58 protein-coding genes and 1 riboswitch (2 of these 59 cut by a window edge) are annotated in these 55460 nt (G+C 68.5%); of the genes, 34 read left to right on the forward strand and 24 right to left on the reverse strand.

Going from position 1 to position 55460, the window contains the following annotated elements:
* From HDA44_RS35810 to egtD, 6 genes are all read left to right on the forward strand, one after another.
* Window positions 1-32, forward strand: partial view of a (2Fe-2S)-binding protein gene (locus tag HDA44_RS35810; protein WP_184842337.1) — the 3' portion only. It extends 628 nt beyond the left edge of the window; the window shows 32 of its 660 coding nt (coding positions 629-660); its start codon lies off the left edge, out of view; it ends in the stop codon at window positions 30-32.
* Between the two features lie 64 nt (window positions 33-96).
* The gene (locus HDA44_RS35815) at window positions 97-3678 is read left to right on the forward strand and encodes a glycoside hydrolase domain-containing protein (protein ID WP_184842340.1); all 3582 of its coding nucleotides are present in this window, start codon (window positions 97-99) and stop codon (window positions 3676-3678) included.
* Between the two features lie 152 nt (window positions 3679-3830).
* The gene (locus HDA44_RS35820; protein ID WP_184842343.1) at window positions 3831-5051 is read left to right on the forward strand and encodes a glutamate-cysteine ligase family protein; all 1221 of its coding nucleotides are present in this window, start codon (window positions 3831-3833) and stop codon (window positions 5049-5051) included.
* A 44-nt stretch (window positions 5052-5095) separates the two neighbouring features.
* Window positions 5096-6406 (forward strand): ergothioneine biosynthesis protein EgtB, encoded by a 1311-nt coding sequence (gene egtB, locus HDA44_RS35825; protein ID WP_337906796.1) that lies wholly within the window; start codon window positions 5096-5098, stop codon window positions 6404-6406.
* Window positions 6406-7152, forward strand: coding sequence for an ergothioneine biosynthesis protein EgtC (egtC, locus tag HDA44_RS35830; protein WP_184842350.1), 747 nt, complete (start codon window positions 6406-6408; stop codon window positions 7150-7152). The genes egtB and egtC overlap by 1 nt, the downstream gene beginning before the upstream one ends.
* Window positions 7149-8114, forward strand: a complete 966-nt coding sequence (gene egtD, locus HDA44_RS35835; RefSeq protein ID WP_184842353.1) for an L-histidine N(alpha)-methyltransferase — start codon at window positions 7149-7151, stop codon at window positions 8112-8114. The genes egtC and egtD overlap by 4 nt, the downstream gene beginning before the upstream one ends.
* Window positions 8115-8140: 26 nt before the next feature.
* Here the strand turns inward: egtD and HDA44_RS35840 are convergent, their stop codons facing one another.
* The 3 genes from HDA44_RS35840 to HDA44_RS35850 are packed head-to-tail and all read right to left on the reverse strand — an operon-like array spanning window position 8141 to window position 11264.
* The gene (locus HDA44_RS35840) at window positions 8141-9448 is read right to left on the reverse strand and encodes an extracellular solute-binding protein (RefSeq protein WP_184842356.1); all 1308 of its coding nucleotides are present in this window, start codon (window positions 9446-9448) and stop codon (window positions 8141-8143) included.
* A 12-nt stretch (window positions 9449-9460) separates the two neighbouring features.
* The gene (locus HDA44_RS35845) at window positions 9461-10342 is read right to left on the reverse strand and encodes a carbohydrate ABC transporter permease (RefSeq protein ID WP_337906797.1); all 882 of its coding nucleotides are present in this window, start codon (window positions 10340-10342) and stop codon (window positions 9461-9463) included.
* Between the two features lie 10 nt (window positions 10343-10352).
* Complete coding sequence (locus tag HDA44_RS35850; RefSeq protein WP_238352627.1) at window positions 10353-11264, reverse strand: carbohydrate ABC transporter permease; 912 nt, start codon at window positions 11262-11264, stop codon at window positions 10353-10355.
* 170 nt (window positions 11265-11434) lie between these two features.
* Between HDA44_RS35850 and HDA44_RS35855 the strand changes: the two genes are divergently transcribed.
* Window positions 11435-12505, forward strand: coding sequence for a LacI family DNA-binding transcriptional regulator (locus HDA44_RS35855; RefSeq protein WP_337906798.1), 1071 nt, complete (start codon window positions 11435-11437; stop codon window positions 12503-12505).
* Window positions 12506-12580: 75 nt separating this feature from the next.
* Window positions 12581-13303 (forward strand): alpha/beta fold hydrolase, encoded by a 723-nt coding sequence (locus tag HDA44_RS35860; protein WP_184842360.1) that lies wholly within the window; start codon window positions 12581-12583, stop codon window positions 13301-13303.
* A gap of 39 nt (window positions 13304-13342) precedes the next feature.
* Here HDA44_RS35860 and HDA44_RS35865 read toward each other — a convergent pair whose 3' ends face one another.
* Complete coding sequence (locus HDA44_RS35865) at window positions 13343-14038, reverse strand: SH3 domain-containing protein (protein WP_184842365.1); 696 nt, start codon at window positions 14036-14038, stop codon at window positions 13343-13345.
* 108 nt (window positions 14039-14146) lie between these two features.
* Window positions 14147-14644 (reverse strand): NlpC/P60 family protein, encoded by a 498-nt coding sequence (locus HDA44_RS35870; protein WP_238352628.1) that lies wholly within the window; start codon window positions 14642-14644, stop codon window positions 14147-14149.
* Between the two features lie 207 nt (window positions 14645-14851).
* Here HDA44_RS35870 and HDA44_RS35875 point away from each other — a divergent pair, with 207 nt between their 5' ends.
* Entirely contained in the window at window positions 14852-15496 is a 645-nt protein-coding gene (locus tag HDA44_RS35875) for an NBR1-Ig-like domain-containing protein (RefSeq protein WP_202887763.1), read from the forward strand.
* A 1-nt stretch (window position 15497) separates the two neighbouring features.
* Here HDA44_RS35875 and HDA44_RS35880 read toward each other — a convergent pair whose 3' ends face one another.
* Window positions 15498-16004, reverse strand: coding sequence for a GbsR/MarR family transcriptional regulator (locus HDA44_RS35880; protein ID WP_337906799.1), 507 nt, complete (start codon window positions 16002-16004; stop codon window positions 15498-15500).
* A gap of 97 nt (window positions 16005-16101) precedes the next feature.
* Between HDA44_RS35880 and HDA44_RS35885 the strand changes: the two genes are divergently transcribed.
* From HDA44_RS35885 to rpe, 8 genes are all read left to right on the forward strand, one after another.
* The gene (locus HDA44_RS35885) at window positions 16102-17016 is read left to right on the forward strand and encodes an ABC transporter ATP-binding protein (RefSeq protein WP_184842375.1); all 915 of its coding nucleotides are present in this window, start codon (window positions 16102-16104) and stop codon (window positions 17014-17016) included.
* Window positions 17013-18611 (forward strand): ABC transporter permease, encoded by a 1599-nt coding sequence (locus tag HDA44_RS35890; protein ID WP_184842378.1) that lies wholly within the window; start codon window positions 17013-17015, stop codon window positions 18609-18611. The genes HDA44_RS35885 and HDA44_RS35890 overlap by 4 nt, the downstream gene beginning before the upstream one ends.
* Before the next feature lie 93 nt (window positions 18612-18704).
* Complete coding sequence (locus HDA44_RS35895) at window positions 18705-19085, forward strand: TIGR03618 family F420-dependent PPOX class oxidoreductase (protein WP_184842381.1); 381 nt, start codon at window positions 18705-18707, stop codon at window positions 19083-19085.
* Window positions 19075-20346, forward strand: coding sequence for a precorrin-6y C5,15-methyltransferase (decarboxylating) subunit CbiE (gene cbiE / locus HDA44_RS35900; RefSeq protein WP_184842384.1), 1272 nt, complete (start codon window positions 19075-19077; stop codon window positions 20344-20346). Before HDA44_RS35895 ends, cbiE begins: the two co-directional genes overlap by 11 nt.
* Entirely contained in the window at window positions 20343-21083 is a 741-nt protein-coding gene (cobM, locus tag HDA44_RS35905; protein ID WP_184842389.1) for a precorrin-4 C(11)-methyltransferase, read from the forward strand. The genes cbiE and cobM overlap by 4 nt, the downstream gene beginning before the upstream one ends.
* Complete coding sequence (locus HDA44_RS35910; RefSeq protein WP_184842392.1) at window positions 21080-21271, forward strand: hypothetical protein; 192 nt, start codon at window positions 21080-21082, stop codon at window positions 21269-21271. The genes cobM and HDA44_RS35910 overlap by 4 nt, the downstream gene beginning before the upstream one ends.
* Window positions 21271-22020, forward strand: a complete 750-nt coding sequence (locus HDA44_RS35915; protein WP_202887765.1) for a cobalt-precorrin-6A reductase — start codon at window positions 21271-21273, stop codon at window positions 22018-22020. Before HDA44_RS35910 ends, HDA44_RS35915 begins: the two co-directional genes overlap by 1 nt.
* 271 nt (window positions 22021-22291) lie before the next feature.
* Window positions 22292-22957 (forward strand): ribulose-phosphate 3-epimerase, encoded by a 666-nt coding sequence (gene rpe, locus HDA44_RS35920; RefSeq protein WP_184842395.1) that lies wholly within the window; start codon window positions 22292-22294, stop codon window positions 22955-22957.
* 23 nt (window positions 22958-22980) lie between these two features.
* Here rpe and HDA44_RS35925 read toward each other — a convergent pair whose 3' ends face one another.
* Window positions 22981-24240, reverse strand: a complete 1260-nt coding sequence (locus tag HDA44_RS35925) for an MFS transporter (protein WP_184842398.1) — start codon at window positions 24238-24240, stop codon at window positions 22981-22983.
* A 35-nt stretch (window positions 24241-24275) separates the two neighbouring features.
* On the opposite strand from HDA44_RS35925, the gene HDA44_RS35930 reads away from it, so the two are divergent.
* Window positions 24276-25076, forward strand: coding sequence for an HAD-IIA family hydrolase (locus HDA44_RS35930; protein WP_184842401.1), 801 nt, complete (start codon window positions 24276-24278; stop codon window positions 25074-25076).
* Window positions 25077-25080: 4 nt separating this feature from the next.
* On the opposite strand, the gene HDA44_RS35935 is transcribed toward HDA44_RS35930, so the two are convergent.
* From HDA44_RS35935 to HDA44_RS35960, 6 genes are all read right to left on the reverse strand, one after another.
* Window positions 25081-25833 (reverse strand): polysaccharide deacetylase family protein, encoded by a 753-nt coding sequence (locus HDA44_RS35935; RefSeq protein WP_238352629.1) that lies wholly within the window; start codon window positions 25831-25833, stop codon window positions 25081-25083.
* Window positions 25834-25949: 116 nt separating this feature from the next.
* Complete coding sequence (locus HDA44_RS35940) at window positions 25950-26684, reverse strand: polysaccharide deacetylase family protein (RefSeq protein WP_184842404.1); 735 nt, start codon at window positions 26682-26684, stop codon at window positions 25950-25952.
* A 142-nt stretch (window positions 26685-26826) separates the two neighbouring features.
* Window positions 26827-27564: an amino acid ABC transporter ATP-binding protein gene (locus HDA44_RS35945; RefSeq protein WP_184842407.1), complete on the reverse strand. Its 738-nt coding sequence runs from the start codon at window positions 27562-27564 to the stop codon at window positions 26827-26829.
* Window positions 27551-28351, reverse strand: coding sequence for an amino acid ABC transporter permease (locus HDA44_RS35950; protein WP_238352630.1), 801 nt, complete (start codon window positions 28349-28351; stop codon window positions 27551-27553). Before HDA44_RS35950 ends, HDA44_RS35945 begins: the two co-directional genes overlap by 14 nt.
* The gene (locus HDA44_RS35955; protein WP_184842410.1) at window positions 28351-29202 is read right to left on the reverse strand and encodes a transporter substrate-binding domain-containing protein; all 852 of its coding nucleotides are present in this window, start codon (window positions 29200-29202) and stop codon (window positions 28351-28353) included. The genes HDA44_RS35950 and HDA44_RS35955 overlap by 1 nt, the downstream gene beginning before the upstream one ends.
* A gap of 228 nt (window positions 29203-29430) precedes the next feature.
* Entirely contained in the window at window positions 29431-30156 is a 726-nt protein-coding gene (locus HDA44_RS35960; protein WP_184842413.1) for a DNA-binding protein, read from the reverse strand.
* A gap of 207 nt (window positions 30157-30363) precedes the next feature.
* Here HDA44_RS35960 and HDA44_RS38345 point away from each other — a divergent pair, with 207 nt between their 5' ends.
* Window positions 30364-32445 (forward strand): vWA domain-containing protein, encoded by a 2082-nt coding sequence (locus HDA44_RS38345; protein ID WP_184842416.1) that lies wholly within the window; start codon window positions 30364-30366, stop codon window positions 32443-32445.
* 83 nt (window positions 32446-32528) lie between these two features.
* Here HDA44_RS38345 and HDA44_RS35970 read toward each other — a convergent pair whose 3' ends face one another.
* Complete coding sequence (locus HDA44_RS35970; protein WP_184842419.1) at window positions 32529-33020, reverse strand: MarR family transcriptional regulator; 492 nt, start codon at window positions 33018-33020, stop codon at window positions 32529-32531.
* Between the two features lie 214 nt (window positions 33021-33234).
* Between HDA44_RS35970 and HDA44_RS35975 the strand changes: the two genes are divergently transcribed.
* On the forward strand, window positions 33235-34905 hold the full coding sequence (locus HDA44_RS35975; protein ID WP_184842422.1) for a CocE/NonD family hydrolase: 1671 nt from the start codon (window positions 33235-33237) through the stop codon (window positions 34903-34905).
* 407 nt (window positions 34906-35312) lie between these two features.
* Here HDA44_RS35975 and HDA44_RS35980 read toward each other — a convergent pair whose 3' ends face one another.
* Complete coding sequence (locus HDA44_RS35980) at window positions 35313-36650, reverse strand: serine/threonine-protein kinase (RefSeq protein ID WP_337906800.1); 1338 nt, start codon at window positions 36648-36650, stop codon at window positions 35313-35315.
* Window positions 36651-36814: 164 nt separating this feature from the next.
* A riboswitch (FMN riboswitch) is annotated at window positions 36815-36946 on the forward strand.
* Window positions 36947-37220: 274 nt separating this feature from the next.
* On the opposite strand from HDA44_RS35980, the gene ribD reads away from it, so the two are divergent.
* The 5 genes from ribD to ribH are packed head-to-tail and all read left to right on the forward strand — an operon-like array spanning window position 37221 to window position 41254.
* The gene (ribD, locus tag HDA44_RS35985) at window positions 37221-38231 is read left to right on the forward strand and encodes a bifunctional diaminohydroxyphosphoribosylaminopyrimidine deaminase/5-amino-6-(5-phosphoribosylamino)uracil reductase RibD (RefSeq protein ID WP_420488562.1); all 1011 of its coding nucleotides are present in this window, start codon (window positions 37221-37223) and stop codon (window positions 38229-38231) included.
* Entirely contained in the window at window positions 38232-38873 is a 642-nt protein-coding gene (locus tag HDA44_RS35990) for a riboflavin synthase (protein WP_184842425.1), read from the forward strand.
* Window positions 38870-39544, forward strand: a complete 675-nt coding sequence (gene pnuC, locus HDA44_RS35995; protein WP_184842428.1) for a nicotinamide riboside transporter PnuC — start codon at window positions 38870-38872, stop codon at window positions 39542-39544. Before HDA44_RS35990 ends, pnuC begins: the two co-directional genes overlap by 4 nt.
* Window position 39545: 1 nt before the next feature.
* Window positions 39546-40784: a bifunctional 3,4-dihydroxy-2-butanone-4-phosphate synthase/GTP cyclohydrolase II gene (locus HDA44_RS36000; RefSeq protein ID WP_184842431.1), complete on the forward strand. Its 1239-nt coding sequence runs from the start codon at window positions 39546-39548 to the stop codon at window positions 40782-40784.
* The gene (gene ribH, locus HDA44_RS36005; RefSeq protein WP_184842435.1) at window positions 40784-41254 is read left to right on the forward strand and encodes a 6,7-dimethyl-8-ribityllumazine synthase; all 471 of its coding nucleotides are present in this window, start codon (window positions 40784-40786) and stop codon (window positions 41252-41254) included. Before HDA44_RS36000 ends, ribH begins: the two co-directional genes overlap by 1 nt.
* Here ribH and HDA44_RS36860 read toward each other — a convergent pair.
* Window positions 41251-42210, reverse strand: a complete 960-nt coding sequence (locus tag HDA44_RS36860) for a hypothetical protein (RefSeq protein ID WP_202887766.1) — start codon at window positions 42208-42210, stop codon at window positions 41251-41253. The genes ribH and HDA44_RS36860 overlap by 4 nt on opposite strands.
* Window positions 42211-42271: 61 nt before the next feature.
* Here HDA44_RS36860 and HDA44_RS36015 point away from each other — a divergent pair, with 61 nt between their 5' ends.
* Entirely contained in the window at window positions 42272-43237 is a 966-nt protein-coding gene (locus HDA44_RS36015; RefSeq protein ID WP_184842438.1) for a helix-turn-helix transcriptional regulator, read from the forward strand.
* On the opposite strand, the gene HDA44_RS36020 is transcribed toward HDA44_RS36015, so the two are convergent.
* Both HDA44_RS36020 and HDA44_RS36025 read right to left on the reverse strand, forming a co-directional pair.
* Window positions 43140-43685: a hypothetical protein gene (locus HDA44_RS36020; RefSeq protein ID WP_202887767.1), complete on the reverse strand. Its 546-nt coding sequence runs from the start codon at window positions 43683-43685 to the stop codon at window positions 43140-43142. The two genes, HDA44_RS36015 and HDA44_RS36020, sit on opposite strands and share 98 nt — an antisense overlap.
* Window positions 43686-43693: 8 nt before the next feature.
* Window positions 43694-44653, reverse strand: coding sequence for a P1 family peptidase (locus HDA44_RS36025; protein WP_184842442.1), 960 nt, complete (start codon window positions 44651-44653; stop codon window positions 43694-43696).
* Between the two features lie 81 nt (window positions 44654-44734).
* Between HDA44_RS36025 and HDA44_RS36030 the strand changes: the two genes are divergently transcribed.
* The 3 genes from HDA44_RS36030 (at window position 44735) to HDA44_RS36040 (ending at window position 46440) form a co-directional block, all read left to right on the forward strand.
* Window positions 44735-44998 (forward strand): phosphoribosyl-ATP diphosphatase, encoded by a 264-nt coding sequence (locus HDA44_RS36030; protein ID WP_184842445.1) that lies wholly within the window; start codon window positions 44735-44737, stop codon window positions 44996-44998.
* 60 nt (window positions 44999-45058) lie between these two features.
* On the forward strand, window positions 45059-45907 hold the full coding sequence (hisG, locus tag HDA44_RS36035; RefSeq protein ID WP_184842448.1) for an ATP phosphoribosyltransferase: 849 nt from the start codon (window positions 45059-45061) through the stop codon (window positions 45905-45907).
* Window positions 45908-45972: 65 nt separating this feature from the next.
* Window positions 45973-46440 carry a PH domain-containing protein gene (locus tag HDA44_RS36040; protein ID WP_184842451.1) on the forward strand — a complete coding sequence of 156 codons (468 nt, stop codon included), beginning with the start codon at window positions 45973-45975 and terminating at the stop codon, window positions 46438-46440.
* On the opposite strand, the gene HDA44_RS36045 is transcribed toward HDA44_RS36040, so the two are convergent.
* Window positions 46418-47305 carry an aldose 1-epimerase family protein gene (locus HDA44_RS36045; RefSeq protein ID WP_184842454.1) on the reverse strand — a complete coding sequence of 296 codons (888 nt, stop codon included), beginning with the start codon at window positions 47303-47305 and terminating at the stop codon, window positions 46418-46420. The two genes, HDA44_RS36040 and HDA44_RS36045, sit on opposite strands and share 23 nt — an antisense overlap.
* Before the next feature lie 153 nt (window positions 47306-47458).
* Here HDA44_RS36045 and HDA44_RS36050 point away from each other — a divergent pair, with 153 nt between their 5' ends.
* The 3 genes from HDA44_RS36050 to HDA44_RS36060 are packed head-to-tail and all read left to right on the forward strand — an operon-like array spanning window position 47459 to window position 49491.
* Complete coding sequence (locus tag HDA44_RS36050; protein ID WP_202888802.1) at window positions 47459-47794, forward strand: YciI family protein; 336 nt, start codon at window positions 47459-47461, stop codon at window positions 47792-47794.
* Between the two features lie 27 nt (window positions 47795-47821).
* Window positions 47822-49045 carry an RNA polymerase sigma factor gene (locus HDA44_RS36055; protein ID WP_184842460.1) on the forward strand — a complete coding sequence of 408 codons (1224 nt, stop codon included), beginning with the start codon at window positions 47822-47824 and terminating at the stop codon, window positions 49043-49045.
* A 5-nt stretch (window positions 49046-49050) separates the two neighbouring features.
* Entirely contained in the window at window positions 49051-49491 is a 441-nt protein-coding gene (locus tag HDA44_RS36060) for a globin domain-containing protein (RefSeq protein WP_184842463.1), read from the forward strand.
* A 5-nt stretch (window positions 49492-49496) separates the two neighbouring features.
* Here the strand turns inward: HDA44_RS36060 and HDA44_RS36065 are convergent, their stop codons facing one another.
* Window positions 49497-50204 (reverse strand): uridine kinase family protein, encoded by a 708-nt coding sequence (locus tag HDA44_RS36065; RefSeq protein WP_184842466.1) that lies wholly within the window; start codon window positions 50202-50204, stop codon window positions 49497-49499.
* Entirely contained in the window at window positions 50191-50706 is a 516-nt protein-coding gene (locus HDA44_RS36070; RefSeq protein WP_184842469.1) for a hypothetical protein, read from the reverse strand. The genes HDA44_RS36065 and HDA44_RS36070 overlap by 14 nt, the downstream gene beginning before the upstream one ends.
* Before the next feature lie 81 nt (window positions 50707-50787).
* On the opposite strand from HDA44_RS36070, the gene HDA44_RS36075 reads away from it, so the two are divergent.
* Window positions 50788-51297, forward strand: coding sequence for an SseB family protein (locus HDA44_RS36075; RefSeq protein WP_184842472.1), 510 nt, complete (start codon window positions 50788-50790; stop codon window positions 51295-51297).
* On the opposite strand, the gene HDA44_RS36080 is transcribed toward HDA44_RS36075, so the two are convergent.
* The 3 genes from HDA44_RS36080 to HDA44_RS36090 form a co-directional block, all read right to left on the reverse strand.
* Entirely contained in the window at window positions 51277-53883 is a 2607-nt protein-coding gene (locus HDA44_RS36080; RefSeq protein WP_184842475.1) for an FtsX-like permease family protein, read from the reverse strand. The genes HDA44_RS36075 and HDA44_RS36080 overlap by 21 nt on opposite strands.
* A 90-nt stretch (window positions 53884-53973) precedes the next feature.
* Entirely contained in the window at window positions 53974-54738 is a 765-nt protein-coding gene (locus HDA44_RS36085; protein ID WP_184844859.1) for an ABC transporter ATP-binding protein, read from the reverse strand.
* Between the two features lie 17 nt (window positions 54739-54755).
* Window positions 54756-55181 (reverse strand): DUF1707 SHOCT-like domain-containing protein, encoded by a 426-nt coding sequence (locus tag HDA44_RS36090; RefSeq protein ID WP_184842478.1) that lies wholly within the window; start codon window positions 55179-55181, stop codon window positions 54756-54758.
* 175 nt (window positions 55182-55356) lie between these two features.
* On the opposite strand from HDA44_RS36090, the gene HDA44_RS36095 reads away from it, so the two are divergent.
* Window positions 55357-55460, forward strand: the beginning of a protein-coding gene (locus tag HDA44_RS36095; RefSeq protein WP_184842481.1) for a TetR/AcrR family transcriptional regulator. The gene runs 613 nt beyond the window's last position; 104 of the gene's 717 nt are visible here — the first part of the coding sequence; its start codon is at window positions 55357-55359; its stop codon lies off the right edge, out of view.

The raw sequence follows: 55460 nt of genomic DNA on the forward strand, positions 1-55460 counted from the left end.
CAGCCTGCACCACCTGCCCGCGTTTCCGTTGATTGGTCTATGTGGGCTGGATCGAAAGGATTGCCGGGCCCGCTGCCGCGGCCGAGGCTTGGCGCCATGCGCTGGACACGAGTAGTGGTGGCGAGTGGACTGATGGTGACGATGACCGGCTTGGCGCCAGTGGCGCACGCGGCCGGCGCGACACCGGGGATGTGGACCGAGACGTCGTACGGCTCGGTCTTCAAGGACAGCGGGCGGTCCGCGGACGCCCGCGACGACATCCGGCTGGACACGGCCAAGAACGACTACGAGGCGGCACAGATCGTGCTGCGTGGTCCGGCGGCGTTCACCGTGAGCGGTGTGGACTTCACTGCCCTGACCGGGCCGTCGGACGCGATTCCGGCGAGTGAACTGAGCTACAACCCAGTGGGGTACGAGTACCTCAACCACAACTCGGTGTTCGGCGGGAACCAGCCCGTCTACCCGACCACGCGGACCGCGCCGGGCGACTTCCCGGACCGGCTGCTCAACCAGCCGAGTATCGACGTACCGGCGAACCAGACACAGTCGCTGTGGGTCCGGGTGCACGTCCCCGCGACGGCCAAGGGCGGTGTCTACACCGGTCGGGTGACGGTGCGTACGACGAACGGCAACCTGAGCGTCCCGATCCGGGTGAACGCCCGCAATGTGGTGATCCCACCGGCGAACCAGAGCGAGTTCACCAACGTGATCTGGACGAACTTCCTCGGCCTGACCTCGTACGACCCAGGTGCGGGTGACACGGTCAAGCTGTTCTACGGGCACGACCGGTACTCGCCGGAGTGGTGGCAGCTGATCGACAACTGGGCCGACACGATGAAGCGGTACCGGCAGAACAACCTGCAGCTGCCGCTGATCAACCTACTCACCGACGGTGGTAGCAAGGTCGATGCTGCCGGCAACTACTCGTTCGACTTCAGCCGCTTCGACCAGGTCGTGCAGCGGTTCCTGGACAAGGGCGTGGTGAACCGGCTCGAAGGCTTCACCGGCGCCGGTCCGCAGAACAAGGAGCACAACAGCCAGTGGCCGCGGTACCTCGTGGAGGTGACGCCGAAGCAGACCGGGCGGCAGGTGCCGGACTACGTCTGGTGGGACACCCCGGAGGCGGACAACTGGTACAAGCAGTTCTATCCGGCGTTGCGGCAGCACCTGTCGGACAAGGGCTGGTCGAGCATGTTCTGGATGCACGTCGGCGACGAGCCAGGAGCCGGTGGTGACCCGGGCTGGTTCGGTGTCGCGAACAAGCTGCGGCAGTACTGGCCGGACGTGAAGATCGGTGACGCGGTGGTGAACGACCTGGCCCCGCGGGTGGCGCAGGCCGAGGACATCGTCATTCCGAACCTGCACACCTACACCTACAACCCGGCGCCGTTCGATGCAGAGCGGGCCAAGGGCAAGCCGTTGTGGTTCTACAACTGCAACATCCCGGTCGGCAACCACCTGAACAGGTTCATCGACCAGCCGGAATGGAGTCAGCGGCAGACGATGTGGCTCGCGTACGGACGTGGTGCCACCGGCTACCTGCACTGGGCGTACAACAACTGGCAGTACGCGATGAACGACCAGGACGTGAAGGGCGACGGGTACATCGTCCGACCGGACAAGCCACACAACACAGTCGAGACGTCGCCGCGGTACGAGTCGTTGCGGGACGGCATGGAGGACTGGGAGGTCCTCAACCAGCTCGGCAAGACCAATCCGGGTCTGGCACATGACCTGGCGACCAGCGTGGTGCAGCGAAGCGACAAGTACTCGCCGGACGTCAATTACATGCAGCGCATCCGTGCGATCGCACTGGACGCGGCCGCCGGGCTCCCGGTGGTGGCCAAGGACCTGGCGCGAGCTGCTACCGCCTCCAGCGGTGACGCCACAAGGGCAATCGACCGCAACAGCTCCACCGGTTGGTCGCCTGACAGTGGCACCGGGACCAACTGGGTGCAGGTCGACCTGGGTCGCCAAGCGCAAGTGGACGGCGTACGGCTGCGCTGGGGCAGCACGTACGCGGACAAGTACCGCGTACTGATCTCCTACAACGGTACGAAGTGGGCAGAGATCGGACCGGGTACGGGCGATGGTGGCGACGACTTCATCGGGCTGAACGCGAAGACCCGGTACATCCGGGTTGAAGCGACCAGTTCCAGCGGCGGTGCGACGCCGTACCAGCTGCTCGACTTCGAAGTGGCTGGACACCTGCTACTGCAACAGAACATCGCCGGTGGGAAGCCGTACGACCGGACCGAGCCGTCCAGCCGGTTCCCGGACGCTACGAAGACCGAGGCGACCGATGGCGTACTCGGTGACGACTGGAGCGACGGCAAGAGCTTCGGGTACGAGCTGGCGAACGTCGGCGACAGTGTGCGCCCGACGGTGAACATCGACCTCGGCTGGGCGCAGGCGGTCGGTACGGTCCGCGTCCACGCGTACGAGGAGTACCCGGACTACCGGCCGGACCTGATCACCGTCTCGACTAGTACCGATGGAACGAACTACAGCGAACGGGCCCGGCTCAGTTTCGTGAACGGTTCGTCGAACATCTGGTACGACCTGGGGTTCGCGCCGGCGACCGCACGGTGGATCCGAGTGACGTTCGACAAGAAGCGCACCAACGACCGCAACACCGGCATGTTCTTGGACGAGATCGAGGCGTACGGCGCTGGTCAGCCCGGGGATGTGGTGCCAGGAGCGACGGCGTACCAGTGGAACGACGCTGGTGGTGCCGGACATGAGGTGATCTACGCACCGACCGCTACCGGCTCAATGGGACGCTGGGACTGGAGTGGCGCCGCTGGGCTGAAGCGGGACGACCTGGGCGGCGGCCTGATCGCCGGGAAGACCACTGGGTACGCCTGGTACAACCAGCAGCACGCAGTGGCCCGCGGTACGACCGGCACGCTGCTGCACTGGTGGTGGATCGAAGGCGAGCCATCAGCGCACTACGCGGACTGGGGTGGAGACGCTGCCGGCGATCCCGCCGCGGTGGTGTGGTCCGGTCAGCAGCACATCTTCGCGCGCTCGTCGTCCGGTGACCTCTCGCACTGGTGGTGGGACCCGGCGGACGGAGAACTACGCCTCGACAAGTGGAGCGGTGCGCCCGGTCCGATCGTCGGTACGCCGTCCACGTACGTCTGGGGTAACCAGTTGCACGTAGTGGCTCGTGGCGCGGACAACCACCTCTACCACTGGTGGTGGGTACTCGGTGAGTTCGAACCGCACTTCGCGGACTGGGGCGGCCAGGCGTACTCCGACCCGACCACCTTCGTGTGGAACGGGCAGCAGCACGTGTACACCCAGTCAGCGAACGGACAGCTGTACCACTGGTACTGGGACGCCGGTGACGGTCTGCACCAGGTCGAATGGGGCGGTGCGCCCGGGAAGTTCGTCGGAGCTCCGTCTGCCTTCAAGACCGCCACCCAGCAGCACGTGGTCGCTCGTGGACCCGGTAACACGCTTTACCACTGGTGGTGGGACCAGGGCACCGCGAAGGTCACCTGGGAGGACCTGGGCGGCGAGGTGTACGCCGATCCGGTCGCCTTCGCGTTCGCTGACCAGCATCAATATTTCGCTCAGAGCAGAACCGGGACGCTGTTCCACTGGTGGTGGACACCGCAGGACGGGTGGCACCGGAACGACTGGGGCGGCTCGGTGAAATACCCGGTCTGACCTGCGAATCCGGCCGGCGACCGGCGCTGTCCCAGAACTGTCGGTGGCGTCGGGAAGCATGTCCGGCATGAGTCGACACGCTTCCCAGACGTCACCGACGGGTAATTCCGGGTCGGTTGTCCAGGCCTGGGTCCGGAGCTAGGTTCGCTGACGTGACCTCGCCCGGTGGTTTTCCGGCGACGACTCCGATCGGCTCCCGGGCCGAGGCGGAGGGTTATGTCGCGATGGTCTGTTTCAAGCACGGTCCACCTCGGTTGCACGGCGTCGAGCTCGAGTGGACAGTGCATCACGCGGAGGATCCGCACCGGCCCCTCGACGCCGGCCGGCTACGCGAAGCCCTGGGCGATCACGCCCCCGCGACCCTGGTCCGTGGCAGCCCGCAGCTGCCGCTGAGCCGGGGCGCCCTGGTCACCGTCGAGCCGGGTGGCCAGGTGGAGATTTCTGTACCCGCGTCGGAGTCGATCCCCCGGTTGATCGACGACACGGCCGCCGACGCCGCCGAGCTGACCGCTCTGCTGCTGGCCGCGGACCTGGTCCCCGGTGCCTACGGCCTGGACCCCTTCCGCGCACCTCGCCGCATTCTCACCGTCCCGCGTTACGCGGCGATGGAACACGCCTTCCAGCGCCTCGGCCCGCACGGCCCGCGGATGATGTGTTCCACCGCCGGGCTGCAGATCTGCCTCGACGCCGGGGAACAGGACCAGACCGCACACCGGTGGCGCGCGCTGCACGACCTCGGTCCGGCGCTGGTCGGGCTGTTCGCCAACTCCCGCCGTCGCGCCGGTTCCGACACCGGTTGGGCATCTGCCCGGACCGAGGCGACCTTCGGGACCTGTGCCCCGTTCACCGAGCCGCCGCCGCTCGACGGCGACCCGGCCGCTGCCTGGGCGCGGAAGGCGATGGAGGCGCCGGTGCTCTGCTGGCGGCGCGGTGACAGCTGGGACGCACCTACCGGGCTGACCTTCGGCGCCTGGGCAGACGGACAGCTGCCCGGTGACACACCGACGTACGACGACCTGGAGTACCACCTGTCCACCCTGTTCCCACCGGTCCGACCCCGTGGGTACCTGGAGGTTCGCTACCTCGACGCACAGCCGGGTGACGGCTGGATCGCGCCCACGCTGCTACTCACCGCACTCATGTCGGCTCCGCTCGATCAGGTGCTTGCCGCCGCCGAGCCGGCCGCGGGCCGTTGGTTCCCAGCAGCCCGCGAAGGCCTCAAAGACCCCCTGGTGCTACGCGCCGCCCGCAACGTCGTCGCACTGGGCACCGAAGCACTGCACCACACCGGTGCAGCCCCCGAACTCACAGCTGCAGTCGCAACCCGGCTGCACCGCATCGTCGACACCACCCAAAGAAGGCGAGCATCGTGAATCACCAACTCTCAGCTCTCTCGCCTGAGGAGCTGCGGACATATGTGGCGGAGCAGTTGGAGCGGTCGCGGGCCCGGACCGTGCAGCTGACTGACGCCGTGGACACGGATGACCTGGTCAAGCAGCACTCCAAGCTGATGTCCCCGCTGGTGTGGGACTACGCGCACATCGCCAACCAGGAGGAGCTCTGGCTGGTACGCGACGTCGGTGGACGCGAGCCGTTGCGGCAGGACATCGACGAGCTGTACGACGCGTTCCAGCATGCCCGTGCGGATCGGCCGGCGTTGCCGTTGCTCGGTCCGTCCGAGACCCGCGCGTACGTGACCGAGGTCCGCGACAAGGTGCTCGACGTGCTGGACCACGTCACGTTCGACCCCGGGCGCGAGCTGGTGGACAACGCGTTCGCGTTCGGCATGATCGCGCAGCACGAGCAGCAGCACGACGAGACGATGCTGGCGACCCACCAGCTGCGCGCCGGTGCGCCAGTACTCGATGCGCCGGCTCCGCCCGCTGGACGGCAGTTGCCGGCGGAGGTGTTCATACCAGGTGGGGTGTTCGAGATGGGTACATCGATCGAGCCGTGGGCGTTGGACAACGAGCGTCCCGCGCATCCGGTGCAGGTCGCGCCGTACGTGATCGACACGGCCCCGGTGACGAACGGGGACTACCTGCGGTTCGTGCTCGCCGGTGGGTACGACGACCCGCGGTGGTGGTCCGAGGCGGGCTGGGCACACGTACGCAAGGCATCGTTGGTCGCGCCAAGGTTCTGGTCGGAGGCCGATGGGCAGTGGTGGCGGTTGCGGTTCGGTCATCAGGAGCAGCTGCCGCTGGACGAGCCGGTCATGCACGTCTGCTTCTACGAGGCCGAGGCGTACGCGAAGTGGGCCGGGAAGCGGCTGCCGACCGAGGCGGAGTGGGAGTTCGCGGCGCGGTTCGATCCGGTCAGTGGCCGGACCAGGCGGTTCCCGTGGGGTGACGATTCGCCGGGACCCCAGCACGCGAACCTCGGGCAGCGGCACCTGCGCCCGGCCCCGGCCGGGGCGTACCCTGCGGGCGCGTCGCCGCTCGGTGTCGAGCAGTTGATCGGCGACGTGTGGGAGTGGACGTCGAGCGATTTCCGCCCGTACCCGGGGTTCCGCGCCTGGCCGTACGACGAGTACTCGCTGGTGTTCTTCGGGCCGGACTACAAGGTCCTCCGCGGCGGCTCGTTCGGTACCGACGAGGTGATTGCCCGAGGCACCTTCCGGAACTGGGACTACCCGATCCGGAGGCAGATCTTCGCCGGCTTCCGCTGCGCCCGCGACCCGCGTCCCGAGGAGTTACCAGGCGCGGGTTCCACCGGCGGGCTCGCCTGATGTGCCGCCACCTGGCTTACCTGGGCCCACCCATCACCCTCGCCGACCTCGTCCTCACCCCACCCCACTCCCTCTACGAACAAAGCTGGACCCCCACCGACATGCGCAACGGCGGCACCGTAAACGCCGACGGCTACGGCCTCGGCTGGTACACGGACGGTCAGGTTGTGAGGTACCGGCGGAATGTGCCGATTTGGGCTGATCCGAATCTGCCTGAGCTGGCTGGATCGATCCGGTCCGGTGCTGTGGTGGCGGCGGTGCGGAACGGGACAACGGGGATGCCGTACGGCGAAGGTGCGGTGGCTCCGTTTCGTTCGGGGGAGTGGTTGTTCAGCCACAACGGTCGCGTACCGGGCTGGCCCGACTCGATGGTGAAGCTGGCCGAGCAACTCCCGACGGCCGACCTGCTCGGACTCGACGCATCGGTGGACTCGGCTCTTGTCTTCGCGCTCATCAGACACCGAATGGCCGGCCACACCGACCCTGAAGACGCGGTTGTGTCGGTCGTCCAGGACGTGGAAGCGGCGGCACCCGGTTCCCGCCTGAACCTCCTGCTCACAAACGGCACCCACCTGATCGCAACCACCTGGACGCATTCCCTGCATGTCCACCGCACCGACAAGTCCATCACCGTCGCTTCGGAACCGTTCGGAGCGGAGACAGGCTGGACCGAGGTGCCGGACCGAACACTTCTGGTCGCGACTGCCACGACGCTGCAACTCACTCCGATGGAAGGACCAGCGTGACCCGCATCGACATCCAGCTGACCCCGGACTACGCCGCCCGCGCCCTCCGCGACGACGTCCGCGCCGGCCTCTCCGCGGCCCCCAAATGGCTCCCGCCCAAGTGGTTCTACGACGCGCGCGGCAGCGAACTCTTCGAAGAGATCACCCGCCTCCCCGAGTACTACCCGACCCGCGCCGAGCGCGAGATCCTGCGCGCCCGCGCCGCCGAGATCGCCACCCTGACCGGCGCCCACACCCTGGTCGAGCTGGGTTCCGGTTCATCCGAGAAGACCCGTCTCCTGCTCGATGGACTGCACGACCACGGCACGCTCACCAGCTTCGTACCCCTGGACGTCTCCGAGTCAGCACTAAGGGAAGCAGCCGACGCGATCAACGCCGACTACCCGACTCTCGACGTCCACGGCGTGGTCGGCGACTTCACCGCGCACCTCGACAAACTCCCCGGCGACCCGCCGCGCCTGGTCGCGTTCCTCGGCGGCACGATCGGCAACCTGATCCCGGCCGAGCGCGAGGCGTTCTTCCACTCGATCCGCGACGTTCTCGAGCCGGGGGAGTGGTTGCTGCTCGGCACCGACCTGGTCAAGGACCCGGCCACGCTGGTCGCGGCGTACGACGACGCGGCGGGCGTGACCGCCGAGTTCAACAAGAACGTGCTTCGGGTGATCAACCGCCAGCTCGGCGCGGATTTCGACGTGGACGCGTTCGAACACGTCGCGGTCTGGGACGATGAGAATGAGTGGATCGAGATGCACCTGCGCGCCACCCGTGCGATGCAGGTACTGGTCCCCGAGATCCACCTGGACGTCACGCTCGCGGCGGGGGAGGAGATCAGTACGGAGATCTCCGCGAAGTTCCACCGCTCCGGCGTCGAGGCGGAGCTGGACAAAGCGGGCTTCACCGCGGCCGCGTGGCGGACCGACAGCGAAACCCGCTTCGCCTTGTCACTCTGGAAAGCCGTGTGAAGTGCTGTGTGAAGGGTGGGTGAGGATCAGCCGCCCTGCTTGATCAGCCCGTTGATCTTGTCGACGTACCCTGACAGCTCGCTGACCGGCTTCTTGCCAAGGAGAATCGGCTGATAGTCGGCCGTGGTCAGGTCACCGACCTGCTGCGCCCAGGTGGTGGTGAAGCGGACCCCGACCGTCTTCTCCGCGCCGAGGTCGGCCTTGACCGTGTCCACGACCGTCGGCTGCTGCGCCTTGGTGAGCGCGTCGAAGTAGCTCGCCTGCGCCGGCGTGTACGCGGGCGGCGCGACCGGCGACGCGGGCAGTACCGCGTCCCACACCTTCGTGTTGAGGTACTCGAGCACCTTGAACGTCGCGTCCTGGTCCTTGGTGTACTGCGGCGTGCAGATGCCGACCGAGTCGTACAGCGTGGTCGGCGTCTGCACCTGCGGGAAGGGCGCGAACCCGTACTTGATCTTCGGCTTGTCGGTCTGGAACCCGGCGGCCAGCCACTGCCCGCCGAACGTCATCGGCACCTTGCCGGCCGCGAACAGCGACTGCACGTTCGCCGCGTCGTACCCGGGCGGTGCGACCGAGCCGTTCTTGATCGCGGTGACCAGCTTCTGGACGCCTTCCTGGTACTTGTCGTCCATCTCGGCCTTGGTCGGGTGGTTCACGTTGTCGGTGAACGGTGCGCCGCCGGCCGACACCGAGTACATGCTCATCGTGAACGGTCCGTCCGGCGAGGTGAGCTGGTCAGCGACCAGTCCGTACTTCGCACCGTTCTTGTTGGCCAGTTTGGCGGCAGCGGCGTACATGTCGTCCCAGGTCCAGCCGGCCTTCGGCAGCGGGACACCGGCCGCGGTGAACGCATCCGCGTTGTACCAGACGCCGTACGTGTTCATCAGCGACGGCAGACCGCCCATCTGACCGTCGGCGGTCTTCCAGTTGTCCATCGCGGACGGGACGAACTTGTCCGCCTTGAAGTCGCCGTTGCCGTTCTTGATCTTGTCGGCCCAGTCGACCAGCAGCCCCTGCGACGTGTACTGCTGCTCGGTGTCGTTACCGCACCAGAACAGGTCGGGCAGCTTCTTCGCCTGAGTCAGCGACGCGAGCTTGTCACCGTACTGACCGCTCGGGGTGTCGAGCAGCTCGACCTTGATGTTGTCGTCCTTGAAGTCGGCCAGTGCCTTCTTGATCGCCGCGTTGGTGTCCGCCGACTCCCACGTCATCACCGTGACCGTGACCGGCCCGCCGCCGGAGCCGCCCGAGCTGCCGGAGTCCGATCCGCCACACGCGGTTGCCACCAGCAACCCCGCGCAGACCAGCGCGGTGACGCCCAAAGTCCTCTTCACAACGGATCTCCTCTATTTCTGGTTCGTGCTGCCGAGAGCGCCGAGGCCCTGGATGAAGTAGCGCTGCGCGGCGAAGAAGATGATCAGCGGCGGCAGCATGTACAGCAGGTTGGTGGCCATGTAGTAGCTCCAGTCCGGCGTCTTCCCGGCGAACGGGGAGATGAACGCGGCCATTCCGACCGACAGCGGCCACTTGCCGGACGAGTACAGGTAGACCAGCGGGTTCAGGTAGTCGTTCCAGGACGCCTGGAAGGCGAGGATCGCCATCGTCAGCCAGGCCGGCCTGGTCAGCGGCAGCATCACCTGGGTGAAGATCCGGAAGTGCCCGGCGCCGTCGAGCTTGGCCGCTTCGTCGATCGAGTACGGGATGGCCAGGAAGTACTGCCGGGCCAGGAAGATGAACAACGGATTCCCACCGAGGAACGCCGGCACGATCAGCGGCAGCCAGGTGTCGTACCAGCCGATGCTCTTGTACAGCTGGAACAACGGGATCAGACCGACCACGCCGGGCAACAGCATGCTGCCCACGAACAGGTAGAACCACAGCTTCCGGCCGGGAAAGCGCATCCGGGCCAGCGCGTACCCGGCCATCATCGCGGTCATCACTCCACCGATCACGCTCAGACCGGTGATCAGGAACGAGTTCAGCAGCAGCCGGGGGAAGTGGATAGCCTTCGGGCCGTTGACGAAGTTGCTCCACTTCCACTCGCGGGGCAACAGCTTCGGTGGGATGTCGAACACCGCGGTGCCGCTCTTCAGGCCGATCGTGATCATCCACAGCAGTGGGACGATCATCACGGCACCGACGAAGAGCGCGACCACGTACCAGGCGGTGGTCCCGATCACGCGCGGCTTCTTCTTCGCGGGACGCACGGCCTGGCTCGCGGGCGCCACCGGAGGAGCTTCAGTCGGAAGTGCTGTCACTGTACGTCCAGAGCGAGGAGAACTTCGCGGTCAGGGCAATCACGGCGATGATGATCACGAACAGCACCCACACCTGCGCCGACGCGTACCCGAGCTGCGGGATCTTGCCGAGGGTGGGGAAGCCGTTGTTGTAGATCCCGAGCATCAGCACGTTCGTACTGAAGCCAGGTCCGCCGCCTCCGCCCGGGCTCAGGATCTTCGGCTGGTTGAACGTCTGCAGCGCGGCGGTGGTCTGCAGGATCACCTGCAGCAGCATGATCGGGCTGATCATCGGCAACGTGATCCGGAAGAACACCGCGAACGGTCCGGCGCCGTCCACCTTGGCGGCCTCGTACAGTTCGGTCGGGACCGCCTGCAGCCCGGCCAGGAAGATGATCATCGTGCTGCCGACACCCCACAGCATCACCAGGACGATGGACGGCATCGCCATCTTCGGGCTCTGCAACCACAGGCTGGTGGGTAGTCCGAGCCGGTCCAGGACCGTGTTCAGCAGGCCGACCTGCGGGTCCAGGATGAACTTCCAGAGCGTGATGGTGGCGACCGCCGGAAGCACGACCGGCAGGTACGCGAGCGTGCGGACGAGGCGTACGCCCGCGAAGCGCTGGTTGCAGAACATCGCCAGGGCGAGACCGAGGACCAACGACAACGGGACGTAGAGCACTACCAGGTACCCGGTCGCGCGCAGCGCCGGCCAGAACGAGGGATCGGTCGTGAACAGGCGGCGGAAGTTGCCGAGGCCAACGAAAACCGGGTCGGTCAGCCCGTTGTACTTGGTCAGCGAAAGATAGAACGACCGGATCAGCGGGTAGCCGACGAAGACGAAGAAGCCGATCATCGCGGGCGCGATGAACAGATACGCCGCTTTGACGTCGGAGCCGGCGTTCCGGCTCATCCCACCGCGTCCGTGACTTCCCCGGCGGCGCGCCCGGGGAGCGGATCGGCCCGCTCGGACAGTGCTCATCGGCGGCTCGGGCAGATACTCATCCGGCCTCCTGGACGGTAACGTTTCCAACGTTTTACTGTTGGGTGACGATGCCGTGTCCCGAAAAGGAAGTCAACCCCGTGTCCGAAACGTTTCCAAGCAAGGCCGCCGAGCATCCCCGGCCGACGATGATCGATGTCGCTCGCCGGGCCGGCGTCGGGCTCGGCACGGTGTCGCGGGTGGTGAACGGCGGGCACGGCGTCCGGGACGAGACCGCGCGGCGGGTCCGGGCGGCGATCGACGAGCTCGGGTTCCAGCGCAACGAGGTGGCCCGGGCGCTCCGGCCGGGGAAGAAGTCGACCAGCCTGGCGCTGGTGCTCGGCGACCTGACCAACCCGTTCTACGCTAGCATCGCGAAGGCGTCGCTCGAGGTGGCCGGCCAGTCCGGGTACGCGGTTGTGCTCGGCAGCGTCGACGAGGACCCGGAGGGTGAGAAGCGCGCCATCCAGGAGCTCGTCAGCCGGCAGGTGGCCGGGTTGATGATCGTGCCCGACCAAGGCGATCACGCGTTCCTGCAGGGCGCCGGTGTGCCGGTGGTGTTCGTCGACCGGCCGGCGACCGGGATCGACGCGGACATCGTGATGATCGACAACGAAGGCGGCGGCCGGATCGCCGCGGAGCATCTGCTGGCGCAGGGGCATCGGCGGATCGCGATCCTGCTCGCGCCGTCGTACTACACGATCGGCCGCCGGTTGCGTGGGTTCCGGCGCGCGCACCGGGCCGCGGGGGTCGAGGTGGACGAGACGCTGGTCGTGCAGTTGCCCGAGGGCAACGCGGAGGCGGCCGAGAAGGCGACCCGTGAGGTGATGCTGCGGGCCGACGCGCCGACCGCGATCTTCGCCTCGACCAACTTCCTCGCCGAGGGGGTGCTGCGGGCCCTGGGTGTACTGCGGGCGCTGGGCGAGCTCGGTCAGGAGCCGGCCGTGGTCGGGTTCGACGACTTCCGGCTGGCCGACATGCTGCCGACGCCGGTCACGGTGGTTGCCTCCGACACCGCAGAGCTCGGCCGCAGCGCGGCCCGGCTACTGCTCGACCGTGCTTCCGGCACGGACACCCGCCCACCACAGCGAATCGTGCTCCCATGCGCACTCATCGAGCGCGGCTCCGGCGAACGCCCACCGGGTTCTGCTGCCGACAGAACAACTGGCTGACGAGCGGCGACTGCCGGGTTCTGCTGCCGACAGAACTGGTGGATTACGTGTGGGTGGGGTGACTAGGTTCGCCTTGTGTACTACGAATCCTTCGGTAGCGGCAGTCCGATCTTCTTCTTGCCTGGCTGGGGCGGCGACGCGGGTGAGGGTCGCGACCTGCACGAACCGTTCTTCGGGCAACGGCCCGGCTGGCGGCGGGTCTATGTCGACCCGCCCGGCACCGGCAAGTCCCCGGCGATCCCGTCGATCACCGACCAGGACGGCATGCTCGCGTCGATCATCGAGCTGATCGACGAGCTGGCAGGCGACGAGCCGTTCACCCTCGCCGGTACATCGGCCGGCGCCCTGCACGCCCGCGGGATCGTCCGGCGTGACCCGGACCGGGTCCGCGGACTGTTGCTCCGGGTCCCCGGCATCATCGTGGACCGAACCCGGCGCACGCTGCCGAAGGAAGGTCCGGCCGAGACCGAAGCATTGCGCGCCAAACAACACGCGTACTACGACGTCGCCGAGGCACGGGCCGACCTCGATTTCCTCGGCCGCATCCAGGCCGACGTGACGAAGTACGCGCTGCGGGACGACCCCGCGATCCACTTCGAACGGCCGACTCTGATCGTGACCGGTCGCCGCGACCACATTGCCGGGTACGCCGATGCGTGGCCGCTCCTGGACGACTACCCGCGGGCGACGTACGCGGCGCTGGACAGCGAAGGCCATGAGCTTCCGGTGCGGTCGACCGCGTTGTACCGGGCCCTGGTGACGGACTGGCTGGACCGGGTCGAGCACCCGGACGCGTGAGGGGCGGACGCGCGTCCGGGTGCTCGCATTCAGGTGGGGTCAGAAATTCGGCCAGGCCCAGCCGCGGTAGTTGGAGAAGTACGGGAGCTTGGCGAGGCCGATCTTGCCGTTGACGCTGGTGGCCCAGAAGTACCCGTCACCGCGGGCCACGCCGACATGGCCGTACGGTGCCGCGAGGTCCCAGAAGACCAGAGCGCCCTTGGGTGGGTTCAGGTCGCCGACATGCGCGACGCCGCGGGCGACGGCATCGTTCCAGTCCGCGGTCGCGGAGGCCCAGATCGCGGTCTTGCCGTACGAGTTCTCGGCGGCCATCTCGCAGTACCCCTGGTACGCGGTCGAGCCGTTGCGCGCGGCGTACCAGTTGATGGCGGCGTCGGCGCGTGGGTTGTTGGTGCAGAGCGGCGCGATCAGGCCGGAACTACCGGTGTTGACGTACGAGTCGGTGATGAAGCCCTTGCCTGGGATGTGGTCCCAGATCAGGCTCCGGCCGTACTTGCCGGTGACCGGTTCGCCGTAGATCTGACAGTCGATTTCGACCGGTCCGTTCGGCTGGTTGCCGACCGTGGCGAAGCTGGTCGCGTTACCGGATCGGATCGCGACGCCGGTACCGCTGTCGGTGACGACGGTTCCGGTGGCGGCACTGGCCGGGAGGACGCCGGTCCCGAGAACGGCGGTTCCTCCGAGCAGTGCGGTGAGGGTGAGACGGGCGGTGATGCGCATGAGGGCGGTACGCATGGTTGTGCTCCCCTTCTGGAGTTGTCCTCGCAGGGAACCAGAAAGTGAAACTGTTGTCGCAGTACGCAACGGGCGGCGCCCGGTGGCCGGCCGGGCGCCGCTCGCGGCTCAGAAGTTCGGCTGCGCCCAGCCGAGGTAGTTGCTGAACCACGGCAGCCGCTGCTTGCCGATCGCGCCGTTGACGCTGGTGGCCCAGAAGTAGCCGTCACCGGTGGCGATGCCGACGTGGCCGTACGAGCTGATGTTCCAGAACACCAGCGCGCCGCGCGGCGGGTTCAGGTCGCCGCGGTGGGCGGCGCCCCGGTTGACGGCGTCGTTCCAGTTGGCGATGGCCGACGCGTAGATGCCGGTCGTGCCGTAGGCGTTCTCGACGGCCTTCTCGCAGTACCCCTGGTACGCGGTGGAGCCGTTGCGGTTGGCGAACCAGGCGATCGCGTTGTCGGCGCGCGACTGCGTGCCGTACACGCTGCTGCTGGTCGAGGCCGGCGCCGGGGCGGGCGCGGCTTGGGCGGAGCTGGTGGTCAGGGCGGCGCCACCGAGCGCCAGCGCGCCGAGGGCGGCGGTGGCGGTCAGGCGGGCCAGCGACCGGGAAAGGGAGGGCATCATTTTGTTGCCTTTCGCTCTCAACTGCAGTGGGCGACGGCTGCTCTCTTGGAGAAGCAGCCCTGTGTGAAGAGAATCAGAGAGTGATTGCCTTGTCGCAGTGGGCAACGGAAGATGATCACTGCGATTTGGTATTTTGTGTAGATAAGTGACGGCAGACTGGAGAGTGCCGTGCGCCCAGCCCAGGCCCGGTACGTGATTGGTGCCCGCATGCGGGAGCTGCGTGAGGCAGCCGGTGTGCCGCTGACCCGCGCGGCCGCCGAGTCCGGCTGGGACAAGGGACACCTGTCCCGGGTCGAGCGCGGGCATACCAAACCCAGCCGCGAGCTGACCGAGTGGTACGACAACTCGTTCGGCGCCGGCAAGTCGCTGGTGAACCAGCTGATGGAGCTGGACGCGGCCGTCCGGGCCGGACGGGACGTCTCGCAGCGGGACATCCGGCGGCACGTACAGCCGGTGCTGCTCGGTGGGTCGGTGCCGATCGACCACCATCCCGAGGATCGCGCGGAGCTGGTCGGCGAGACGGTTCCGGACGGTACGCGGTTGTGCCGGGACGAGCAGTTCGACAAGGCGTGGGAGATCCTGAACAGCGGCGAACGGCCGTGGCGCGACCGCTGGCTGACCCGCCAGGGCGCCGCCGGCATTCCTGGCTGGCTACGCTCGCCGGTCCGCGAACGCGTGCCGGACGCCGCGCCCGGGGAGACCGTCACGGTGACCATGCGCCTGCAGGCGCCGCCCCAGGTGGGCGCCTCGACCGCGTACTTCAAGATCACCGACGACGTCGGGCGGCTGTACTACCCGGGCCTGGAGTCCCCGCCGATCTACTGCACGATCTTCACCGTCGACAGCCCCTGAGCTACTGGCCGCTGAACTTGGCGTCCAGCTCGGCGTCGAGCTCGGCCTTGCGTTTGATCCAGCGCTCGCTCAGGCCCTTCACCTCTTCGGCGATGAAGTCGATGAAACCGAGCGAGACGTGGATCCGGCGCCAGGCCTCGGTGCCTTCGCCGGCGGCGTCCAGTACCTTGCGCAGGGACACGGACCAGCGGCCGAGGGACGCGTCCTCGGTCATCATCGTCTGGTACCACGCGTCGTCCTGGACCACGTACACATCGCGGCGGCTGCCGGGCTCGCGCTCGCGGGTGGCGAGCCGGAGCTGGAGCAGGTAGTTCACCGCGCCGGACACCGCGGCCGGACTGGCCTGCAACTGGTCGGACAACTCGGCGGACGTCATCCGGCCGCCTTCGCTGGAGAGGATCGCGGCGAACACCCGCCCCGCCATCCGCGGCCAGCCCGTCTCCGCCAGCAGGTTGCCGAACTGCTCGGTGTACCGCTTGACGGCGTCGTCGTCTCGATGTGCACTCACCGCCCCATCATCCCCTCTGCGTCGCTCGATTGCCCGACTCGTGAGAAACGTGTTAGCAAGATTCACAAACTTCTGAATGAAGTGTACGTTATGAAACATGACATCAGCCATCGTGGTCTCTGGACTGCACAAGTCGTACGGGAGTACGCACGCCCTCGACGGTCTCGACCTGGAAGTCGCGACCGGTGAGGTGCACGGCTTCCTCGGGCCGAACGGCGCCGGGAAGTCCACCACCATCAGGGTCCTGCTCGGACTGCTGCGCGGTGACGCCGGCGATGTCTCGTTGCTGGGCGGCGACCCCTGGCACGACGCGGCCAAGCTGCACCGGCGGCTCGCCTACGTACCCGGTGACGTCAACCTGTGGCCGAACCTGACCGGCGGCGAGGTGATCGACCTGCTCGGCCGGTTGCGCGGCGGTCTGGACGAGAAGAAGCGCGACGAACTGCTGCGCCGGTTCGACCTCGACCCGACCAAGAAGGGCCGAACCTACTCGAAGGGCAACCGGCAGAAGGTCGCGCTGGTCGCGGCACTCGCATCGGACGTGGAGCTGTTGATCCTGGACGAGCCGACCTCCGGTCTGGACCCGCTGATGGAGGAGGTGTTCCGGCAGTGCATCGAGGAGGAGCACCAGCGCGACCGTACGGTGCTGCTGTCCAGCCACATCCTGTCCGAGGTCGAGGCCCTGTGTGACCGGGTCAGCATCATCCGGAAGGGCAAGGTCGTCGAAACCGGCACCCTGGCCGAGCTGCGGCACCTCACCCGTACGTCGATCCACGCCGAGCTGGCCGGTTCGCCGAACGGGCTGGCGCAGCTGCCGGGCATCCACGACCTGGATGTCGAAGGCAACCGGGTCCGCTGCGAGGTGGACACCGCACAGCTCGACGCGGTGATGCGGCAGCTGTCCGCGAGTGGCATCAGGAGCCTCGTCGCGCAGCCGCCGACGCTGGAAGAGCTGTTCCTGCGTCACTACGAGGAAGACGTACCGGCTGAGCCTGAGGCGGCCGTGCGATGAACGACTTTGTCGGTACCGGAACCCTGGTGCGGCTCGCGCTGCGCCGGGACCGGCTCCTGATCCCGATCTGGATCCTCGTCTTCGTCATGTCGGCGGCCGGCTCGGCGAAGGCGTCCATCAACCTGTACTCCGACCCGAAGGCGCTGGCCGAAGCAGCACACACGTCCAATGCATCACCTGCACTCGTTTCGATGTACGGGCGCATCTTCGACGAGAACTCACTCGGTGAGGTCTCACTGTTCAAGATGACTGCATTCGGTGCGTTGCTGGTCGGCTTGCTGGCCGGGATTCTGGTCGTACGGCACACCCGTACCGAAGAGGAGAACGGTCGGCTTGAGCTGCTGAGCGCCGGAGTACTCGGCCGGTACGCCGCACTGGCTGCCGCACTGATCGTGTCGTCGGCGACTGTCATCGTCCTCGGTCTGGTCACCGCACTGTCGTTGATGGGGAGCGGACTAGACACCAAGGGATCGTTCGCGTTCGGTCTGATGTGGGCTGCAGCCGGACTGGCCTTCGCCGGCGTCGGTGCGGTGACTGCACAGGTCACAGAGAGCGCCCGCGCCGCGAATGGGCTCACTGCGGTCGTGCTGGGTATCGCGTACGTGCTGCGGGCTGTAGGAGATTCCGCGGCGGACGGTAGTACCCAGTGGGTGTCCTGGCTTTCACCGATCGGCTGGGCACAGCAGGTCCGCGCGTACTCGGGGGACCGGTTCGTCGTACTACTGATGCCGCTGGCGTTCCTGGGCCTACTGATCGTCGCTGCGACTGCACTGATCCGGAAGCGTGACGTCGGTGCCGGTCTGGTTCGGCCACGACCCGGGCCGCCGCGGGCTGCCGCGTCGCTGCGATCGCCGCTGGCACTGGCCTGGCGCTTGCAGAAGGGCGCCTTGTACGGCTGGGGTTTCGCGTTCCTGCTGCTCGGTCTGCTGGTGGGGAACATCGCCAGCAACGTCGACGGGTTCGCCAACAGCGCCAGTGCGCGCGAGATGATCCAGAAGATGGGTGGTGTCGAAGGGCTGACAGACGCCTTCCTGTCAACGGAGCTGGGCATGATGGGGTTGCTGGCGTCCGCGTTCGGTATTCAGGCGGCGCTGCGGCTCCGGTCCGAAGAGACAGCGCTGCGTGCGGAGCCTCTGCTGGCGACCGGGGTGACTCGGGCGCAGTGGCTGGCCAGCCACGTACTGATGGCCCTGTTCGGTACTGGCGTGCTGATCCTGATCGCGGGTCTCGGCTCCGGTATCTCCAGTGGTGCATCGCTGGGGAGCGTGGGTCACCAGATCCCACGGATGCTGGCCGGGGCTGCTGTGCAACTACCCGCTATCTGGTTGGTCACTGCACTGGTCGTCGTCCTGTTCGGTGTGGCGCCGAAGCTGGTGAGCGGGGGATGGGTGCTGTACGGCCTGTTCCTGCTGATCGGGCAGTTCGGTGAGCTGTTCAACCTGCCGCACTGGATGATCAACCTGAGCCCGTACGGTCACACGCCGCGACTGCCTGGTGGTGACTTCTCGGTGACCCCGGTGCTGTGGCTGACCGCGATCGCCGCCGCGCTGACGCTCGCCGGCTTCGCCACCTTCCGCCGCCGCGACATCGGCTGACCGGCGTTCCTTGGACCGCGCTGGTCTGAGGGGTCCAGCGCTCCGCCCCGCCCGGCACCACGCCGGGCGGGGCGGCTTGTCTACGATCGCTGCGTGTTTACTGACCAGCTGGCCGCGTTCTGGAGCGAGCGGCATCTCTGCGTGCTGAGCACGGTCCGGGCCGACGGGACCGTACATGCCACTCCGGTCGGAGCGACCCTGGACGTCGACGCTGGTCTCGTCCGGGTGATCTGCTCCGGGACGTCGTACAAGGCGAGGACGATCCGGCGCCTCGGGGAGGCGGCAGTAGCAGTCACCCAAGTGGACGGCCGCCGCTGGAGCACACTGGAGGGCCGCGCTGTCGTCACCGCCGACCCGTCACGCGTCCACCTGGCCGAACGCCTGTACGCCAAGCGCTACAAAGAGCCCCGGATCAACCCCGAACGCGTCGTAATCGAAATCACCATTACAAAGGCTCTCGGCAATGCCAGCTGACCAAATCACCGTAGTAGGCGTCGGCGCCAACGGCTGGCCCGGCCTGACCCCCGAAGCCCAAACTGCCATCCACAAAGCCGAAGTCCTCATGGGCAGCACCCGCCAACTGGCGCTGATCCCCACAGCTGCAGTACGTGTTGCGTGGCCTTCGCCTTTGTCCGAGGCGCTTCCCCGGTTGCTGAAGGAGTACTCGGGCAAGCAGATCTGCGTACTGGCAAGCGGCGACCCCACGTACCACGGCATCGGCACCACTCTGGTCCGCCTCCTCGGCCCCGACGCCGTCCACGTCATCCCGCACCCGTCGAGCGTCTCCCTCGCCTGCGCCCGCTTGGGCTGGCCCCAGGACCAGATCCAGGTAGTCAGCCTCGTCAAGAACCCGGTCGAGCACCTCCACCCCCACCTGACCCCCGACCGCCGCCTCCTCGTCCTCAGCCGCAACGCCCAAACCCCCGCCGAGGTAGCCCACCTCCTGACAGCCCGCGGCTACGGCGCCAGCCAACTCACCATCCTCGAACAACTGGCCGCCCCCACCGAACGCATCCGCACCACCCCCGCCACCAACTGGCCCACCACACTCGCCGGCCTCTCCGCCGACCGCGCCACTCCCGCGACCCCCGCCACCTCCGCGCTGCCTCTTGGCTGGTCGGACCCGATCGACCCGCTGAACGTCATCGCCATCCACACCCCAGCCGACGCCCCGGTGCTTTCCACTTCACCCGGTCTGCCCGACGACGTGTACGAAAACGACGGCCAGCTCACAAAGCGCGAGGTACGCGCGGTAACCCTCTCCCGCCTGGCCCCGGTCCCCGGCCAACTGCTCTGGGACATCGGCGGCGGCGCCGGCAGCATCGCGATCGAATGGTCGCGGCACCACCCGTCCTGCCGCGCGATCGCCATCGAACGCGATCCCGCCCGCGCCGACCGCCTCGCCCGCAACGCCACCAACCTCGGCGTACCAGTCACCACCGTCGCCGGCGCCGCGCCCACCGCCCTCGCCGATCTCGAACCGCCACACGCCATCTTCATCGGCGGCGGCGCGACCGCCGCCGGCATGATCGAGGCCTGCTGGACCGCCCTCCGCCCCGGCGGCCGCCTTGTCACCAACAGCGTCACCCTGGAGACCGACGCGCTGATCACCCAGTGGCACACCCGGTACGGCGGCGACCTGATCCGCCTCGAAGTCCACCGGGCCGCCCCACTCGGCACCATGACCGCCTGGCGCCCCAGCCTCCCCGTAACCATCTGGAGCGTGACCAAGTGACCGTTCACTTCATCGGTGCTGGTCCGGGCGCCGCCGATCTGATCACCGTACGCGGGCGTGACCTGATCGCCGCTGCACCCGTCTGCCTGTACGCCGGCGCGCTCGTACCCACCGAACTGCTCGACCACTGCCCACCCGGCGCCCGCAAGGTCGACACCGCCGCGCTCACCCTCGACGAGATCATCGCCGAACTCGCCGCCGCCCACACCGCCGGCCAGGACGTCGCCCGCCTGCACTCCGGCGACCCGTCCGTCTTCAGCGCGATGGCCGAGCAACTGCGCCGCCTCGACGCGCTCGGCATTCCGTACGACGTGACCCCCGGCGTACCCGCGTACGCCGCGGCCGCCGCCACGCTCAACCGCGAACTCACCGTTCCGGAAGTCGGCCAAACCGTCATCCTGACCCGGATCAGCGGCAGCGCCAGCGCGATGCCGGCCGGTGAGGACCTGGCTACCCTCGGCGCCGCGAAGGCAACGATCGTCCTGCACCTGGCCGTGCAGCAGATCGACCGGGTCGTCGAAGAACTCCGCCCGCACTACGGCCCCACCTGCCCGGTTGCCGTCGTAGCCCGAGCCTCCCGCCCCGACGAACAGATCCTCCGCGGCACCCTCGCCGACATAGCCGACCAGGTGAAAACAGCCGAGATCCGCCGCACCGCGGTAATCATCATCGGCCAAACCCTCACCGCCAAGACCTTCCGAGACAGCCACCTCTACTCCGCAACCCGCAGCCGATGATCCCCATCGCAGCCCTCGCCCCCACCCGCCATGCGATGCCGTCCACCACCCGCCATGCGATGCCGTCCACCACCCACCTCGCGGTGCGTTCCTCCGCCCGCTGCGTGGTGCTGTCCGCCGGCGACCTCGCGGGGTACCTGAGGCGGCACCTGCTGGTGGAGTCCGATCAGGTGGAGGGGGAATGGTGATGCGGGTTCTGTTGCTCGGTGGTACGGGTGAGGGCCGCGCGTTGGCTCAACTGTTAGTTGCCGGCGGCATCGACGTGATCTCGTCACTGGCCGGCCGCACCACCGACGCGCGCCTACCGGTTGGCACCGTCCGCACCGGTGGCTTTGGTGGTGCCGACGGACTGACTGACTGGCTGCGTACCAACCCGGTGGACGCGATCATCGACGCCACCCACCCGTTCGCCACCTCGATCACTGCCAACGCAACCGAGGCCGCCGCCGCAACTGGCACCAGGCACCTCATCCTTCGCCGCCCCGGCTGGACCCCCACCACTGGCGACACCTGGCACTGGGCCGAAACCCACAACCAAGCCGCCACCCTCCTCCCAACCCTCGGCACCCGCCCCTTCCTCACCATCGGCCGCCAAAACCTCCCCGCCTTCGCTCCGACCACCCACGCCACCCCGGTTACTGCTCAGCCGTGGGTTCTTGCCAGGTGTGTTGATCCACCGGAACCGCCACCGACCTGGTGCACCCTGCTGCTCGCCCGCGGTCCGTTCACGCATGCCGACGAGCTGGCGATCCTTCGCGAACATCGCATCGACCTCCTCGTCACCAAGGACAGCGGCGGCCCAGCCACAGCACCCAAACTGAAAGCCGCCCGGCAGCTCCGTATCCCGGTCCTGATCATCCGCCGCCCACCCCTGCCGCGTGACGCACAAAGCGTCCCGTCCCCCGAAGCCGCCCTCGCCTGGACGCTACGCACTTAGTCCACCCACCCCCGCCGACATCCACCCCCGCCGACGTCTGCCCGGCCGACGTCCGCCCGGCTGGCTCCGGCAGGTCGTTTGGGTGGTGAACCCCTGATCTTGCGTGTTCACCACCCGCATGAGGGCTGTGAACGGCCAACTTCAGACGTTCACCACTCAAATGACCGGCCGGTGCGTGGAGGTCGGCTGGTGTGTGGAGGTTGGTTGGTGTGTGGAGGTTGGTTGGGGACCGCGTGGGGTGGGGTGGGTGGTGGCTCGATAGATTGTCCGTATGGGGATTCAGATTGCGCCGAGCATCCTGTCGGCTGATTTCGCTCGGCTGGCTGAGGAAGCGGCGGCGGTGTCGAACGCGGACTGGCTGCATGTCGACGTGATGGACAACCACTTCGTGCCGAATCTGACCCTCGGGATGCCGGTGGTCGAGTCGCTGGCGAAGGCTGCCGACACTCCGCTCGACTGTCACCTGATGATCGAGGACCCGGACCGCTGGGCGCCCGGGTACGTCGAGGCGGGCGCGTCCAGTGTCACGTTCCACGTCGAGGCCTGCCGCGCGCCGATCCGTACCGCCCGGGAGATCCGCGCCAAGGGCGCCCGCGCCGCGATGGCGCTGCGACCTGCCACCCCGATCGAGCCGTACGAGGATCTGCTGCCCGAGCTCGACATGATCCTGATCATGACCGTCGAGCCGGGTTTCGGCGGCCAGAAGTTCCTCGACGTCTGCGTGCCGAAGATCCGGCGTACGCGGCAGCTGCTCGACAAGCACGGGCTGGATCTGTGGATCGAGATCGACGGCGGCATCTCGGCGGACACGATCGAGCAGTGTGCCGAGGCCGGCGCCGACGTGTTCGTGGCCGGCTCTGCCGTGTACGCGGCCGACGACCCGAACGCGATGGTCGACCGGCTACGCGGTCTCGCCGAGAAGGTCACCGACCGCTGAGAGGGTGTTTGGGAGCTCTACGCCTACTGCGGGGCACTCGGCACGGCACCTCGCGCCGAGCACCTCCTCGCTACGGCGCAGAGTTCCAAGACACCCTCTGGCTCCGGCGCGGGCGCCTGCTCCGGCGGTACCCGCACCAGCAGTACGGTCGACACGGCCGCGAGTACAGCGGCGAGCAACCACACGTACCGTACGCCGAACGCATCGATCAGCGCGCCGGACGCCGCGGCACCGATCGCCGAACCGACGGTCGCCATGCTCGACATCCAGCCGAACATCTCGGTCCGGGCGTTGTCCGGCGTCAACGCGCCCAGCCGCCCGTACAGCGCACCGATAGCCGGCGCCAACGTCAGCCCGGACATCGCCAGCGCGATGCCGAGCGACAGCGACGACCAGGTCGCGAACACACACAGCAGCATCCCGGCAGTGACCAGCGCGGCCCGGCGCCACAGGTACGACGGACGCCGTCCGGGCAAGGCGCCGGCGATCGCGCCACCGACCAGACTGCCGAACGCCCAAACGGCCTCGAGGACGCCCGCGATCAAGCGCTGACCGTGCCCGTCGGCGTACGCGACGATGGCCAGCGAGATCCCGCTGAACGACATGATCCACAGGCCGAACGCGAGGATCAGCGGTAACCGATGCCGATGCCAGAGCAACTGCCTCGCACTCAACCGTGCGGCGGTGTGGCTGCCGTGGGGGAGCGGCTTGGGTTGTCGAAGCGCATACCACCAGATGAAGACAGCCGACATCGCCGCCGCGAGCAGCACCCCGAGCCGTGGGCTGGCGACGCTGACCGCCGTCGCGCCGAGCATCGGCCCGGCCATGAACAACAACTCCTGCGCGGTCGCGTCGACCGAGTACGCCGTCCGGAGCGCGGGACCGGCCATGACCCGCGGCCAGGCAGCGCGCAACGTCTGCGACACCGGCGGCACGAACGCACCGGCCAGCACCGCGAGCACGGGTAGCAGCCGGAACAGTGCGCCTGGCAGGAGCGCGATCCCGAGCAGCATCACGCTCCACGCGATCCCGGTCACCAGCAGTACGCCGCGAGGTCCGCGACGGTCGGCTGTCCGTGACCAGAGCGGCCCGGCGAGCGCCGTACCGACCGCATAAGAGCCCGCGACGACGCCGGCCCAGCGGAACGAGCCGCTCGCATCCTTCGCCAGGAACGCGATCGGCACCGTCGTCGCCAGCATCGGCAGGCGCGCGAGCAACGACGACACCAGGAGTGTCGTCACGCCCTGTGTCCGCCACAACGCACGGTAGCCGGCCAGTTCCATGACCGCAGTCTTCCCGATGGCACCGACAATTTACGATGGGTTATGTGACCGAGCCCAAACCGGTGGAGAGCTGGTTGACGGATATGGACGGCGTGCTGGTGCACGAGGAGCGCGCCATCACCGGAGCGAGCGAGTTCATCGCCGCGCTGGAGTCGTCCGGCCGGAAGTTCCTGGTGCTGACCAACAACTCGATCTTCACCCCGCGCGACCTCCGGGCCCGGCTGCTGGCCACCGGGATCGACATCCCGGAGACGGCGATCTGGACCAGTGCGCTCGCGACCGCGCAGTTCCTCGACGACCAGCGTCCCGGCGGCACGGCGTACGTGATCGGCGAGGCCGGTCTGACCACGGCGCTGCACGAGGTCGGGTACGTGCTGACCGAGCGCGATCCCGACTACGTCGTCCTCGGCGAGACCCGGACGTACTCGTTCGAGGCGATCACCAAGGCGATCCGGCTGATCTCCGACGGGGCCCGGTTCATCGCCACGAACCCGGACCCGACCGGCCCGTCCACCGAGGGACCACTGCCCGCGACCGGCTCGGTGGCCGCCCTGATCACCCGCGCGACCGGGGTCGCGCCGTACTTCGTCGGCAAACCGAACCCACTGATGATGCGCAGCGCGCTGAACCAGATCGAGGCGCACTCCGAGACCACGGTGATGATCGGCGACCGGATGGACACCGACATCATCAGCGGTCTGGAAGCCGGCCTGCGGACCATCCTCGTGCTGTCCGGTTCGACCGGAGGGCACGAGGTGGAGCGCTTCCCGTACCGGCCGACCAGGGTGGTCGAGTCGATCGCCGACGTCGTACCGCTGGTCAGCGCGCTGTCCTAGCCGCTCAGCTCTTGCAGCTCAGCGTTCGGAACCCGTAGCCCTGCGCCTTCAGGCTCTTCAGGATGGCCGGCAGTGCTGCCACGGTCTGGTTACGGTTGCCGCCGCCGTCGTGCATCAGGATCACCGACCCGTTGTGTACGTTCTTCAGCACCCGCTGCACGATCGCCGTCGCACCCGGTTTGGTCCAGTCCCGCGAGTCGACGGTCCACACCACCAGGTCCTTGCCCATCGCCTTGGCACGCTGGCGTACGGCCGCGCTGACGCCTCCGTAGGGCGGTCGCAAACACGCCGGCGTACTCCCGGTCTGGGCCTGGATCGCCTGGTCGGTCGACCCGACCTGCTGCTGGAACCCGGCCGGGCTGAGCTTGCGCAGATCGGCGTGCGACCAGGTGTGGTTCTGCACGCTGTGACCGGCCTGGTGGACCTTCTTGGTGAGTTCAGGGTGCTTGCGGACGTTCTCACCGACCTCGAAGAACGTCGCCTTCGCCTCGTACGCGGCCAGGATTCCGAGCACCTTCGGGGTGTACTCGGCGTCCGGACCGTCGTCGAAGGTCAGCACCACGTACTTCGCCGGCAGCGGCGTCGTACTGGGCGTCACCGCGGCCGGCGCTTTCGGGTCCGCGGCCGCGCCGGGCGCGTTCGGACCGGCCGGCGACTTCGCGGCAGCGACGACGACGATGCCGATCACGGTGCTCACCACCAGCATCATCGCCAGGCCGACCATCCGGTTCCCGGCACGCGTCAAACGTACGTCCATGGTCCCCCCAGGGCGGTGGGTGGTTCACATCCTCACGGGTCAACCCTGGGGCAGCCGGCGCCGAAAGCCAGCGCCCACGCCGCTGCCGCGGCCACGAGTCACGGATACCGGACGCGCTACGTACACGACATCGTGGTGAACCCGAACCCTCTGGCCTTCAATGTCCGGAGGATGGTGGGAAGCGCGGCCACGGTCTGACTGCGGTTACCGCCGCCGTCGTGCATCAGGATCACGGAGCCGTTGTGTACGTTCGCCAGCGCCCGACGGACGATCACCGACGTACCGGGCCGGGACCAGTCGCGGGTGTCGATGGTCCACAACCGGATCTTCTTGCCTAGCGCGGCGGCCCGCCGGGTGACCTGCTTGTTGGTGCTGCCGTCCGGCGGCCGGAGACAGCTCGGCGTGTAGCCCAGCTGGGCCCGGATGTACCGATCGGTTTTCTGCACCTGGGACCTGAACACGGCAGCGGAGACGTGCCGGAGATCCGGATGCGACCACGTGTGGTTCTGCACGCTGTTGGCCTGCTGGTACACCTGGCGGGTCAGGTACGGGTAGCGGGCGACGTTCTGCCCGATCTCGAAGAACGTGGCCCGCGCCCCGTACGCGCGCAGGATCTTCAGCACCTGCGGCGTGTACGTGCTGGGGCCGTCGTCGAAGGTGAGATAGACGTACTTGCGGGCAGCCTGCGCCGCCGCGACCGAACTGACGGGTTTGCTGGTCGCCGCGGCGGTCTTGCCGCGCGGCGTGGCCGCCAGCGCGAGACCGGCCGCGACCAACCCGATCGCGACGACGCCGATGATGAACCGGCGGGACCACAGCGCGCTTGCCAGTGCTCGGCGGTCCACAGACATCGCTACCCCCAGGTGTAGCCGGCTCTGGAACTGGGTCCCTTCCATCGTGCGCCTCGCCGAGCGCCGGCGCCAGGGGGTCGGCGAACCTGCGCGCTCAGCGAACTTGGCCGCGCAGAGACCTGGCGCTCAGCGAACCTGGCGCTCAGAGGACCTGGGCGAGGAACTGGCGCAGCCGCGGTGACTCGGCGTCGGTGAAGACCTGCTCGGGCGCCCCGGACTCGACCACGACGCCGTGGTCCATGAACGCGACCTGATCCGCGACCTCGCGCGCGAACCCCATCTCGTGCGTGACCACGACCATCGTCATCCCGGCCTGCGCCAGGTCGGCCATCAACGCCAGCACGCCCTTGACCAGCTCGGGGTCGAGCGCGGACGTCGCCTCGTCGAACAGCATCACCTCGGGCTTCATCGCCAGCGCCCGCGCGATCGCCACCCGTTGCTGCTGACCACCGGACAGGTTCCCGGGGCGCGATCCGGCCTTGTGCGCGAGGCCGACCAGCTCCAGCTGGGTCCGCGCCGCGGCCTGCGCCGCCTCGGCGTCGAGCTTCTTGATCTTGCGCAGCGGCAGCGTGATGTTGTCGAGCACGCTCTTGTGCGGGAACAGGTTGAAGTGCTGGAACACCATCCCGATCCGGCGCCGGAGCGCGTCGGGGTCGCTCGTCAGCACCGATTCACCGCCGAGCCGGATGTCGCCCGCGGCCGGCTCGAGCAGCCGGTTGATCGCGCGCAGCAAGGTGGACTTCCCGGACCCGGACGGACCGATCACGCAGGCGGTCTGCCCGGCCGGTACGGCGAGATCCACGCCGCGCAGGACCTGGTTGCTGCCGAACGCGAGCTCGACGCCGGTCACTTCCAGGCTTGCGCCCTCAACGGTTTGCATGCGCGAGCTCCTCCAGCGCCGGGTCGCCCGGCCCGTTGTCCGGACCGTTGCCAGGACCGTTGCCCGAGCCGTCGGCCGCGGCCGGGCGGCCTTCCCGCAGCCGCTTGTCGAAGTAGTTGACCAGGTGCGTCAGCGGAACCGTGATCACCAGGTAGAAGATCCCGGCCAGCAGCAGCGGCGACAGGTTGCCGTCGGTCGCGGCCGCGTCCTGGCCGATCCGGAACAGTTCCCGCTGGCTGGCGAGCAGGCCGAGGAAGTACACCAGGCTCGACTCCTTCACCAGCGCGATGAACTGGTTCACGAGCGCCGGCAGTACGCGCCGTACGCCCTGCGGGATGACGACCAGCCGCATGCCCGACGTGTAACCGAAGCCGAGCGCGCGGGCCGCCTCGAGCTGGCCCTTCTCGACGCTCTGGATGCCGGAGCGGAAGATCTCGCCGATGTACGCGGCGGCGATCAGCGAGAGCGCGAGGATGCCGAGCGGGTACGGGTTGGGGCCCCACCAGTGCCGGGTGATGGGCGACAGGCCCTGGCCGATCAGCAGGATGGTCAGGATCGCCGGCAGGCCACGGAAGATGTCGGTGTAGATCTTCGCCGGCCAGCGCAGCCAGCGTTTCGTGGACAGGGCGAGGACCGCCACGATCATGCCGAGCACGGTGCCCAGCACGACCGAGGCGGCCGCCAGAATCAGGGTGTTGACCAGTCCCACCTTCAGCATTTCGGGCAGGACTGCCTTCATCGCCTCCCCGTCGAGGAAGGTGTCGCGCAGGGTGGACCAGATGTCCATCAGGCTTTGGGAGCCGTGAACTTGACCGAACCGCTGCCCGGCTTGAAGTTCGCCGGCACGGCGCGGCCCGGGTAGTACTTCTCGACCAGCTTGGTCCACGTACCGTCGGCGATCACCTCGTCGAGCGCCTTGTTCACCGCTTCGCGGAGCTTGTCGTTGCTCTTCGCCACCGCGAACGCCATCGGCGCGGCACTGAGCTCCTTGGCGGCCAGGATCACCGTGCCGCCGCCCTGCTCCTTGGCCATCTTCTCGCCGATCTCGGCCGGTGAGACCCAGGCGTCCGCCGTGCCGGCCTTGAGCTGGCCGAGCGCCGCGTTGTAGTTGGGTACGCGGACCGGGTTGAGGTTCTTGCCGGTGGCGTAGTCGTCCTGGACGGTGCCCTGCACGACCACGACGCGCTTGCCCGGCAGCTGGTCGAACGACGTGATGCCGGAGCTCTTGGTGGTGTTCAGCCCGAGGTAGCCGAAGTCGTACCCATTGCTGAAGGCAACTGTCTTCTTGCGGGCCTCGGTGATCGTGATCGACGAGCTGCCGAGGTCGTACTGACCGCCGTTGACCTGGGAGAGCAGCGCGGAGAAGTCGGTGCCGACGAACTCCGGCTTCAGGTTCAGCTTCGCCGCGACCGCGCTGATCAGGTCGTTGTCGAACCCGGTGAACTTGCCGTCCTGGACGTACACGTTCGGCGGCGCGTCGGTCAGGGTCCCGATCCGCAACGTGCCGGACTTGAGCAGCCCGAGGTCCGGGCCGCTCCCGGCGTCCTTCTGATCGCTGCCACAGGCAACCATCGATACCGCCAGCGTGACCGCTCCCGCCACCGCGACAACCCGCTGAAAAGCGCCGAACGCGCGCACAACCGTCTCCTCACACACTCAACGAACGCAGGACGATCCGCCCCACCGCCGCAAGCCAACACCACTCCCAGCGGCACAATTCCCCACCGACAAAGGATGAGACGGCCCTGAATGTCTACTTGCCTCGTGTTATATCGCCACGTTGTCCTGTGGTATGTCCGCCCGTCGAGCCGGCCGGTTGGTGACCGGCTGAGGCAGCGGGATCGGCAGCGGGTGACTTCCGCCGGGTCAGCCGTGATGTTGCTCATAGTGGGCCAGGGCGTCCGCGGTTCTCCCGGTGCCGTACGCCAGCAGCAACTCGGCCAGCCCAGGCGATTCATCTTCCACCGCCAGTGCCGCCCGCTGGATCTCGTCCGCCGACGCGACCTCGCGGAGGAGATCCTGGATCGCCCGCACCACGGCCCGGGCCGTCGCCCCGTCGTCGGCCCGCACCCCCACGGCGGCGGGCCAGGCGGTATGCATGCCCGGCGCGACATTCGCCCCGGCTCCACCCGGCACCTGCCCGGGCGCTCCGGGCAACTGCCCGTCCAGCCCGGCCGGCCCCGCGGCCTCCGCCGCCCCCAGCGCGCCTCCAGCTCCGGCGGCCCCTGCTCCAGCGGCCCCGGCCCCCGTCGCCCGTCCAAGCCGAGAAGTCGGGCCGGCGGTTGTCAGTCCGCCGGTGGTCTCTCTGATCCGGTCCAGCGAGAACGCGACATCGATCTCGCTGACCTCGCTCGCGATCGCCAGATCCGCCAGCTCCGTTGCTGCCCGCAACCGCGACACGACCGCCGGATTCCCGATCTTCACCCGCTGCGCGCTGACCAGCTGGGACAGCATCGGCGCGGACATCCCGATCACCTGCGCCAGCCCGCCCTGCGTCAGCCCGAGCGGACCGAGGACCCGCCGCACCGTGTCGCCGAGCGGCTCACCGTACAGCTCGATCTGCTGCTGGATGTTGTGCGCTGTCTGATCCATCGCTCCGGCTTCCTTCCCCGGCCGCCCGCGGCGGCCCTGCCGGTCATCTTTGCACTTGCGAACGCAAATTTCCAGTCGCGAATATTTGCTTCCTGCATCGCGCGGTGACGCCTCGCGGTCGTGTTTCACGCTCGGGAACAAGGCATTTGACATTTGCAATCGCAAACTGAGAGGGTTTGCGGCAGCGAATCCCACTCGGAGGAAACGATGACGACCCACCACAGGTACCGCCGCCCAGCGGTGCTGGCGCTTCTCGCCGTCACCCTGACCGCGCTATTGGCCGGCCTGGCCGCACCGACCGCGATGGCCGACCCCGAGCCCGGCGCCGAAGCCGGCAAGATGGTCCTCGTGCTGGACTCGTCCGGCTCGATGAAGGAGCCGGCCGGCGACGGCAAGACCAAGATCGTCGCCGCCCGCACGGCGTTGACCCAGGTGGTGAGCAAACTTCCCGAAGGCGCGCAGGTCGGCCTGCGGGTGTATGGCGCGACCGTGTTCAAGCGCACCGATCCCGGTGCCTGTACGGACACCCAGCTGACCGTCCCGATCGGGACGAGCAACCGGCCGCAGCTGCAGGCCGCGATCGCGAAGTACAAGCCGTTCGGCGAGACCCCGATCGGGTACTCGCTGCAGGAGGCCGCGAAGGATCTCGGCCCGAGCGGCCAGCGCTCGATCGTGCTCGTCTCCGACGGTGAGTCGACCTGCGCGCCCAACCCGTGCGTGGTCGCCAAGAACATCGCCAAGCAGGGCATCGATCTGAAGATCGACGTCGTCGGCTTCCGGGTGCAGGGCAAGGCCCGGAGCGACCTGCAGTGCATCGCCCGGGAGGGTCGCGGCGACTACTACGACGCGGACTCCACGATCGACCTCGAGGCCGGGCTGGGCAAACTCTCCACCCGTGCGTTCCGCCCGTTCCGCATCTCCGGGACACCGGTGCAGGGCACGGCGACGCCGGAGGATGCCCCGACCGTCGCGCCGGGGCTGTACTCGGACGACTTCGATCTGCTGGACCAGCCGAAGCACTTCGTGATCAAGCGGACGATGACGGGCTCGACCCTGCGCGCCGGGCTCAGCTTCCGCCGGCCTGTCGGTGCGACCAGCCTGGTCATCCAGACCGAGCTCCGGCTCGCGACGCCGGACGGTAAGGACTGCGGTCGCAGCTTCCCCCGGGTCCAGGAAGGCGATCAGGGCTTCGCCACCGGCACCGCGTCGAGCTGGTCGAAGTTCGACAAGATCAACAAGGAGTGCTCCGAGGCCGAGCAGCTGGTGCTGACGGTCGACCCGGGCAAGGACTTCCGCGAGATCAAGGAGGTCCCGTTCGAGCTGCGGATCGACGAGGAGCCGCCGGTCGAGGAGACCAAGACGCTGCCGGCCAAGGCAGACGACCCGACCTGGTCGCCGATGAACGTCACCGCCCCGCGCGAGATCGTGCCCGGGTCGAGCTTCCCGGACGCGCCGCTGCTGACGCCGGGCACGTACAAGACCACGCTGCTGCCCGGCGAGCTGCAGATCTACAAGATCAAGGCCGACTGGGGCCAGCGGATTCAGGCGCAGGCCACGGTGTCGCAGCAGTCCAGGGCGATGGGTGACCTCATCGGTCTGCGTTACCTCGACACCGCGGTGATCTCGCCGGCCGGTGAGGAAGCCTTCGCGGTCTTCCCCAAGAACGTCCCGGGCAGCCCCGGCGGCAAGCGCGGCGTGCTGACCGGCAAGGGCGTCACCCAGGCGATCACCACCAAGGAGATCCGCTACCTGAACCGTGACGGTGCCAACAACTCCGACAGCGGCACCTCGACACCCGGCGTGTACTACATCGTCGTCTCGATGACCCGAAAGGCCGAAGACCGGTCCTTTACGGTTCCGATGACCTTGACGGTCGGCGTGCCGGGCACTGCCGGCGCCGGCAAACCGCAGTACGTCGACGGCGCCACTCCGGTCTCCGGCGACTCGGTCACCCCGACGCCGACCGAGACCCCGACCGAGTCTCCGTCGACCTCGGCCGGCTCGGGCGACAAGACCGAGGCAGGCCCCCCGGTCCAGGGGACGAACAACAGCAACACCGACGGCGGCACCCCTGTAGCCCTGATAGCCGGCTTGGGCGGCGGCGGTGTGCTGCTCCTCCTGCTGGGCGCCCTCGCAGTCCTCCGCCTCCGCAAGAAGCCAACTTCCACCTACCCCGGCGCCCCCGCCCCCTACCAGGGTGCCCCCGGCCAGCACCCCGGCGCCCCGCACAACCCGAACCAGTACCCGCCCAACAACCCCAACCAGAACGGCCCTCACCCCCCACGCTGACACCTAGTGGGGTGACCACCAACGATCACCGGGTTGGTCACCCCGCTCGTCCACCGGCCGCGACTGACCCGCTGGCTGCGATGTCAGGCCCGATCTGAGGTTCGCCGTGTTCGCAGTGCCGCCTTCCGCTCATGCCAGCGACGCATCATCGCGCGGGTCTCGTCCCTGAGGAACTGGATGAGTTCGAGCGTCTCGGTCAGCCGGTCGGCCGCGGGTGAGTCGCCCAGGATGGCGATGCCTTCTCGCAGGTCGGCCTCGCCTCGTTCGAGGAACGGATTCGCCGTGACGGTGGACTCGTACCACGAGCTGTCGACGACGTAGGCGAGGCGGCGCGTTCCTGGGTCCCGTTCTGTGCGGATGAGGCGGACCTGGACGAGGTAGCGGACGGCGCCCGAGACTCTGCCGGTGCTGGCGTGCAGCCGTTCCGCGAGTTCGGCCACGGTCATCCGCCCGCTCTCGCTGACCAGGAGCGTCGCGAAGACGCGGGCGGCGAGACGGGGAAAGCCACTGTCAGCGAGGGTGGCGGCGAAGCGCTCGATGAATCTGCCGATCTCGTCCGTCTCGTCTTCGCGCACGGAACTCCCTTCAGTCACCTCGCCAGAAGGTTACCGCAGTAGCACTAACTTTCAGCAATTACTGAAAGTTAGTGCTAGGTTGTGGCTGGCCGGCGGATGCGGGATGCCGCTGGGTGGCAGGCGGGCCCGAGGCGAGCGGCAGCGGGCCGGCACGGTGCATGAGGCGATGGGAGACGCGTATGGCCAAGCATGTGTTGTGGTGCGGAGGAGGGAGATGAACCAACGAGCCAAGGAGCGGACGCTCGGGCAACGGCTCGTCGACCTGCTGTGGACGAAGTACGCTCGGCTTCCCGCCGCGACGCGCGACTACGCCGTGATCCGCAACGTGCGAGTCCCGATGAGAGACGGCGTCGAGTTGCTCGCGGATCTCTACGAGCCGAAAGAGCCGGCGTTGGGAACAATTCTCGTTACCTCGCCCTACGGCTGGAATTTGGTTGGCGCGGCCATGACGGGTGGAATGTTTGCCTGCCGTGGTTATCGGGTCGTGCTGGTCCGGTGCCGGGGAACGTTCGGATCGGGTGGGACGTTCGAGCCGTTCATGCGGGACGTCGACGATGGGGCGGACATCGTCGCGTGGATGCGCGAGCAGCCGTGGTTCGACGGGCGCTTTGCCACGCACGGCTATTCCTATCTCGGCTTCACCCAGTGGGCGTTGCTGATGGATCCGCCGCCAGAGCTGGTCACCGCGGTCATTGCGTGCGCGCCGCACGACTTCGGCGGATTCGTCTACACCGGAAGGGCGTTTCTGCTCAGCACGCTGTTCGAATGGTCGTTCGTCACGACCAAGCAGGAGCAGCCCATCCTGCCTCGCATCTTCGCGGTTCTCTCCGCCCGGGGCCGTATCAAAGAGGCCCTGGCAGCTGTTCCACTGGCCGACGCCGCGGACGAGTTGATGGGCGAGAAAGCGCCCTGGTACCGCGAGTGGATCAGCCGGCGGGACCTGGGCGACCTATGGTGGAACGGCGCCAACCTGACTGCGGCGCTGGATCAGGTGCATGTCCCCGTGTTGCTTCAGGGCGGCTGGCAGGACGGTTTTATTCAACAGACGCTGGCGGGGTATGCGCGGCTGGCCGATCAGGGCGTCGATGTCGGACTCACCATGGGTCCCTGGACGCATGCTCAGGGAGGCGCCGCGGGTACCCGCGTCCTGCTTCCCGACGCCCTCGCGTGGTTCGACGAGCACCTGGCCGGATCCGGCGTCCGGCGCCGTGCCATGCCGGTCAAGGTGTTCGTCAGCGGTCGGGACGACGGGTGGCGCGACCTTCCGGCCTGGCCGCCGGCAACGGTGCAGCAGATCCTGTATCCCCGCTCCGGCAACCTCCTGGGCACTCAACCGGCCGACCCGGGAGACGTGCGCGAGTTCACCTATGACCCAGCCCAGCCGACCCCCACCTACGGCGGCGCGTTCGTCACGCAAGTTTCCCCGGGACTGACCGCGGGCTACACGGATGACGGCGCGCTCGCCGCGCGTTCCGACGTGCTGGCCTTCACCTCAGACCCGTTGACCACGGACCTGGAGGTCCTCGGCAGCCCAGTCGTGGAAATAGGTCACAGTTCCGACAACCCCTTCGCCGACCTGTTCATTCGCGTGTCGGAAGTGGACGCCAACGGCCGCTCACGCAACGTCAGCGACGGGTTCGTCCGGCTCGACGCTTCGGCGCCCCCGGACGTGGTTCGTGTGGAACTCGACGCGGTCGCGCACCGGTTCGTGCGGGGCAACCGGATTCGGCTGATCGTTGCGGGTGGGGCGCATCCGCGCTGGGAGCGCAATCTGGGGACAGGCGACGACCCGGCTACCTCAACGAGGATGCTGCCGTCACATCGAACGATCGACCTGTCGATCTCACGGGTCGTGGTTCCGGTCACCCCACCGCCCGATGCATGAAAGCACCCCTGCCAAAGGCTACGACTTCGTGCCGTCCCGACGCCGAGGCGATGATGATCAGTACACGGCGGACCCGGATCGACTCGTGGTTACCCCGGCGGACCAGGCGTAACGGGTACTGGCCCTCGTCGGGGTGCAGGCGACAGGCCCGGACAGGTTCGGACGTGACACACCTCGTTCCATCCCGGGAACAAGATCGAGTGTGCGCCTGTGCACGGTCCGGTCCGAGTCACGCATCTGGGACGGCATGTCGCCGGCCAACCCGGTGATCGTGCTGCTCGGGGGTGAGGACCGCCCCACCGGCGGCGCCGTTCGCTACGTATCCGAGCACGTTCTCGGCGTTGCGCGCCCAGGACGTCTGGGTGGCGGCGCGGATGTGGGCTTCGGGCAGGGTGCGGGCCGTGAGGTCAGTTGCTGAGGAGGAGCCAGATGGCGCTGCCGATCAGGCCGGTGGCGGACAGGAAGCTCAACCAGGCGAGCCCGATCAGAAGCTGCTTGCCGCGGTGCCTGCCCTGAGTGCTGTGCGTGGTGGAGTGCGTGGTGGAGTGCGTGGTGGGGTGCGCCGTCTTCGCAGGTGGTTCCGCGGCGGCTGGACTCTCGGCTGCCCGGTCCGCTGCCGAACGCTCGGGTGCCGGGTGCTCCGCGACTGGGCTCGAGGTGGCTGGGCCCGGGGCGGCTGGGCCCGGGGCGGCTGGGCTCGAGGCGGCTGGGACTGGGATGACCGGGTTGGTGGGGGTGGTGGGGACTACGCGCGTGGGGGTTGGGTGTGCGGGGGCAGGGCCGGTGGGGGTCCAGGTGTGGGGGAGGGGTGGGAGTTGGTCGAACACTTCGGGGGAGTCGGGGCGGGTGGACCAGGAGGTCTGGCCGGTGGGTGGGAGGACGCCGGTTTCGGCCAGTAGCCGCGCCGCGTCCCGCGCGGAGGCGGGCCGATCGGCCGGGTCGGGGGCGGAGCACCGGCGAATGAACTCCGCCAACGCCGACGCCTGGTCGGCGCTGGAGAGCGCGGAGGTGCTGTCCGAGGCGCGGTGGGAGCTGGGGAGAGAAGCAGCGAGGGGGGTGTCCGGACCGGTCGCGGACGGGTTGGCGCCTGGGACCGACGAGACGGGGGGTGCGGAGGGGGCGGAAGAGGCTGGGCGGGTGCCGGTGAGGAGTTCGGTGGCTATGGTGCCGAGGGCGTAGAGGTCTTGGCGGGGGTCTGGGTCGGCGCCGGAGAGTTGTTCGGGGGCCAGGTAGCCGGGGGTGCCGAGGATGGTGCTGGTGCGGGTCATGCGGGGTTCGTCGATCAGGCCGGCGACGCCGAAGTCGGACAGGCGCAGGTGCGGACTTCCGGTGCCGGTGACGTCCAGGAGCAGGTTGGCGGGTTTCAGGTCACGGTGTACGACGCCCGCCGCATGCACCGCCGACAACCCCTGCAGCAACTGGTCGAGCAGTACCGCAACGTACGCCGGTGGCAGCGGACCGTGGTCGCCGAGCAGGGTCGCGACCGAGCCGCCGCGGACCAGGTCCATCGCGAAGACCACCTTGTCGTCGTCGGCGGCCCAGCCGTGCGGGGCGACGACGTGCGGGTGCTCGATCCGTACGGACTGCTCGCGGACGAAGCGCAGCAGCGTACCGGCGTCGTGCTGGCCGAGGACCTTGGCTGCCACGTACGCGGAGCGGCGCAGGTCCCAGGCGCGCCAGACCGAACCCATGCCGCCGGTTCCGATCAGGTCGATCAGCCGATACCGCCCCGCAAACGCCTCCACCGGCACGAAGGTACAGGGTCAGCGGCGCGGACCAGGCGACCGCGATCGGCTCCACCGCCACGAAAGTACGGGGTCAGCGGCGCGGCGCCGGGGACCACGATGTGACCTGGGTCGTGGTGGGGGTTGGCGCAGAGGGCATACTTGAGGCAACGAGTGAACCCACTCGCGTGCTCCGGGGTCGGTGTAATTCCGAGCCGGCGGTGACAGTCCGCGACCCGGTCGCTGTGGTTCGGCGATCGGTTGACCTGGTGGAATTCCGGGACCGACGGTGAAAGTCCGGATGGGAGGCGCACGCGGCCGGCGGGTGTGCTCTGGTGCCTGACGGCGCGGAGCGTAGGCGGCAGGACGCCTGCGGTAACGCGGCGGCGGTGCTCCGGCCAACGGAGCGCGGTGGCGGGATCGGTCCCGCCGAAGGTGGCGGAGCGCGAGTTGGGCCGGCTGAAAGCCCCGGAGTGCGTCAGGACGACGACGAGGGGCACAGTGACAGGCCCAATGACCGGCCCAGTGAGAGGCTCAGCGGCAGGCCCGGTGACACGCGCAGCGACAGGCGCGGCCGGCGCGGCTTCGCCGATCGATGTCGCGTGGATGCGGCGAGCGGTCGAGCTGGCCGCGAAAGGTGTCGGCGGCACCCATCCGAATCCGGTGGTCGGCTGTGTCGTCACTGGCGCGGACGGGCATCCGGTCGGTGAGGGCTTCCATGCCGGTGCCGGCGGCCCGCATGCCGAGGTCGAGGCGCTGCGGATGGCCGGGGAGCGGGCCCGGGGCGGCACGGCGTACGTGACGCTCGAGCCGTGCAACCACACCGGGCGTACGGGTCCGTGCGCGGATGCGCTGATCGCGGCGGGGGTGACGCGGGTCGTGTACGCGGTGCCGGACCCGAATCGGGCCGCGGCCGGTGGGGCCGAGAAGCTGGCGAGCAAGAACATCCAGGTCGTCGAGGGCGTACTGCGGTCCGAGGCCGAGGCCGGCAACTACGTCTGGTTGCACAGCGTACGGGCCGGGCGCCCCTTCGTGACCTGGAAGTTCGCGACCACGCTGGACGGCCGGTCGGCGGCGCCGGATCGCAGCAGCAGGTGGATCACCGGGCCGATCGCGCGCGCCGACGTGCATCGGCTGCGGGCCGAGTGCGACGCGATCGCGGTCGGTACGCAGACCGTGCTCGACGACGATCCCGAGTTGACGGTCCGCGACGAGAGCGACCTGCCGGCGGCGCGGCAGCCGCTGCGCGTGGTCGTCGGCGACCGCGAGATCCCACCCGGCGCGCGCGTACGCAACGACCGCGCCGAGACCTTGTTGCTGCCGACCCACGATCCGGCCGAGGTACTTCGGCAGCTGGACGATCGGCAGATCCGGCACCTCTGGCTCGAAGGCGGCCCGACGCTGGCGGCCGCGTTCCTACGGGCCGGGCTGGTCGATCAGATCGTCGCGTACGTCGCGCCGGCGGTGCTCGGATCGGGCTTCGCCGCGGTCGGTGATCTGGGCGCGGAATCGATCGACCACCTACGGCGGTTCAAGTTAGCGGACGTCACCCGGCTGGGCGACGACGTCCGGTTGACCCTGGTTCCTCTGGGAGGCAAGTAGATGTTCACCGGCATCATCGAAGAGCTCGGCACGGTCGAGTCGCTGGACCTGCTGGATGGACCTGACCGGGGTGGTGGGGTGGGGAAGGAAGTCGGCACGGCGGCGCGGCTCACCATTCGCGGGCCGAAAGTGACCGAGGACGCCGGGCACGGCGACTCGATCGCGGTCAACGGCTGCTGCCTGACGGTGGTCGAGTACGGCGACGGTCTGTTCACCGCGGACGTGATGCGCGAGTCGTTGCAGCGGACGAGTCTCGGCGGTCTGGAGAAGGGTTCGCCGGTCAACCTGGAACGCGCGGTCGCGGCGCACGCGCGGCTCGGCGGGCACATCGTCCAGGGGCACGTCGACGGCACCGGCACGATCGCGAGCCGGACGCCGGGCGAGCACTGGGAGGACGTCCGGGTCGCGACCACGCCGGAGATTCTCAAGTACGTCGCGGAGAAGGGCTCGATCGCGATCGACGGCGTTTCGCTGACCGTGACCGACGTCGACGACGCGTCCGGGACGTTCGGGGTCAGCCTGATCCCGACCACGCTGGAGCTGACCGTGCTCGGCCGGAACCAGGTCGGTGACACCGTCAACCTGGAGGTCGACGTGATCGCCAAGTACGTGGAGCGGTTGCTTGCCGGAGGCACCAAGTGAACCCGATCGACTGGCTGCTGACCTCGCAGGTCACGATCGCCGGGTCGCCGGTGCTGATCCGGGAGATCGTCGGCAACGTGTTCGGCCTCGGCAGTGCGCTGTTCGGCATGCGCCGGCTGGTCGCTGCCTGGCCGGTCGGCATCGTCGGGAACGTGCTGCTGTTCACGGTCTTCGTCGGCGGCATCTTCGACACGCCGCAGGACAAGGACCTCTGGGGTCAGGCCGGCCGGCAGGTCTTCTTCGCGCTGGTCAGCGTCTACGGCTGGTACCGCTGGTACCAGACCCGCCACCGGGGCGCGGGCAGTGCCGTGCAGCCGCGGTGGGCGACCGGCCGGGAGCGCCTGGAGCTCGCCGGTATCGCGGTCGTGCTGTACGCGGTCGCGTACTTCGTACTGCGTGAGCTCGGTTCGTGGGGACCGCAGTGGGACGCGTGGATCCTGACCGGGTCGATCCTGGCGACGTACGGGATGGCGCGTGGTTTCGTCGAGTTCTGGATGATCTGGGTGGCTGTCGACGTAGTCGGCGTACCGCTGCTGGTGCAGGCGAAGTTCTACCCGTCGGCGGCGATGTACGTGGTGTACGGACTGTTCTGTGTGCTCGGTTTCGCGTCCTGGTGGAAGATCCAGAACACCGAACGCGCCGCCGCGCCCGAACCTGTGGTGGTGGGCTGAGATGGGTGACGTACTGAAACTGGACACGATCGAGCACGCGATCGACGAGATCCGGGCCGGGCGGCCGGTGATCGTGGTCGACGACGAGGACCGGGAGAACGAGGGCGACCTGATCTTCGCCGCGTCGAAGGCGACGCCGGAGCTGCTCGCGTTCCTGATCCGGTACAGCTCGGGCGTGGTCTGCGTACCGATGGAGGGCGCCGAGCTGGACCGGCTCGGCATCCCGTTGATGACGCCGCACAACCGGGAGCGGATGCGGACCGCGTACACGATCTCGGTAGACGCGCGGGACGGGATCAGTACTGGGATCTCGGCCGCCGACCGGGCCCGGACGATCCGGGTGCTGACCGATTCGGCCTCGGAGCCGTACGACCTGGTGCAGCCGGGGCACGTGTTCCCGCTGCGCGGCCGGGAGGGCGGCGTACTGGTCCGGCCGGGGCACACCGAGGCGTCGATCGACCTGGCCCGGATGGCCGGACTGACTCCGGCCGCGGTGATTTCGGAGCTGGTGAACGACGACGGCACGATGAAGCGCGGTACGCAGCTGCGCACGTTCGCCGACGAGCACGGGCTGGTGCTGGTCTCGATCGACGACCTGATCCGGTACCGGCGGCTGACCGAGTCGCAGATCAAACGGGTCGCGACGACGACGCTGCCGACCCAGTACGGCGATTTCGTCGCGCACGGGTACCGGAACACGGTCGACGGGTCGGAGCAGTTGGCGCTGGTGCGCGGTGAGATCGGCGACGGGCCGACGCTCGTACGCCTGCACTCCGAGTGCTTGACCGGTGATGTGTTCGGCTCGCTGCGCTGTGACTGCGGCCCGCAGCTCGACGAGGCGATGCGCGAGGTCGCGGCCGAGGGCGGCGTGGTCGTGTACCTGCGTGGCCATGAAGGACGCGGGATCGGTCTGCTGCACAAGCTGCAGGCGTACGAACTGCAGGACGCCGGCCGCGACACCGTCGACGCGAACCTGGACCTGGGTCTGCCGGCGGACGCCCGCGACTACGGGACCGGCGCCCAGATCCTGGCTGATCTCGGGGTGAAGTCGGTGCGGATGATGACCAACAACCCGGACAAGCTGACCGGTGTGCAGGGCTACGGCATCGAGGTGGTCGAGCGCCGCGGCATCTCGATCGACCCCACTGAGCACAACCTCCGGTACCTGCGTACCAAACGCGACCGTATGGGTCACCACCTTCCCGGTGGCCTCCGCGCCGAAGAGAACGGAGCCGGCTGATGTCGGGTAGTGGAGCACCCACCATCGAGGTACCGCGCGTCGAGAACGCCCGAGTGGCAGTCGTGGCCGCGCAGTGGCACCCGAAGGTCACCGATGGCCTGCTGACCGGTGCACTGCGCGCGCTGGCCGACTCTGGTGTCACCGAGCACACCGTCGTCCGCGTACCTGGCTCGTTCGAGCTCCCGGTGGCAGCACTACATGCGGCCAAGTCCGGGTATGACGCGGTGGTCGCGCTGGGCGTAGTGATCCGTGGTGACACCCCGCACTTCGAGTACGTCTGCCAGGCGACAACAGAGGGACTCATGCAAGTGGGTGTCACCACTGGCGTACCGGTCGGCTTCGGCGTACTCACCTGTGACAACGACCCGCAGGCACTGGATCGCGCCGGACTGCCGGACAGCCGCGAGGACAAGGGCTACGAGGCCACGCAGGCTGCTCTGTCTACTCTGGCGGCTATCCGCGGTCTCTAGATCCTGGTGTGCTCCATGAACCAGTTGGTGGTCCAGGTCTTGCCCTGGTCCGTGGAGAACGCCTGTTCCCAGGCGGCTTTGTCAGTGCCTGCTGTCCAGTGGAAACGGACGTCGATGGGCTGACCGTCCCAGGTGTCAGGCCCTTCGAACACACCGGTGCCGTCCGCGTTCCACTTGCCGACAACAGGTGGCTCCAACCGGCCGTTCTTGCTGTTGCTCCAGTAGATGGACCACTCGCGGGACACCGGGTCGTACAGCCGGAAGGTGGCACCACGGAAGCCCTCGCTGGGGAACCAGCCTTCGTCGAAGCTGACGGCGCCGTCGAAGTAGGTGGTGGCCTGCAGGGTGGCGTCGTGCTCGTACCACTCGTGCGGCTCGCCCAGTACGGGCCGGCGGCGACGGTTGTGGAATGACCAGCTGCCGACGAGGAAGTCGAACTCGTCAGTGACCTTCGGCACGTCCAGTGCGGGCGGCGGGGTGTCGCGGCGGGTGAAGTCCATCGTCCAGTTGGTCTCCCAGCTCGCACCGCCGTCGCCGGAGTACGCCTGTTCCCAGTGCGCTGTCGTCTCGGTGATGTCCGACCAGACGAAGCGGCACAGCACCGGACGGCCGTCGTGCTCGTCATCGCCGATCAGAGTGCAGGTGGTGCCGTCGGCCGACCAGCTGCCATGCACCGGCGGGTAGAGCTTCATGCTGGTGCTGCTGACCCACCAGATGCTCCACTGCTTTGCCACCGGGTCGAACAGCCGCAGCGACAGGCCGTACGTGCCCTGCTGGGGGAAGTGCGTCTCGTCGATGCTGATCTGGCCGTCGAAGTACGTGTGCGCGGTGGTCGTACCGTCGAACTCCTCCCACTCGCTGCTGTCGGTGAGGGGGTGCTTCAGCCGGCGGTGCCGTACGTCGAAGTGTCCGCTGAAGAAGTCGAAATCGCCGGTCACCTTGGTCCAAGTCGTCATGCGACCAGCCTGCTCGTGAAACCTGACAATCCGTGACAGTGTTTCGGGCTAACCTCGGAGCATGCGTTCGAGCCGGCTGTTGTCGATCCTGCTGTTGCTGCAGACGCGGCGGCAGCTGACCGCGCGGGAGCTTGCCGACGAGCTGGAGGTGTCGCTGCGGACCATCTACCGGGACGTGGAGGCCCTGGCGGCGGCTGGCGTTCCGGTGTACGCGGACCAGGGCCGCGCTGGCGGCTACCGGTTGGTAGACGGGTACCGGACTCGTTTGACCGGGCTCACCGAGCAGGAGGCGGCCGCACTGTTTCTGGTGGGTATGCCGGGTGCGGCCGCGGCGCTCGGGCTCACTGCCGAGACAAGCGCGGCCGAGCTGAAGCTACTGGCCGCACTGGCGCCGGACCAGCGGGATCGCGCTGGGCGGTTGAAGAACCGATTCCACCTGGACCTGCCTGCCTGGTACCAGGACGCGGAGGTGTCACCGCACCTGTCTGCCGTGGCAGATGCCGTGCTGCACGACCGGCGGATCAAGGTGCGCTACCGGCGGTGGGAGGAGCCGCGTGAAGTAGAGCGGGTGCTGGAGCCGCACGGGCTCGTGCTGAAGAACGGCAGCTGGTACGTGGTCGCCGCGGCTGCCAGTGGGTTGCGTACGTACCGGGTGTCCAACATCCTCGAACTGACCGTGACCGACGAGGAGTTCGAACGGGACGCGGACTTCGACCTCGCTGCGTTCTGGCAGGAGCACCTGGAGGGGTTCGATCGGGTCCGGTACACGGCGCAGGCTGTTGTCCGAGTGTCCGCGCGGTTGGCGACGAGGATGTACGACGTGTCCTACCCGGCACTTGTCAACGCGGTCGCGGCGGCCGAACCGGAGCCCGACGGCAGTGTGGTGGTGACGATCCCGATCGAGTCAGTGGCCAACGCCGCCACGTCACTCAGTCGGTTCGGTCCCGCGCTGGAGGCTCTGGAGCCACCGGAGCTTCGTACCGCGCTGGCCGACCTGGGGCGGTCGCTACTCGAGTTGTACGAGTGAGGTCACGTGAAAGGTGCGAGCGCCGGAAGCCGCGAGTGAACAGCCAGCGGAGGTCGGCCTGCGTGTCATACATGAGCTGCACATGGAAGTAGTTGATGTGCTCGAGTACACCGGCCAGTGCGAACAGCAGGCCGACGACGGTTCCGGAGCCGGGGTTTTGGGCTACGGACCAGGCTGTGTAGACCAGTCCGCCGGTTAGCAGGACCACGTTGCACCAGCGGAGCTGCCTGAAGAAGCCGACGCCGGTGCGGTGGAGCTTCAGCCACCAGTACAGGGCGCCTTCCAGTAGCAGGAGGGCGAAGAGCGCGAAGCCGGTCAGGTTCGGGGTGGTGGTGGGGAGGTTGAGGAGGTGGAACCACACGACGTACTGCAGGGGGATGTTGAGCAGCTCCAGGGCGGCCAGGGTGCGCAGGCGGTGGGTGACCCAGGCGCGGGAGCGGTGGTTCATCCGGGTGACTATGTCAGGTTTTGGATTCGGTTGTGGGGTACGGCGTGGGCGGTGTGGTTCTGGTGGCCGGTGGTGGTTTGGGCCATGGTGAGGGAGTTGAGCAGTGCCTCTTCTACCGACTCCGTTACTGCTTGGAACGGGGTGCGGAGGTCTCGGTCGGCGTACGTGGGGTTGCGGGTGGTGGTGAAGGCGATCGCGTAGTCGCCGCTGCCCGGGGCGTAGTCGGAGCCGACGCGGGACATCGCGAAGATCGCCCGGCGGGCCAGCCGGCCGAGCTGGCGGGAGTCGAGCGGGAGGTCAGTGGCGACGACGATCATGCAGGAGTTCCCATCCTGGTCGATCGGTTCCGCAGGTACCTGTCGCCCGAGCACGGTAAGTACCCCGGAGAAGTTCGCCTGCACCAGAACCCCCACGGTTCCCTGGTGAAGTAAGCGGGAGGAGGTGCCAATGCCTGCCTTGAAGCCCAGCGCGCAGGTGCCGGTTCCGGCGCCCGCGCAGCCTTCTGCGGGGAGGGCAGGGGTGGCGGAGTTCAGGGCGGCGTGGACGTGGGCGGGGGTGATGGGGCGGCGGCGGATGTCGGAGAGGTGGCCGTCGTTGGTTTCGCCGACGATGGGGTTCAGGCTGGTCGCGGCCGGATCGCGCTCCAGCAGCCAGGTCAGAAAAGCATCGGCCACCCGGAACGTACTCAGCGTCCCGGTCAGCAGGATCGGCGTTTCGATCACCCCGAGCTCGTCGACCTGCGTACTCCCGACCAGCTTCCCGTACCCGTTGCCGACCGCGATCGCGGCCGGGAGCATACCCGCGTAGCCGTCCGGAACGATCGCCGTCACGCCGGTGTTCACCCCGTCCCCGGTGAGCGTGGTCTGCCCGACCCGGACCCCGGGCACGTCGGTGATCGCGTTCAGCGGACCGGTGGGCAGGGTACCGACGGTGATGCCGAGCTCACGGACCCGGCGCGGAGTATGCATACCGACCATGGTCGGCGAGGCAGTCCGGGGAGCGGACCTGGGGGTGGCGGCTGGGAACGGGCCCCGTAGGCTGGGCGCGCGATGAAGAGTTTCGAGGAGTTGTTCGCCGAGCTGGCCGAGAAGGCACGGACGCGCCCGGAGGGTTCCGGGACCGTGGCCGAGCTGGATGCCGGCGTGCACACGATCGGCAAGAAGCTGGTCGAGGAGGCCGCCGAGTCCTGGATGGCCGCCGAGCACGAGGGCAAGGACCGGGCCGCGGAAGAGCTGTCCCAGCTGCTGTACCACGCCCAGGTGATGATGCATGCCCTCGGCCTGGACCTCGAAGACGTGTACCGACATCTGTAGGAGCCACCACCCCACAGCCACCGGTTCACATCAGTCGAGGAAGCAGAGGAAGCCACTGCCATGCTGCGCGTCGCCGTACCGAACAAGGGTTCGCTGAGCGAGTCCGCCATCGAAATGCTCACCGAGGCCGGCTACAAACAGCGCCGGTCGACCAAGGATCTGACCCTCACCGACGCCGCCAACGAGGTCGAGTTCTACTACCTCCGGCCGCGGGACATCGCCGTGTACGTGGGCGAGGGCACGCTCGACGTCGGGATCTCCGGCCGCGATCTGGTGCTCGACTCGCACGCCGACGCGGACGTGGTGATGGGCCTCGGTTTCGGCTCCTCCACGTTCCGGTTCGCCGGGCGCCCCGGGGTGGCCGACTCGGTGAAGGACCTGACCGGGAAGCGCATCGCCACCTCGTACGCGGGGGTGCTGCAGGACCACCTGGCGGAGAACGGCGTCGAAGCGTCGGTGGTCCGCCTGGACGGTGCCGTCGAGTCGGCGGTCCAGCTCGGCGTCGCGGACGTGATCGCGGACGTGGTCGAGACCGGTACGACCCTGCGCCAGGCCGGGCTGGAGGTGTTCGGCGACCCGATCCTGCGGTCCGAGGCGGTGCTGATCAAGCGGCACGGCGCCGAGATCCAGCCGAACGGTCAGCACCAGCTGATCCGCCGGCTGGAGGGTGTGCTGATCGCGCGCAACTACGTGATGATGGATTACGACATCCGGGCCGAGGACGTGGACGCGGCAACTTCGGTCGCGCCGGGTCTGGAGTCGCCGACGATCTCGCCGCTGCACCGGCAGGGCTGGGTCGCCGTACGGGTGATGGTCCAGCGGGCCGAGGCACAGCGCCTGATGGACCAGCTCTGGGAGGTCGGCGCCCGCGCCATCCTGACCACCGACATCCACGCTTGCCGAATCTGAGACTCGAAGAGCAAAGAAGAGCCAAGAGCAAAAGAGTGGTGTTGAGGGGCAGGATCTGAATCGACATGGCCGACAGCAGTGAGCGGTTGTTCAGCTTCCATCCGCGGATCATCGCGGGGATGGCAGCCGGCATGGGCCTGTCGCTGATCGCGGTGTTCGGAGTGATCTGGTTCCGGTTGTCGCCCGAGGACCGCGCCTTGTTCGACTGGTTCCAGCGGTTGACGCTGCTCGCGTTCTTCGGCGCGGTGCTCTGGATTCTGTACCGGATGACCACGTTGCGCGTGGTCGCGTACCCGGATCGGCTGCGGGTGCGGAACGTGTTCAAGACGTACACGTTGCGCTGGCCGGAGGTGCGCGCGTTGCGGTTCCGGCCGGGTGACGCGTGGTTGCAGCTGTTCGATGCCGACGACAACCGGATCGGCATCCTCGCGGTGCAGGCCGCGGAGGGTGCACGGGCCAGCCGGGCCGCCAAACAGCTGGCGGCGGTGGCCCGTGACCAGGGCGCCGGTCCTAAGCGGACACCGCAAAGCTAGTCGTGTGGGACTCGCCGGGCTTCAGGACGACCAGGTCCTGACCGCTCGCGAACGCGTCCGGCGGACAGGTCATCGGCTCGACCGCGAGCGCCGTACGCCCTAGCGCTTCGCCGGTGTACAACTGCATCCACGGCGTGTCACTCGTCAGCACCGACCGCGTACCCGTCGCCGGATCGGTCAGCGAAACCGACCAGGAACCGCCGCCCAACCCGGTGAACGCGTTGTCGATCTGGAGGGAACCCACCGGGCGCCCGGCACGGAACTCGTACGGCGAACCGTCCACCGGCCTCAGCCCGACCGGCGTCAGCCGCTCCGGCGACACCTCGAGCCACTCGGTCGCGCCGAACTCCAGCACGCACTCGTCGATCGGCCGGCCAACCGTGAGGTACGGATGCGCGCCGTACCCGTACGGCGCGTCGGTGCGGCCGATGTTGGTGGCCGTCGCGGTCACGCTCAGCCCATCGGCCAATCGGTAGTCCAGGCGAAAGTCGAGCTGATGCGGGTACCCGGGCCGGCCGTGCAGCCGGTGACCGATCACCAGCGCCGCCGGGTCGGAGCCGTCGTCGACGCGCAGCCAGTTCGCCCAGCGGGTCAGTCCGTGGATCGCGTTCCGCCGGTCCGGTTCGGTCAGGGCGAGCTGTTGCTCGGTACCCGCGAAGGTGTACTTGCCGTCGGTGACCCGGTTCGGCCACGGGAACAGGTGCTGCCCCATCCCCGCGTGGGCCGGCTCGTCCTCGGCGTACCCGAGCAGCACCGGGCGGCCGTCGTACGTGAGCTCGCGCAGGCCACCGCCGACGCTCACCACGGTCGCCGCATAATCCCCGGCCCGCAAAACCCACTGTTCTCCCGAAGGCAGGACGCTCATGGATCTCATCCTAAGAACAGGAGGTGGTTCTTTGGTAAGCGTTCTCACGGGGTGGGAAAGCGCTGGAATTCTTTACCACTACCTGTCCTTCGGTACGGATCCCGTTCGTAGTCATGCTGTAGACACGCACACAGGAGGTACGACGTGAAGTACATGCTGCTGATCAACGCCGGTGAGCTGGACCTGCAGGACGCGCCGGTCGGCTGCGAGCCGGAGGACTGGATGCGGTTCGACAAGGAGATCACCGACGCCGGTGTGGTGGTCGCGTCCGAGTCGCTGGCCGATCTGGTCACCGCGACCCGCGTGGAGGTCGCCAACGACGGGAAGCGCACGGTTACCGACGGGCCGTTCGCGGAGACTCGGGAGGTACTCGGCGGGTTCTACGTGATCGACGTACCGGACCTGGACGTCGCGCTGGACTGGGCCGCGAAGTGCCCGGGGTCGCGCGGTGGTGGCTCGGTCATCGTCCGGCCGATCGCCGACTTCTGAGCGACTGAGTACAGGACAGGGGAGCTGATGGATCAGGTCGAGGCGGTTTTCCGGGAGGAGCGGGGGCGGTTGCTGGCCGCGCTGGCCCGCCGGTTCGGTGACCTCGACCTGGCCGAGGAGGTCACGTCGGAGGCGATCGAGACCGCGCTGCTCCGCTGGCCGGTCGACGGCGTCCCGGCGAACCCGGGCGGCTGGCTGATGACCACGGCCCGCCGCCGCGCGGTCGACCGGCTCCGCCGGGACCAGGTGTACGCCGCGAAGCTGGCGATCCTCCAGATCGAAGCCGAGCGCCCGGCGCCGCAAGCGGCCGGTGACGAACTGCCGGACGAGCGGCTGCAACTGTTCTTCACCTGCGCGCACCCGGCCCTCGCGCCGGAGGACCGCGGCGCGCTGACGCTCCGCTGCCTGGCCGGGTTGACCACGCCGGAGGTGGCGCGGGCGTTCCTGGTCCCGACCGCGACGATGGCGAAGCGGATCGTCCGGGCGAAGAAGAAGATCCGGGAGGCGCGGATCCCGTTCCGCGTACCGGACGCGGCTGAACTACCGGAGCGGCTGCCGGGCGTATTGCAGGTGATCTACTCGGTCTTCACCGAGGGGTACGCGGCCAGCGCCGGACCGTACCTGCAGCGCCTGGACCTGGCCGAGGACGCGGTCCGGCTGGCCCGGATCCTGCACCGGTTGCTGCCCGCGGAGCGCGAGGTCACCGGGCTGCTCGCGCTGATGCTGCTGATCCACGCGCGCCGCGACGCGCGCAGCGGCCCGGACGGCGGCATCGTCCTGCTCGAGGATCAGGACCGTGGGCACTGGGACGATGAGCTGATCGCCGAGGGCCGCGACCTGGTCGTCCGGGCGCTGACCGGCGGCGTGGCCGGACCGTACGCCGTCCAGGCCGCGATCAACGCCGTACACGACGAGGCGGCCGACTTCGCCGGTACCGACTGGCCGCAGATCGTCGCGCTGTACGACGTCCTGCTCGAACTCGACCCGTCGCCGGTGGTCGCGCTGAACCGCGCCGCCGCGGTCGCGATGCGGGACGGCGCCGAGGCCGGCCTGGCGTTGCTGGACACCCTCGCCGACGACCCGCGGCTGCGCGACTACCACCCGTACGCGCTGGCCCGGGCCGATCTGCTGGAGCGGCTCGGACGCTTGCCGGAGGCAACCGAGGCGTACGAGCGCGCGCTCGCCCTGGCCGGGTCCGAACCGGAGCGCGCGCAGGCCCGTGACCGGCTGGCCCGGATGCGCGCATACTGACCCGAATGGAGACCGTTTACGAAGCAGCGGGCGGGTCCGCGGGTCTGCTCCGCTTGGCGGCAGCCTGGCACGAGCTGGTGATGGCCGACCCACTCGTCAGCCACGCGTTCCACGGCGGGGCAAAACCCGACCACACGGAGCGACTGGCCGCGTACTGGGGCGAGGCGCTGGGCGGACCACCCGAGTACACGACAACCTACGGCGACGAGGCGTCGGTCGAGCGATTGCACAGCGGGAACGGCGAGCACGACGAGATGAACCGCCGCGCGATCGAGTGCTTCGACGAGGCCCTGACCAACAGCGGTCTGACCGAGCCGCGCCTCCAGCAGGTACTGCACGACTACTTCGCCTGGGCAACCGTCGTCCCGATGTACCAGCACCGAGGCGACGACATCACCGACGGCGTACCGATGCCACGCTGGTCCTGGGACGGTCTACAGACCTGACCGGCTCAGGAGGCGGCTGAGTCGTGGGGCGGGAGAGCGACTGACTTCGTGACGAGCTCCAGCGCCGGGTCGTGCGGTACGGACGGAGCGCCGTCGACGATGACGTGGGCCCGGGCACGGGTGTTCTGTTCGGCGAAGTGGTCGCGCTCCCAGCGCATCCAGTCGAGCCAGTGGTCGCGGAGGGCCTCGCCGTCGCGTTCGATGCCACGGTCGAGCCGGATCTCGTTCGTCGTCTCGACCCAGAGCCGCAGCGACTGCCAGTGCGCCGCGTCCCGGTCACACGCGGTGACGCCTTCCACGATCAGCAGCTCCACCGTGTTCGGTACGACGTGCAGCTCCGCGTACGCGCCGGCGTACCAGTCGTAGCGCCGGTACCGTCCTTCGCGGCCGTCGGACAGGCGCTGCAGGACGTGATCGCGGAGCAGCGCGAATCCACGCTCGGCACCGGACCAGCCGTCGTACAGATCGTCCATGTGGATGAGGTAGGTGTTCAGGTCGCGAGCTTCGGCGCGAGCCTGCAGCAGCGCGGCGACGGTGGTCTTGCCGGAACCGGCAGGTCCGTCGACGCCGATCAGCCTGGTCCGGCCCAAGCGCGCTGGTCCGGTCTGGACGCTGTCCAGGAGCGAGTCGATGGTCAGGGAGGAGCCGTGGTCAGCGGCAGTGCTGGGTACCTTCCCCGCCCCACCGCCCCGGTCAGGATCAGTTGATTCCATGGCGCTTCAGGATGTCCTCGATCTCGTCGAACTCCGACGAATCCTGCTGCTTCGCCTTCCCCTTTTGCGGCTTGGCAGCTTTGGCAGTCGCGGCCGAGGCGGGCGCGGGGCCCGTCGCGGTCAGCTCACCCGCCGGCGTGGCAGGTTTGTTCGGTGCCTTCTCCCGGGGCTTCCCGGCAGCCTTCGGCGCGTCGCCGCGCCGGCTCCGGGCCACCCCGGAGACGACGTACAGCACCACCGAGACGCCGAACAGCGCGACCCCGGCCCAGACGGTCGGCGAGAAGATCAGGTGCGTGACCCAGCTCACCGCGGAGCGAACCACGTCCCAGACCAGCTCCAGCAGCCCGGTCAGGTACAGCGAGACCGGCAGCAAGGACCAGGCCACGCCGCGGGTGCCGGCCGCCACCCCGCGCCGCCGCCAGGCGAACCACGAGCCGATCAGACCGAGCAGCGTAAGGCCTACGCAGAACGGCAGCAGCGTCAAATCGTTGAAGTTGGGCACATACCCAGGCTCGCACAGTCAGCCGTGGAACCAAGAGGGGAAAGGCCCTGACCTACCCCTGAAACCGTCCCCGGCGACAATATGTCCGTGCAACCACCTGAGCGGCGACTGGCTTTCACCGGGTTCGACAACGACGACGGCACGGCGGACCCCGCGCTGGCGGCGGCGCTGGCCGCGGGGGACGACGGGGCGGTACTGGCGGCGCTGACGCGCGCCCGGCTGCTCGTACCGGTGGTGGCCATGCTCGGCGAGGTGGAGTACGACGCGAACGGGCTGGCGCATGACAAGACGTCCGACATGGCTGTCGCGCTGCTGCAGGGCCAGGACGGTCGGAACGCGCTGCTGGCGTTCACCAGCACCGAGAGCCTGGCCCGGTGGAGCCCGGAGGCCCGCCCGATGCCGGCGCAGGCCCAGCTGGTCGCGACCGCGGCGGTCCAGGAGGGCGCGGCCGCGATCGTGCTGGACGTCGCCGGCCCGGTCACCGGCGTGATCGAGACCGACGACGTACGCCGCTTGGCCGCCGGCTTCCAGGTCGTGCACCTGGAAGACGGCGGCTACGCGTGGATCGAGTCAGCCCACGGGGGTGCTTAGGGCGTCCATCGGCTTGGCGCGCATGGCGATCCGGCCGGTGATCGCGGTGGTGGGCAGGACGAGCAGTAGTACGACAGCCACCCAGATCAGCAAGATCCAGATCGGGCCGGACGGGATCGGGAGCCCACGGGTCGCCAGCGCGATCGGAAGTACGGTGAACGCGGCGGTGATCAGCCCGGTGACCAGTCCGATCGCGGCGATCAGCAGCGCCTCCAGCCTGAGCATCCGGGACACCTCTCGCCGGGTCGATCCGGTCAGGCGCTGCAGCCCGAACTCGCGGCGCCGGTCCAGTACGGAGACCGCGATGGTGTTGACGGAGGCGATTGCCGTGTACGCGACCGCGATCGCCGCGAGTAGGTAGCTGATCCACGCGTCGACACCGAGCCCGGTGTCCAGGCCATCGCCCAGTACGTCACGGCTGCCCATGGTCGTACCCGGCCACTTGGACAGGTCGGCCTTGAGCGCCGCCTTCTTGTTGCTGGTCTTCAGGACGAGCTGGCTCGGCAGGCCGGTGGTCGTGTGCGCGGCCAGTAGTTTCGCGGGCAGTAGCAGTGACTCGTACCCGGTCGGTCCCTCGACGAGGGCTACCACCTTGACCTTGACCAGGGCGTTGTCGCCGAGGCGTACGCCGAGATCCGAGCCGACGTCGACCTTCAGCTTCTTCGCCGCACCCGGCGGGAGCGCGATGGTTTCACCGGTCAGATCGTCCAGCGAACCCTTCGTCACCTTGCCCTTGGAGATCGGTCCGCTCAGGCCGAGCAGCGGCCACGCGTCGCTGGTGTGCGACTTGTCGTACGGTTCCTCGATCCAGCCCTTGCTCTGGACCAGCTCCGACACCGCGGTCACGCCCGGCATCGAGCCGGCCGCTTCGGTCAGTGACGCGGGTACGCCGCCGGTGGTGGACGTGATGACCACGTCGCCGGACAGGTTGCCGGTGAACGCCTCGACGGCCGCCTTCTGCTGGGTGGTCTGCGAGTAGATGTTGCCGACGGCAATCGCGGTGGCGATCGTGATCGGGATCAGGATCGCGCCGAACTGGACGGCGCGGACCCGCAGATTGATCACCGCGAGCGTACCGGCGGTGCCGCGCTTCTCGATCCAGCCGGTCACGCGGGGGATCAGCACCCGCTGGATCACCAGCGGCGCGAGGATCGCGACGGCGATCGATCCGGTCAGGCCGGCCGGTCCACCGATCGCCGCGGCGTTGGTCGGACCCATGAACGGGGTGGAGGAGGCGATCGCCACCGTAGCGCCGGCGAAGACCAGGCCGATGATGACGCGGACCCGGCTGAGGGCGACCGGCGGTACGGCCGCTTCCGCCAGTGCCTGGATCGGGCGGATCCGGGCGGCTCGGCCGGCCGCGAATCCGACGGTCACCCGGAGTACGGCGAAGGTCAGGAGCGCGGCGCCGGCGAAGGGCAGGATGCCCTGGTCGAAACGCAGCTGGGCCGGCACGATGCCGCCGTCGGTGAGCATCCCGAAGATCCAGTTGCCGGCGAACCGGCCGCAGAGCAGCCCGAGGACCAGGCCGAGTACGCCGACCACCATGGTCTCGGCGACGACCATCTTGCCGACCTGGCTCGGGGTCGCGCCGCTGGCCCGGAGCAGCGCCAGCTCGCGGCGGCGCTGGCGGACCGACAGGCCGATCGTGGCGGAGACCACGAGCGCCATCACCACGGCCACCATCCCACCGAAGACGCCGGACATGATGATCAGCGGGAGACCGGTCGCGATCCCGGTGAACTCGGCGGCGCCACGGTCGTCACCGGTGTACGCCTTGACCCCGGCGGGCAGGTCGAGGTGCTTCGCCAGGTCCTTCGTGGAGGTCCCGTCCGTCGGAAACACCCCGATCGCGTCCACACCTGCGGCACCGCTGGCATCACGGATGCCGTCGGGGCCTGACGGGCTGCCGGTGCCCAAGGGGCCGTTCACCCCGGCGGCGACGTCGGCGTCGGCAAAGAAGATGGCCGGGTTGTCGAGCTGGTGCTTGGCGACCGCGAGCCCGGCCAGTGTGTACTTGCGGGGCTCGCCGCTGACGGCGACGGTGACCTGATCACCCGGCTTCGCGGACCCGGCCAGCCGCTGGTCCAGCACGATCTGCCCGGAGCGTGGCGCGTGCCCGGCGGTCAGCTCGTACGGAGTGAGCACCGCCGACGCCCAACCGTGTCCGGCGAGCGCCGTACCATACGGTTTAGTATGGTCGCCGCCGCTGCCCGAGGGGGCGCCGGCGGGTGGGCTGCCGTTCGGGGAAGCAGCGAGTGCGGTGACGACGGCTGGGAAGGTGCGGTCGGGGATGGCGTGGGCGACGCCGGGGGTGCCGGCGAGCTTGGTGGCCAGGGCCGCGTCGACTCGGTGGCGTTCCGGGAAGGCGGCGGCGCCGTTGCCGTTCGGTGGGTGGTAGGCCGGGTCGCCGGTGACGACGATCGGGGCCGCGGCCAGGCGTTGGGGTGGGGCGTTCAGGCGGAGGCCGGTTTCGAGCAGGCCGCCGGCGGCGCTGAGCAGCGCCCCGCCGAGCAGGACCGCGACGAAGATCGCGAGAAAGGCGGCGGTCCGGTACCGCAGCGTGGTGACGGCGAGGCGAAACATGAGTCGGAGCTCCTGTAGTGAGACGAGGTCGAGGGGGTCGCGTCGGCGGGCCGCGAGTGGTGCTGAGGAGGTGCCGCGGCCGGTGGGCGGTCAGTTGGGGGTGGGGGTGCGGCGAGTGGTGCTGAGGTGGGCCAGTTCGGCGGCGACGGTTTCCGGGCTGGGGCGGGTGGATTCGGAGACGATCTGGCCGTCGACCAGGAAGACGACGCGGTCGGCGTACGACGCGGCTACCGGGTCGTGGGTGACCATCACGATGGTCTGCCCGAGTACGCGGGACTGGTCGCGCAGCAATGTCAGTACTTCGAGCGCGGTGGTCGTATCGAGTGCACCGGTCGGCTCGTCCGCGAACGTGATCGCCGTACGCCCAGCCAGCGCCCGTGCGATCGCCACCCGCTGTTGCTGACCACCGGACAGTTCGCTCGGCCGGTGCTTCGTACGCTCACCCAGACCGACCCGCTGGATCACTTCACTCACCCAGGCGTTGTCCGGCTGCTTCCCGGCCAACGTCATCGGGAGTACCACGTTCTGCCGAACCGTCAGTGCGGGCATCAGGTTGAACGACTGGAAGACGAACGCGACCTGCTCCCGGCGCAGCTCGGTCAATGCGGTCTCGTCCAGGCCCCGCAGCGACTGCCCAGCCAGCTGGACGTCACCGGCAGTCGGCGTGTCCAGTCCGGCCGCGCAGTGCAGCAGGGTGCTCTTGCCGGAGCCGGACGGTCCCATCACCGCGGTGAAGGAGCCGGCGTCGAAGCCGTACGTCACACCGGCCAGCGCGTCGACCGCTCCCGGCCCGGCGCCGTAGACCTTGCGTACGTCGGTCAGCCGCACCTGCGCGCTCACTGTGGTGTTCACCATGTTGTTCACTGAGTTGTTCACTGCGCCACCAGCACGTCGGACTTGCGGTGGTACGACTCGTTGGTCCACCACAGAATGGCGACGACCGCGCCGAGGCCGAGGTCCGACCAGAGCCACCACGGCCCGTCGAAGTGACCGAACAGAGCCAGTGCGATCCAGACCACGAACTGCACAACGCAGGCGACCAGCCACACGCCGGTGACCGCGCGCAGTGCCATCGTCAGGCCGCGCGGCGGCGCGGCGTTGGCGACGCCGGACAGGACGTTCCGCAGCTCGCCGCGGGTCCGGGCGGCGAACACCTGGTCCTGCCGGTCGCTGGCCTGTGCCGGGGTGAGGGCGGCCTGCCGGACGGCGCTGTGCAGCTTGTTCACCGCGGCGCGGCGGTCGGCGTCGGTCAACCGGACCTGGTCGGGGACCAGCAGGGGGTCGAGGATCGTGCTCATCGGACTGTCCTTTCGGAGGGGTTCATCAGGTGCTGACGAGAAAAAGCGTAGGGGCTGAACAGTTTCCCCTGCGCGGTACTCAGGACCCGTTTCGGGGTGGTGCTAACACCCCTCTTGGCGGCGGATCGCCGCTGACCGCTCGGCCGGACGCCCGGCGTACGTCAGGATGGGTGCCATGACCGAGGACCGTGGGGAGCTGCCGCCGGGGCTGGCGCTGTCCTGGGGCGTGCTGCCGGTGCAGCGGCGGGGGCCGAAACCGGCGTTCAGCATCGAGCAGAT

Source organism: Kribbella solani (genome assembly GCF_014205295.1).
GTDB lineage: Bacteria > Actinomycetota > Actinomycetes > Propionibacteriales > Kribbellaceae > Kribbella > Kribbella solani.

Bases quoted from the DNA above. Each gene is read 5' to 3' on its own strand.
- HDA44_RS35815 (WP_184842340.1), top strand. From the start codon at position 97: ATGCGCTGGACACGAGTAGTGGTGGCGAGTGGACTGATGGTGACGATG.
- egtC (WP_184842350.1), top strand. From the start codon at position 6,406: ATGTGCCGCCACCTGGCTTACCTGGGCCCACCCATCACCCTCGCCGAC.
- HDA44_RS35850 (WP_238352627.1), bottom strand. From the start codon at position 11,264: ATGAGCCGGAACGCCGGCTCCGACGTCAAAGCGGCGTATCTGTTCATC.
- HDA44_RS35865 (WP_184842365.1), bottom strand. From the start codon at position 14,038: ATGCGTACCGCCCTCATGCGCATCACCGCCCGTCTCACCCTCACCGCA.
- HDA44_RS35870 (WP_238352628.1), bottom strand. From the start codon at position 14,644: ATGATGCCCTCCCTTTCCCGGTCGCTGGCCCGCCTGACCGCCACCGCC.
- HDA44_RS35875 (WP_202887763.1), top strand. From the start codon at position 14,852: ATGCGGGAGCTGCGTGAGGCAGCCGGTGTGCCGCTGACCCGCGCGGCC.
- HDA44_RS35885 (WP_184842375.1), top strand. From the start codon at position 16,102: ATGACATCAGCCATCGTGGTCTCTGGACTGCACAAGTCGTACGGGAGT.
- HDA44_RS35890 (WP_184842378.1), top strand. From the start codon at position 17,013: ATGAACGACTTTGTCGGTACCGGAACCCTGGTGCGGCTCGCGCTGCGC.
- cbiE (WP_184842384.1), top strand. From the start codon at position 19,075: ATGCCAGCTGACCAAATCACCGTAGTAGGCGTCGGCGCCAACGGCTGG.
- HDA44_RS35910 (WP_184842392.1), top strand. From the start codon at position 21,080: ATGATCCCCATCGCAGCCCTCGCCCCCACCCGCCATGCGATGCCGTCC.
- HDA44_RS35915 (WP_202887765.1), top strand. From the start codon at position 21,271: ATGCGGGTTCTGTTGCTCGGTGGTACGGGTGAGGGCCGCGCGTTGGCT.
- rpe (WP_184842395.1), top strand. From the start codon at position 22,292: ATGGGGATTCAGATTGCGCCGAGCATCCTGTCGGCTGATTTCGCTCGG.
- HDA44_RS35925 (WP_184842398.1), bottom strand. From the start codon at position 24,240: ATGGAACTGGCCGGCTACCGTGCGTTGTGGCGGACACAGGGCGTGACG.
- HDA44_RS35930 (WP_184842401.1), top strand. From the start codon at position 24,276: ATGGGTTATGTGACCGAGCCCAAACCGGTGGAGAGCTGGTTGACGGAT.
- HDA44_RS35935 (WP_238352629.1), bottom strand. From the start codon at position 25,833: ATGGACGTACGTTTGACGCGTGCCGGGAACCGGATGGTCGGCCTGGCG.
- HDA44_RS35940 (WP_184842404.1), bottom strand. From the start codon at position 26,684: ATGTCTGTGGACCGCCGAGCACTGGCAAGCGCGCTGTGGTCCCGCCGG.
- HDA44_RS35945 (WP_184842407.1), bottom strand. From the start codon at position 27,564: ATGCAAACCGTTGAGGGCGCAAGCCTGGAAGTGACCGGCGTCGAGCTC.
- HDA44_RS35950 (WP_238352630.1), bottom strand. From the start codon at position 28,351: ATGGACATCTGGTCCACCCTGCGCGACACCTTCCTCGACGGGGAGGCG.
- HDA44_RS35960 (WP_184842413.1), bottom strand. From the start codon at position 30,156: ATGGATCAGACAGCGCACAACATCCAGCAGCAGATCGAGCTGTACGGT.
- HDA44_RS38345 (WP_184842416.1), top strand. From the start codon at position 30,364: ATGACGACCCACCACAGGTACCGCCGCCCAGCGGTGCTGGCGCTTCTC.
- HDA44_RS35975 (WP_184842422.1), top strand. From the start codon at position 33,235: ATGAACCAACGAGCCAAGGAGCGGACGCTCGGGCAACGGCTCGTCGAC.
- HDA44_RS35990 (WP_184842425.1), top strand. From the start codon at position 38,232: ATGTTCACCGGCATCATCGAAGAGCTCGGCACGGTCGAGTCGCTGGAC.
- HDA44_RS36000 (WP_184842431.1), top strand. From the start codon at position 39,546: ATGGGTGACGTACTGAAACTGGACACGATCGAGCACGCGATCGACGAG.
- ribH (WP_184842435.1), top strand. From the start codon at position 40,784: ATGTCGGGTAGTGGAGCACCCACCATCGAGGTACCGCGCGTCGAGAAC.
- HDA44_RS36860 (WP_202887766.1), bottom strand. From the start codon at position 42,210: ATGACGACTTGGACCAAGGTGACCGGCGATTTCGACTTCTTCAGCGGA.
- HDA44_RS36015 (WP_184842438.1), top strand. From the start codon at position 42,272: ATGCGTTCGAGCCGGCTGTTGTCGATCCTGCTGTTGCTGCAGACGCGG.
- HDA44_RS36020 (WP_202887767.1), bottom strand. From the start codon at position 43,685: ATGAACCACCGCTCCCGCGCCTGGGTCACCCACCGCCTGCGCACCCTG.
- HDA44_RS36025 (WP_184842442.1), bottom strand. From the start codon at position 44,653: ATGCATACTCCGCGCCGGGTCCGTGAGCTCGGCATCACCGTCGGTACC.
- HDA44_RS36030 (WP_184842445.1), top strand. From the start codon at position 44,735: ATGAAGAGTTTCGAGGAGTTGTTCGCCGAGCTGGCCGAGAAGGCACGG.
- hisG (WP_184842448.1), top strand. From the start codon at position 45,059: ATGCTGCGCGTCGCCGTACCGAACAAGGGTTCGCTGAGCGAGTCCGCC.
- HDA44_RS36040 (WP_184842451.1), top strand. From the start codon at position 45,973: ATGGCCGACAGCAGTGAGCGGTTGTTCAGCTTCCATCCGCGGATCATC.
- HDA44_RS36045 (WP_184842454.1), bottom strand. From the start codon at position 47,305: ATGAGCGTCCTGCCTTCGGGAGAACAGTGGGTTTTGCGGGCCGGGGAT.
- HDA44_RS36050 (WP_202888802.1), top strand. From the start codon at position 47,459: ATGCTGCTGATCAACGCCGGTGAGCTGGACCTGCAGGACGCGCCGGTC.
- HDA44_RS36055 (WP_184842460.1), top strand. From the start codon at position 47,822: ATGGATCAGGTCGAGGCGGTTTTCCGGGAGGAGCGGGGGCGGTTGCTG.
- HDA44_RS36060 (WP_184842463.1), top strand. From the start codon at position 49,051: ATGGAGACCGTTTACGAAGCAGCGGGCGGGTCCGCGGGTCTGCTCCGC.
- HDA44_RS36065 (WP_184842466.1), bottom strand. From the start codon at position 50,204: ATGGAATCAACTGATCCTGACCGGGGCGGTGGGGCGGGGAAGGTACCC.
- HDA44_RS36075 (WP_184842472.1), top strand. From the start codon at position 50,788: ATGTCCGTGCAACCACCTGAGCGGCGACTGGCTTTCACCGGGTTCGAC.
- HDA44_RS36080 (WP_184842475.1), bottom strand. From the start codon at position 53,883: ATGTTTCGCCTCGCCGTCACCACGCTGCGGTACCGGACCGCCGCCTTT.
- HDA44_RS36085 (WP_184844859.1), bottom strand. From the start codon at position 54,738: ATGGTGAACACCACAGTGAGCGCGCAGGTGCGGCTGACCGACGTACGC.
- HDA44_RS36090 (WP_184842478.1), bottom strand. From the start codon at position 55,181: ATGAGCACGATCCTCGACCCCCTGCTGGTCCCCGACCAGGTCCGGTTG.